Origin of the sequence: Affinirhizobium straminoryzae (genome assembly GCF_007004135.1) — a bacterium.
Lineage (GTDB): Bacteria > Pseudomonadota > Alphaproteobacteria > Rhizobiales > Rhizobiaceae > Neorhizobium > Neorhizobium straminoryzae.
Window position 1 is genome coordinate 1 of record NZ_VJMG01000005.1, and the last position, 57,671, is coordinate 57,671.

Below are 57,671 nucleotides of genomic sequence, written 5' to 3' on the forward strand. Positions count from 1 at the left end.
ATTCCAACTCCTCCGCCACAGCACAAGTGGGAGGGGCAGATTCCATTTTCAAGTGCGACTTGCGAATGATACCAATGGGTTATCACTCGCAAGAACGCCGCAATGAATCGCACGATGAGCAATCATCCGATCATCAGCCTGAAAGCGACAGGCTGACACATTCCCGGTTCTCTCCGAAAGACCCGGCGGTTGCCCAAGCTACACCACACGGCGGGCCACGATCTTTCCGCGTCGGAGGAAAGATCTCTTAGCGGGTACCATAGCAGAGATTGCCACGCAGCATCGTCAGGCCTCGGTCGGCCCTCAACGGCCCTGATGCTGGGTCAGGTTGTGGCGCGGGCGCTTTTCACGAAGGCCGGAAGCAGCAGGATGGCTGCAACCGCCGGGATGGCCGCAGTCAGGACGATCTGCTGCGGGGGCCAGCCGGAGGCCAGAACGAGGCCGCCGACACCCGGACCGGCAATCGAGCCGAGCCGTCCCATGGCGGCCGCCCAGCCAATGCCGGTGGTGCGCAACGCGGCCGGATAGAGGGCAACGGCCAGCGCGCTCTGCGCCACACAACAGGGAATGAACCCCATGCCGATCAGGATCACCAGCGGCATGATCGCCGCCTCGGAGACGCCGACCAGTCCGAAAAGAAGCACCCCGACAAGACCAAGGGTTGCGGAAACCAGCAGGGTCGTCGCCGTGTGGACGCGGGCCGAAAGCAGGATCAGCAGCACGTCGCCGATCAGGCCGCCCATGGCGAAAGCCGCCGCAACGGCCGGTGCCTTTTCCGGGGCGAGCCCGATCTGCAACGCCAGTGTCGGCAGCCAGGAGGTCAATGCATAGGCAATCAGGAAGACGAGGAAGGCAAACAGCCAAAGCATTGCCGTGGCACCGCCCAGCCCCTTGCCAAACAGCGCGGAGACGGCGTTGCCGCCCGAGGCGTGCCGTAGGCGCGCTCCGTCATCGCGAATGGCGATGGCAATCCAAGGCAGCAGCAGAAGCGGCAGGACACCGCCGACGATGAAAATCGAGGTCCAGCCGGCATGCGCCATCAGTGGACCACCGGCAATGCCGGCGAGGACACCCCCTGCGGAAATGCCGGTCGCGATGATCATAGCGGCCGTTGCGCTCCTGCGTCCCGGCATCAGGTCGGCGGCTCTGGAAATCGCAACGGGCAAAGCGCCGCCGAGACCGAGCGCCGTAATGAAGCGCAGGGCGGTGAGACTGACAATGTCGCTTGCCAGCACCGTGGCAAGCGAGCCCAGCCCGAACAGAAGCACGCTGCCGAGCGCCAGGGAGCGCGTGCCGAAACGCAAGGCCAGCGGCCCGCAGGCCATATAGCCGATGACGGCCCCGACACTGGTGGCCAGAAACACCGGAACCATGGCTGCGGGCGCCATGCCCCAATCCCTTGCAAGGATCGGGGCAACGAAGGTGATTGAGATCGTGTCGAAGCCGTCAAGTGTCACGATCAGGAAGCAGAGGAGCATCGTGGCAAGCACGGGCTCCTTGCCGATGGCAGTCCTGTCATTGTCTCTCATGTCATTCCCCTCTCTGTTTTTATGAATGACGTCAGATGCTTGCGTAGGCTTGCACCCTCCTGTCGAAGTGCAGTCGCGTACCGTTTGCCCCATAGGGCGGCCAGGCCGGATGGTCTTCGGCTTCAGGCGAACCGGTGCGCACAAAGCGCATCAGGGCACCCTGGAAGATGCGCGACAGGTCCCCCAGTTCGGCAGGGTCCGCACCGATCACCGAAGCCGCCTGCGCGCCGGTCCAGGTCTCGATATTGCCGAACAGGAAAGGAAGGTCGAGGCAGTGGCAGGCGCCCAGGTCCGCCAGGGGCGCCTGCCAGTCGAATTGATACATGTAGGAGCGCGCACCGTGACGGGCCTGGGCATCGGCAAAGGCAGCGCTCGGTGCACTGAAGGATTCGTCGGCGCGCAGGTCTGCCAGGATGGCGCCAGGCCGGGAAGGCGCGCGGCGGGCACGCGCCGCAGCCAGTGCCTGACCGGCCCCCTCCCCGAACACGCGGACAAACTCGGCCTGCAGGTTTTCCTCGGTGAAACCGGCAAACAGCGGGTTGCCCAGTGCGAAGGAGCCATATTCCTCGCGGGTGATGCCGATGATCGTGTCACACCATGCCCCCTCCCCGTCGAGGATCGCATCGATCGGGTCACGTGCGATCACGTCACCATCAATGACCGGCATGAAGGGCGGCGCGACATCACCGGGCACCGGCGAGGCCGGCAGGTTCTGCTGCAGCAGCCGCAATGCCTCAAGGAAGCGCTCTGCCGGCAGCGTGCGCAGTTGCTCGAGATCGTTGGGAGCGAGCCCTAGCGCCTGCAGCATGGCACGGGCGACCGGAGGCGCCTCCTGCGCCCTGCGCAACTTCAGCCCCAGCGGTGCGCTCATCAGGATCGCCCGCTGGAAAAGGCCCTTGCAGACGGGGTTGGCGAGCATCGCGGCGATGCTGTAGGCGCCCGCGGACTGGCCGGCCACCGTCACGGCCTGCGGATCGCCACCGAAGGACGCAATGGCCTGCCGGACCCAGCGCAGCGCAGCGATCTGGTCGCGAATGCCGAGATTGGTCGGCGCAAAGCCCGGCTGGGACAGAAAGCCGAGCGGACCCAGCCGATAGGTGACGGTGACGACGACACAGCCGCTGTTCTTCGCCAGCAGCGCCCCATCATAACAGGGCAGCGACCCGCCGCCGGTCATGAAGGCGCCACCATGCAGGAAGACCAAAACAGGTGCAGAGGCATCCGGTGCTACGGGCGACCAGATGTCGAGATGCAGGCAATCCTCATCCATCTGCATCGGATAGACACCCATCACCGCATCGAGCCGGGACGGCAGCTGCGGGGCAACATGTCCGGTATCGAAGGCATCGCGCACGCCCTCCCAGCGCATGGGTTCGCCAGGCAGCGCATAGCGACGCTCGCCGGTGGCGGGGCTTGCATAGGGAACGCGATGGAAACTGGTGATGTCGTTCTGCCGGATCCCCCTCAGGGAGCCGAAGGGTGTTTCAAGAGTGATATGGTTTGTCGTCAGCATGGGCGTGATCCATCCATTTGGGTTATTGGATAATAGCCACGACTTTCTCGTCCGTGTGTTCTATATTCAGGATCTTATCGTCCCGAAAAAGAGACAGAAATGAATGGCCTTGATGACATGTATCTGTTTCGAAAGGTTGTGGAATGCGGCGGCATATCCGCTGCGGCGCGGCGTCTCGGCGTTGCCAAGTCAACGCTGGCACGGCGGGTGGGCGAGCTGGAGACCCGGCTTGGCCTGCCGCTCTATCATCGAGACAGCCGCCGCTTCGGGCTGACGAATTTCGGTGCCGAGTGCTATCAGCACTGCGTGCGTCTCGCCAACGAGGCGGACAAGGTTCTCGCGCTGGCCGAGCGGGCGCGGGCCTATCCGACCGGTGTGCTGCATGTGGTCTGCCCACCCGTCATCGGCACGGCCATCGTTGATGCGCTCGCCGTGGAATTCGCCGCCTCCGTACCGGATGTCCGCCTGCATCTGGAGGAGACCATGGGCATTTTCGACCCGCGCGAAACCATGGCCGATTTTGCCATCTATCCGAGCTTTACCCCGCTTGCCGATACCAGTCTCGTGGCACGCAAGATCATGACCGCACCCTATATTCTGGCGGCGCGCCCGGATGTTCTGGAAGGGCGTGCCATTCCAAAGAGCCCGGAAGAGTTGCAGGGGCTTCGCTGCATCGGGCTTGGCAGTCGGGGCACCGAATGGAAATGGCGGTTTCGCAAGGGAAGACACGTGCAGACGCATCGCTTTGCACCGGTATTCACCACGACGCTTCCGAGCGCGCTGCTGAGTGCAGCACGCCAAGGCCTCGGCATCGCCTCCCTGCCAGTCGCGCTCTGCCGTCGCCCCTTCGATGAAAAGCAGCTGATCCCGCTGCTGGAAGACTGGGCGCCAGACCCCGTCACGATCTACGCGGTCTATCCGAGCTCGAATGCGCTTTCGAACGCTGCCCGGCAGTTTCTCAATCTGCTTCTGGAACGCCTTCCGAAACTGATGTCGGCATGACAATGGCGGACACACGGAGATGGCATCATCGAAGCGCGCGCAGGGCGTTCAGGATCACCGCCACATCGATCGCCTCCTGCGTGAGGGCACCCTCCACGGGGGGAAGATAGCCGAAGCCTGCCAGCGCCATGGCGGCCAGCGACAGGCCGAGGCCTGCGACCACGCTTTGCAGCGCAATCGCCCGGCTGCGGCGGGCAATCGCCATGGCCTTCACCAGCGGTGCAAGTTCATCCACCAGCAGCACGACACCGGCAGCCTCGGATGAGGAGGCCGTGCCATGCGCGCCCATGGCCACACCGACGTCAGCGGCGGCAAGGGCGGGTGCGTCATTGACGCCATCGCCCACCATCATCACCGGGCCGTTGGGGATTTCATCGCGCACGGCGAGCACCTTGGCTTCGGGCGAGAGATCGCCAAGCACGCGGTCAAACCCCAGTTGCTCACCAACCGAGCGCACGATGTCGCCACGGTCGCCTGACGCAAGCACGAGACGCCGACAGCCCGTCTGCCGCAAGGCATCGAGCATCGGCCGAGCATCGGCGCGGATCTGGTCCTGCAGCAGGATGAGGCCCGCAAGCCTGCCCTCGATCGCCACAGCCACCGTCAGCGCGCCGGGGTCGATGCCTTCGAGAAGGTCATCCGGCGCTGCCTCTGCGGTATGCCCGGTCACAAAATCAATGCCGCCGAGGGCAACACGCCGTCCCTCCACCCGCCCCGCAAGGCCGCGGCCAGGCGTTTCCACCACATCGGCCGGTGCAGACAGGGCAAAGCCCCGTGCCTCGGCCGCCTTGACCAGCGCTGCCGCGACCACATGGCCCGATGCCTGGTCGAGACTGGCGGCCGCTCTGAGGATCTCCGCTGCCTCGAAGTCCTTGCGTGCGCGGATATCCGTGATGACCGCCTGCCCGTGCGTCACCGTTCCGGTCTTGTCGAGGATCACCGTTCTGACCCGCGACAACGCCTCCAGCACGCCACCCCCTTTGACCAGCACCCCCATGCGCGCCGTGCGCGACATGCCCGAGATCAGCGCGACGGGCACTGCAAGGATCAGCGGACAGGGCGTGGCGACGACGAGAACGGAGAGTACGCGGATGACATCCCCGGTCAGAAGCCAGGTCACCGCGGCAATCGCGAGCGTCAGCGCAAGGAATCCGATGGCATAGCGGTCGGCCATGCGCACCATCGGCGCCTTGCTGACCTGCGCCGCCTCGACCAGCCGCACGATGCCGGCATAGGTGCTTTCGGCGGCCGGGCGGATCGCCACAAGCTGGAAGGCCGCACCGGTACAGGCCGAACCGCTCAGCACCTCAGCCCCCTCCTGAAACGTCTGCGGCAGGGATTCGCCCGTCAGCGCCGAGAGGTCGAGGACGGCCACCGCGCTGCCCACGCGCCCGTCGACCGGCAGCACATCGCCCTGGCGGATCAGCAGGCGGTCGCCCGGACAGATCGCGGCGATCGCCACCTGTCGCAGCCCCTCCCCCTCGAAACGCATCGCGGTCTGCGCCACCCGGCCCATCAGCGCCGTCATCTCCCGGCGGGCGCGCCCCTGTGCAAAATCCTCCAGCACCTGTCCACCGGCATACATCATTGCCACCACGTTGGCCGCAAGCGGCTCGCCGAAGGCAAGGGCTGCCGACATCGACAGCGCCGCCACGATATCGAGGCCGACATCGCCCCGACGCAGCGAGAGGATGATCTGAACGAACAGGCCGGCAAGCACGGGCGCGGTCGCCGCAGACCAGGCCCAGCCTGCGGCAATCGCCTGCCCGTTCGAGACCAGGACGCCACCGGCCACCAGCCCCGCCGCAGCAATGCCGATCAGGATCCGCGATTGCTGGCGACGCATCAATTCCGCGACATGCAAGGACATTGGCACCTTCCTGCGCGCCCCTCGGCGGCATCCGTGAATCGGAGCGATCGCGCCTGACATTTGTCCGGAAAAGGAGGATCGCTGTCCCGACAAGACAAATGAAACCAAGGCAATCTGGCGTCTATCGGGCCCAATGCGAACCCGGCAGAGTCCAAGAATAGCCCCAATCCATCGCGTCCGTTCGAACCCATGTCAAACGCCAGATGAATGTGCAGCAGGTGCCCGATCAGGCAAAAAGGCTATTTCCACTGAGAGAGGGGATTGCCTCCCACCGACAGACAGGCTTCGGCAAGCGAAGGAGCCCCGGCACGCGGCAGGCGAGCCACCGATACCGGTCATGGCGTCCCGACGAGGGAAGATCTTCGGCGCAAAATGCTACCGAAGGAAGGCCCGCGCCCGGGCGCTCGACATCAACCAGAATGCAGGGTCAGGGTCGGCAGACCGCCGTCACGTCATGCCTGTTGCGCCCGCATCGTGGGGCAGCCCGCGGACAGGTGGCCGGCACCGGAATGCCGACCACCCGCGTCCTGGGCGACTTACTTCTTGGTCCAGCTCTTCACCAGCTCGTCATAGTTGACGGTGATCGGCTTTTCCTTCTCGTTCTTGATGGCAAGCTGCGGGGCAAGGTTACCCTTCTTCACCGCGTCGTCATGCCAGTATTGCAGGTCGTGCTCCTTCTCGAGCTTGGGGCCCAGATCGCCCTGAACCTTGGCACGCTCGATGCGGGCCATGACCTTTTCCTGCTCGGCGCAGAGCGAATCCATCGCCTGCTGCGGGGTCTTGGTGCCGGCCGCCGCATCGCCGATCGCCTGCCACCACAGCTGGGCAAGCTTCGGATAATCCGGCACGTTGGTGCCGGTCGGCGACCACTGCAGGCGGGCGGGCGAGCGGTAGAATTCCACCAGACCGCCAAGCTCCGGCGCACGCTTGGTGAAGCTCGGATGGTCGAGCGTCGACTGGCGCACGAAGCTGATCGCTGTATGGCTCTTCTTCAGGTCGACCGTCTTCGATACGACGAACTGGGCATAGAGCCAGGCGGCTTTGGAGCGGTCGAGCGGCGTCGACTTCAGGATCGTCCACGAGCCGACGTCCTGGTAGCCAAGCTTCATGCCCTCCTTCCAGTAGACGCCGTGCGGCGACGGGGCCATGCGCCACTTCGGCGAATTGTCCGCGTTGACGACGGGCAGGCCGGGCTTGACCATGTCGGCGGTGAAGACGGTGTACCAGAAGATCTGCTGGGCCACCTCACCCTGCGCCGGAATGGGGCCGGCTTCGGAGAAGGTCATGGACTGGGCCTGCGGAGGGGCGTATTTCTTCAGCCATTCCAAATATTTGGCGATGGAGTAGACGGCCGCCGGGCCATTCGTGTCACCGCCGCGGGCAACGCAGGAGCCGACAGGGCGTGACTTCTCGTCAACCTTGATGCCCCATTCGTCCACCGGCTTGCCGTTCGGGATGCCCTTGTCGCCATTGCCGGCCATGGAAAGCCAGGCATCGGTGAAGCGCCAGCCGAGCGAGGGATCCTTCTTGCCATAGTCCATGTGGCCAAAGACTTTCTTGCCGCCGATCTCGCGGCCGGTGAAGAATTCGGCGATGTCCTCATAGGCCGACCAGTTGACGGGAACACCGAGGTCATAGCCGTACTTGGCCTTGAAATCGGCCTTGTTCTTCGGGTCATTGAACCAGTCGTAACGGAACCAGTAGAGGTTGGCGAACTGCTGGTCCGGCAGCTGGTAGAGATCGCCATCCGGTGCTGTCGTAAACGACGTGCCGATGAAATCCTTCAGGTCGAGGCCGGGATTGGTGACGTCCTTGCCTTCGCCTGCCATCCATTTCGTGAGGTTGCGCACTTGCTGATAGCGCCAGTGCGTGCCGATCAGGTCGGAATCGTTGACATAGGCATCATAGACGTTCTCGCCGGACTGCATCTGCGTTTGCAGCTTCTCGATGACATCGCCTTCACCGATCAGGTCATGGGTGACCTTGATGCCGGTGATCTTTTCGAAGGCCGGCGCCAGCACCTTCGATTCGTAGTCATGCGCGGTGATGGTTTCCGAAACGACCCGCAGCGACATGCCCTGGAAGGGCTTTGCCGCGTCCACGAACCACTGCAATTCCTTTTCCTGCGCGGCGCGGTCCAGGACGGACATGTCCTTGATCTCGCTGTCCAGGAACTTCCTGGCCTCCTCCATGCCGGCGAAGGCGGATCCCGCCGCCAGAACCAGCGCAATCATGCTTGCCGATGCCATTATGTGCTTCCGCATGTTTTCCTCCCATTGCGTTGCACGACTACCCCTCCCCGGCGACGTCCCGCCGCCGGCATACCTCACTACACGAAGCGGAAAACGCCGATGGCGTAGACAACCGAGAGAGCGAGGGCCCACCACAGGCTCGGACCCACGAGACCGAGCCATGCGATATTGATGAACGCGCTGCCGAGCAGCGAAATGAACAGGCGGTCGCCGCGCGTCGTGGTCATGCGCAGGATGCCGTAGCGCGGGCTGCCGCCGGGCGAGACATATTCCCACACGCCCATGCCAACCAGCAGCACCGCTATCGAGATGAAGAAGGCCGCCGTCTCCCAGGTCCAGGCCATCCAGCTGAGATCGATCATGGTCTTGATCCTCCCCGTTTCCTAAACGCGGCCCAGGGCAAAGCCCTTGGCGATGTGATTGCGCACGAACCAGATGACGAGCGCGCCTGGAATGATGGTCAGCACGCCGGCCGCCGCCAGCACGCCGTAATCGAAGCCGGTGGCAGACGAGGTGCGCGTCATCGCGGCGGCAATCGGCTTGGCATCTGTCGTTGTCAGCGTCCGGGCGATCAGCAGTTCCACCCAGGAGAACATGAAGCAGAAGAAGGCGGTGACCCCGACCCCGGAGGCGATCAGCGGCATGAAGATCCGGCCGAAAAAGCGCGGGAAGGAATAGCCGTCGATATAGGCGGTCTCGTCGATTTCCTTCGGCACGCCCGACATGAAGCCTTCGAGGATCCACACCGCCAGGGGCACGTTGAACAGGCAGTGGGCGATGGCGACCGCGATATGCGTATCGATCAGCGCGAAGGCCGAATAGAGCTGGAAGAAGGGCAGGATGAACACGGCCGGCGGCGCCATGCGGTTGGTCAGCAGCCAGAAGAACAGGTGCTTGTCGCCAAGGAAGCGGTAGCGCGAGAAGGCATAGGCCGCCGGCAGCGCCACCACGATGCAGATCACCGTGTTCATGACCACATAGGTCATGGAATTGAAGTAGGTCTCGTACCAGGAGGGATCGGTGAAGATCACCATGTAGTTGCGCAGCGTCGGCTGTTCCGGCCAGAGGCTGAGCCCGCTCAGGATCTCGTTGGTCGTCTTGAACGACAGGTTGACCAGCCAGTAGATCGGGATGATCAGGAACAGCACATAAGCCGTCGGAATGAGCCAGCGGAACGACCGGCGGGCGCGGCGGCTGTGAATGCTGTGTGCCTTCGCCATTGCATCGACCGGAAAGGGAGCCATCGTCTGGGTGTCATGCGTCATGCGGAACTCCTCAGGCGCGATCTTCATCGGGCTGCGTGGTGACGGTGTAGAACACCCAGGACACCAGCAGGACGATCAGGAAGTAGATGATGGACATGGCCGAGGCCGGGCCGAGGTCGAACTGGCCGACGGCCATCTTGACGAGGTCGATGGACAGGAAGGTCGTGACGCTGCCCGGACCGCCGCCGGTGACGACGAAGGGTTCGGTATAGATCATGAAGGAGTCCATGAAGCGCAACAGGATGGCAATCTGCAGCACGCGATTGAGCTTGGGCAGCTGGATGAAGCGGAAGACGCTCCAGCGCGAGGCGCCGTCGATCTTGGCGGCCTGATAATAGGCATCCGGGATCGACATCAGGCCCGCATAGCAGAGCAGCACGACAAGGCTCGTCCAGTGCCAGACATCCATCAGCACGATGGTGAACCAGGCATCCAGCGTGTCGCGGCCGTAATTGTAGTCGAAGCCCAGCCAGGTCACGACAGAGCCGAACAGGCCGACATCGGTGCGGGCAAACAGCTGCCAGATGGTGCCGACCACGTTCCACGGAATAAGCAGCGGCAACGACATCAGCACGAGGCAGACGGGAACGCCGATGCCGCGCTTGGGCATGTTGAGCGCAATCACGATACCGAGCGGGATCTCGATGGCCAGCACGATGGCCGAAAACAGCAGGTTGCGCGCCATGGATTCCCAGAAGCGGTCCGAAGCGAGCACCTGCTGGAACCATTCCGTTCCGGCCCAGAAGAACTCGTTGTTGCCGAAGGTATCCTGGACCGAATAGTTGACGACCGTCATCAGGGGGATGACGGCAGAGAAGGCCACCAGCAGAAGCACCGGCAGCACGAAGAACCACGCCTTGTTGTTCCAGGTCTTGTCCATCGTCAGGCTCCGAGTTCGACGCGCCACGAATTGGCATAGAGGTTGATGCCACCGGGCAAGAACTGCACATGCGGCGTGGCCGGCAGCGGTTCGCTTTCGTCGGCAAGTGCCGCGATTTCCCGGCCCTCCAGGAGCGCGCGCACGATGCGGTGGCGGCCGACATCCTCGACCTTGCGGATCTGTACGGGAATGCCGGTCTCGCTGATCCGGGTATATTCGGGCCGCACACCGAGATCCGTGCGGCCGGCCGGCAGGCTGCGGGCAGCCCCCGGCAGCGTGACGGCGTGCGGACCGATATGCGCGATCTCGCCACTGACCTCCACCGGCATGAGATTCATGCCGGGCGAGCCGATGAAATAGCCGACGAAGGTGTGCATGGGCCGTTCGAACAGTTCGGCCGGCGTGCCGATCTGCACCACCTGCCCCTCATACATCACCACCACCTCGTCGGCGAAGGTCAGCGCCTCGGTCTGGTCGTGGGTGACGTAGATCATGGTATAGCCGAAGCGGCGGTGCAGCTTCTTCAGCTGCGAGCGCAGCTCCCATTTCATGTGCGGATCGATGACTGTCAGCGGCTCGTCGAACAGGATGGCGTTGACATCCGCCCGCACCAGCCCGCGCCCCAGCGAGATCTTCTGCTTCTGGTCGGCGGTGAGACGGCGCGCCTTGCGGTGCGCGCGTTCCGAGAGCCCGATCATGTCCAGCGTCTCGCGCACCTTCACGTCGATCTCGGCCGGATCGACACCGCGGTTGCGCAGCGGAAAGGCCAGGTTCTCATAAACGCTCATGGTGTCGTAGACGACCGGGAACTGGAACACCTGGGCGATGTTGCGGTCCTGCGTCGACAGGTGCGTCACGTCGCGCCCGCCGAACATCAGTCGCCCGTGCGAGGGCTCGAGGAGGCCGGAGATGATGTTGAGCAGCGTGGTCTTGCCACAGCCGGAGGGGCCGAGCAGCGCATAGGCGCCGCCGTCCCGAAAGGCATGGTTGATCTCGCGGAGGGCGAAATCCTCGGGCTTTTGCGGATTGGGGCGATAGGCGTGGCGAAGTCGGTCGAAGCTTATTTCTGCCATGTCCCGTCTCCTTTACGCAGCCTTGGCGGTCCGGTGTTCCACGGCATGGCCGTCTGCACCGAAGATCAGCAGGTTCCTCAGGTCGAAGCCGAGCCGGATCACCTGCTCGGGATCGTATTCCAGCACGCCGGCGGCAAGGATGACCCAGCGGGCATCGGCAAAGGCCACGTGGATGAAGCTTTCCGAGCCGGTAATCTCGGTCACGTCGACCCTGGCATCCAGCGCCACCAGGGCCGCCCCCTCTGGTTCGACGACGAGGTGATGCGGCTGCAGCGCGATCGTGTAGGCGCCGTCCGGCAGATGGGCGAGCGTGTCAGGTACCGGCACCGAAAGCAGCCCGCCATGGGCGAAGAGATCACCGGTCTTGTGCACGCTCAGCGTATTCAGGGGCGGATCGGCAAAGGTTCTGGCGCTTGTCAGATTGACCGGGTGGCGGAAGACCTCGATCGTGCGGCCGAACTGCGCGATCCGCCCTTCATGCATCACCGCCGTGTTGCCGCCCAGAAGCAGGGCCTCCTGCGGCTCGGTGGTGGCATAGACGAAGATCGCCCCGGTCTCGGCAAAGATCTTCGGCAGTTCCTCGCGCAGTTCCTCGCGCAGCTTGTAATCAAGATTGGCGAGCGGCTCGTCGAGCAGCACCAGCCTTGCCTGCTTGACCATGGCCCGGGCAAGCGCCGTTCGCTGCTGCTGGCCGCCGGACAGGCTGAGAGGGGTACGGTCGAGATAGGGCGTCAGCCGCATCAGCTCGGCGGCCCGCTTCACGTCCCGATCGATCGTTGCCCTGTCGACACCCTTCACCCGCAGCGGTGAGGCGATGTTCTCATAGACCGTCAGAGACGGGTAGTTGATGAATTGCTGATAGACCATCGCCACGTTGCGCCGCTGAACCGGCACGCCCGTGACATCCTGGCCATCCACGTGGATCGTTCCGGCCGTCGGCACATCCAGTCCCGCCATCAGGCGCATCAGCGATGTCTTTCCTGCCAGCGTCGGCCCGAGCAGGACGTTCAGCGATCCGCTTTCGAGCGTCAGCGAAACATCGGTGATGTGTCTGGACACACCCACGGACTTGGAAACATTCCGCAGTTCAAGCATGCCATCCTCCTCCCAAAGGTGCCGGCGAACCGGCGGCAAGCGAATCTGGCCCCTCCTCCTCCCGAAGGAGCCAGAGCCCTACGTTAGAGATCTGGCGAAATCTTCCAATCCCTTAATTTGTAAACCGTGCCCGGACGCGGACGAATTTCGCCGCCCTCCTTCATCCGCCGCTTGAAGCTGTGGATCGGCGTGGCAAGGTCGTTGATGCGGAATTCCACCACCGAGGGACCGTCATGGGCAAAGGCACGGTCGAGCGCGGGCTCGATCTCGTCGGGCGTCTCGACGGCAATGCCGAGCAGGCCGAGGCCGGCACTGGCCGCGGCAAAGCTCGGTCTTGCGCTCTGCGTTTCCAGAAGCGCCGACTGGACATTGCCGAAATAGAGCTGCTGCCAGAGCTGGATCCAGCCGAGACGGCCATTGTTGAGGACGATGTTGACGACACGCTGGTTCTGCTGCAGCTGCGTGGCAAGCTCGCCGATCGTGTAGGAGAAGGCCCCGTCGCCCGACACCGTCACCACCCGTGCATCGGGCCGCGTGGCGGCGGCCCCGATCGCGCCGGGAACGGAGTAGCCGAGCCCCCCCTGCCCGCGGGCATAGAGAAACTGGCGGCCGGGCTTGCGGGCGGGAATATAGCCGCCGATCCAGCCGGCCGAGAAGCTGGCATCGGAGACGACGATATCGTCCTCCTCCAGCCGCTTCGCGACCGCCGCCATGATGCGCGGCGGCGAAAGCGGGATTTCCTCGGACTCGATCTCCGCCTGTTTCGCCCGTTCGCCCGCGGCCTTCACCTCGGTGATGCGCGCCCGCCAGTCGGCATTCTCGTTTGGTCTCAGGCCCGCAGCCAGAAGCTTCACCGTCTCGCGAATGTCGCCATAGAGCGAGACCGTCGGGCGGAAGGTGCGACCATGTTCCAGCGGATCGGCGTCGATTACGATCGTCGCCTGCTCGGGAAGCGGCAGGGTCCAGTTCATCGCGGTGTTCTGGCTGGCCTTGGAACCGCACCAGATGACAAGATCGGCCTCCTTGATCAGTTCGATGGCAGCCCAGGAGCCCAGCGGATTGAGGATGCCGGCGGCATAATCACGCGTCTCCGGCACCGAGCCCTTGCCGGAGAGCGAGGTGACGACCACCCCGTTCAGCCGGTCGGCAAGTGCGGTCACGTCCGGGGCCGCATCCGAACCGTGCACGCCGCCGCCACACACGAGCGCCGGCCGCTTGGCCCTGGCGATGAGATCGAGCGCCTTCGACACCTCGGAAGCGACCGGCACCGAGCGCAGATAGGGAATGTGGATCGAGCGGTCGTCCACCAGCGGCTTCAGCAGGTTCTCGTCCCATTCGGCATCGAAGACATCGTGCGGAATGATGACGGCGACCGGCCCCGGCCGGGGCGCGACCGCCGTACGGAAGGCGGTGCGCAGGATCTCCGGCAACGCGGTCACCGAGGGCACCAGCCAGGCATTCTTGGAGATGGACTGGAAGAATTTCAGCTGGTCGAAGCCCTGGCTCGCAATGCCCTTTTCCTTCAGCGTCAGCCAGTCGAGCGGCAGTTCGCCGATGATGCCGACCATCGGGATCGAGGCATTGAGGGCTTCCAGAAAGCCGGCGGAGAGCAGGTTGGCGCCGGGACCGACGGTTACGTCGCAGACCCCCGGCTTTCCCGTCAGCCGGGCATAGGCATCCGCCGCATAGGCGGCATTGCGCTCGTCGCGCATCAGCACGTGGCGGATCCGGTCCGTGCGCCGCGAGATTCCGTCATGGAGAGCGGTGGTCTGGCCGCCGGGCATGCCGAACACAAGTTCGACCCCGGACTGCGCCAGCATTTCAGAAATGAGATCGCCGATATGCGCCATCATGGTGTCCAATCGTCATGGGAAGATCAGGTTGCGCGGCCCGCGTCAGTGAAGGGCCGCCAGGTTTTCGACCACGGACTTGTAGGCCGTGAGTTTGCGAGCCATGGCCCGGTTGCGCTCCAGGCGCGGCTCGTAATGGCGGGACACGCGCACCATGCGCCGCGCCGCTTCGCCAAGATCCGGGTGATGCCCAAGCGCCACGGCAGCACAGATGGCGCCGGCCTTGGCGCCGAATTCGCTGCCGTCGGCCACCTCCACCCGCATGTCCAGCGCATCGGCGAACATCTGGCACCATTGCGCGGATTTCGAAGCGCCGCCCGCCATGCGGGCCACCGTCGGCCGGCGGTTGGCCTCCGGCGGCAGCAGGCGGTCGATATCGGCCTTGTGGGCGAAGACCACACCCTCGAAGGCGGCGCGCAGCACGTCGCCCAGCGTGTGGCGGGCGCAAAGCCCGAGGATACCGCCCGGCACATGCGAGGGGCCGCCATAGAGAAAGGGCAAAAACAGGATGTCGTTGTCCCGGTCCAGCGCTTCCGCCACCAGCCGGTTGCCCACCTCGTAGATGGAGGAACCCATGGCCCTGGCCCGGGCGCCCTCGGCTTCCAGCAGCGTGGAGAAGATCCACTCGACATTGCTGGCCGAGGTGGCCGCCCCTTCGGTTGCGATGAAGCGGTTGCCGATCGGAAACGAAGACTGGATGAAGGGCGGTGGCGCCGTCAGCGGCTCGTCGAGGATGATCGAATTGATGCTGAAGGTGCCGGCGACCACCGAAATGGAGTTCGGATCGGTCACGCCCGAGGCAAGCGCCGAGCCCGTGACATCCACCACGCCGCGGATGACGGGCGTGCCGGCCTTCAGGCCCGTTGCCTCTGCCGCCTGCTCCGTTACATAGCCGGCGACCGCGACGGAAGGTCCGACCTCCGGCAGCTTTGCCAGCCAGCGCGACACCCCGCCGACATGGAGCGCCTGATCCGCATAGCGATGGTTGACGAGGTCGAAGATGCCGGCAATGCCGCCATCGGTGGGGTCGGTCGACACCTTGCCCGTCAGCCGCGCCCGGATGAAATCCTTGCAGAACAGCACCGTGTGCGTGCGGTCGAACAGATCCGGCTCATTGTCGTCGAACCAGCGCAGCAGCGGAATGGCGTGCGTGGCAAACATGCGCGCCCCGATCAGCCGGTCGATCTCGGCCACCTCCCCCGTCAGGCGCAGGGCCTCGATCAGGTCCAGCGTGCGGGTATCCGTCGAGACAAGCCCCGGCCGCACCGGATTGAGATCGCGATCGACGAAATAGGCCCCTGCCCCGTAGCCCGACGGCGTGACGCCGGCAATATCCTCCGGCGGCGTGCCGGTGATCTCGAGCAGTTCGCGGATGGCGGTGCAGGCGGCTATCCACATCGCGTCCGGATCCCGTTCGGTAAAGCCCGGGCGGGGAAACTGCATCCGGTTGGGGCTGCTGCGGCAGGCCAGTTCATTGCCGCTGAGGTCGAACAGTGCCGCTTTGGTCATAGTTCCACCGGCGTCGATGCCGATGAGGCGCTCGCGCATGGCATTCTCCTCCCATGTTCCGGAGTGGCTCCTCTCCGCCCCGGTCGTCCCTCTGATGACGAAATTTGTTTCCGTCAGATCCCTTGCTTGAGGCAAGGTTGTTATAATAAGTTGAGGCTAGGCGAGTTGATCTGAGCTGTCAATACGTCTCGCATCACTTGTTGAAGGAGGTCGACAGGCGGTGCTGCAACGGGAATGCCAGAGGGAGGATGAGCATGAGAACACGGGCGCAAGCGCTGGACGCACTGGAACGGGGAGAGAGCGGCGACATCCTGATCATCGGCGGCGGTATCAACGGGGTCGGCGTGTTTCGCGATCTCGCCGCGCAGGGGGTCGGGGCAACGCTTGTCGAGATGGGAGATTTCTGCAGCGGCACGTCGGCCGCCCCCTCGCGTCTCATCCATGGCGGCCTGCGCTATCTGGAGCAGGGCGAGTTCAAGCTGGTGCGGGAATCGGTGGAGGAGCGCGACCGGCTGCTGAAGAACGCGCCGCATCAGGTGCGGCCGATCCGCGTATGGGTGCCGGCCCTGTCCTGGGCGGGTGGCACGCTGCAGGCGGCCTTGCGCTTCCTGCGGCTGATGAAGGATCCCGGCCCCAAGGGCGCGCTGATCCTGAAGCTTGGCCTTACCATCTTCGACGGCTTCAGCATCCGCGATCGCTCGATGCCGCGCCACAGGCTGGTGCCAAGACGCCAGGCGTTTGCCAAAGTGCGCGGACTGGCAAACGAGATCCGCATCGTCGCGGAATATTTCGACGCCCGCATCGACAGCCCGGAGCGGCTGACGCTTGAACTGGTGGACGATGCCGAGGCCGCCTGCCCGGAAAGCCTTGCCATTCCCTATCTGAAGCTCGTCGGTGTCGAGGGCGATACCGCACTTCTTCAGGATGTGCTGTCAGGCCGCATCATTCGCAAGCGCTGCCGCTTCATCATCAACTGCGCTGGCGCCTGGATTGACCATGTCGACCGGGATCTCGGCATCGGCGAAGGGCTGGTGGGCGGCACGCGCGGCTCGCATCTCGTACTGAAGCGACCCGATCTCGCCGCTGATCTCGGTGATGTCATGCTGTATTTCGAGACACCCGATTTCCGCGCCTGCCTGATCTACCGACTCGATGCCGATCACGTGCTGCTCGGCACCACCGACATTCGCACCGAACATGCCGGCGACAAGGAAACCTCCGAGGCGGAGATCGACTATCTGTTCGATGTGATCAGGACCGTGCTGCCCAAAGCCCGCCCCCGGCGGGAGGACATCGCCTTTGCCTATTCGGGCGTGCGCCCCCTGCCCCGCCAGGCCGCAGGCGCGGCTGGTTCGATCAGCCGCGACCACACGTTTCGCACCTTCGAGCCGACGGGCACGCGCACGGTGCCAGTGCTGACGCTGATCGGCGGCAAGTGGACCACCTACCGGGCCTGCGCCGAACAGATCGTCGATCTCGTCCTGCCACGGCTTGGGCAAGACCGGAGGGTGACGACGGCCGACCTGCCGATCGGCGGCGGAACGCGCTTTCCGCGCGATCCCGCCGGTCTTTCGGCACTCGCCACGGAACTGATGCGGACAGGCGCGCTTGGTGCCGGGCGGGCCGAAAGACTGCTGAAGCGCTACGGCACGCGGGCGGCCCGCATGGCGGCCAGCCTGCGTGGCGAAACCCCGCTCCGTTCGGCCGCTTGCTATTCGCGGGAAGAGATCCTATGGATCGCGCAGAACGAGCGCGTCACCCGTCTCGACGACATGATCCTCCGGCGAACCCTTATGGCCTTCGAGGGCGTGGCCAGTGAAGCCTGCCTCATGGAGCTGGCGGATCTTCTGGCCCCCGCCCTGTCCTGGTCGCCGGAGCGATGCCAGGCCGAGGTGGACGCAACGCGCCTGCTGCTGGAAAACCGGCATCGCGCCCGTCGGCAGGTCAGCCTGGAGGACGCCTGATCGCCAAACAAGGGGTACGCCCGTGTCCGACCCGTCCGTCGAAGATCCCGTCGTTCACGACCGCGCCCCCAAAGTACCGCTCTGGCTGCAGCTGAAGACCGCCATTGCCGACATGATCGTCAAGGGCGGCATGCGCCCGGACGACAAGCTGCCGAGCGAAACGGAACTCTGCAACCAGTTCGGCGTCTCGCGCATCGTGGTGCGCCAGGCGATGAGCCGTCTGGTGACGGAAGGGCTGGTCTATCGCCACCAGGGCCGGGGCGCCTTTGTGGCCCAACAGAGCGAGGACAGCGATTTCGTCGGTCGCATTATCGGCTTTTCCGGCGATATCGAGCTGCGCAACCATACCGTCAGCCGTTTCATCCTGACGGCCGACATCCGCGACCCCGATCCCCGGGCCGCCAAGGCGCTGGGCCTTGGCCCCGGCGAGCGGGTCGTCTTCCTGAGGCGTACGATGAGCGTCGATGGCGTGCCGCGCATTCTGGTGGAAAGCTCGCTGGTGGAAAGCCGCGTGCCCGGCCTGCTGCATCATCCGCTGGAAAACCGCTCGCTCTATGCGATGCTGCTCGAACATTATGGCATCCAGTTCGAGGGCGCCGAACGCTGGATCGAGGCAGCCAGCGCCAGCAAGGAAGAAGCGGAACACCTGAAGATCAGCAAGGGAACGCCACTCATCAAGATCGAGTCGCGCTCCAGCGATCGTACCGGTCGCCATATCGAATATTTCTCCGCCCTCTACCGCACGGACAGCGCCCGCCTGCACTTCACCATCCGGCCGGAACAGGGGCGCTGAAAAGCAATTGGCGGGTTTGCGCGGAGGACGCCGATCTGCCGGCACCGCCCGCAAGACACACGAGGATCAGCCGAAGGCGATATCGCCGATGACGCGCACGCGCACGCGCCGCGCGCCGCCCGGCAGATAGGCGATCGGGATATCCTCGATCTCCAGCGTTTTCAGGCTGTCCACCGCCGCACCGGAGGCAACCGCGGCATTGCGGGCGCCGGTTTCGGCCGCCGCCAGCGCCGCGTCGCGGCTCATGCCGGAAAACACCTGATCGACCTCGCCCGAGACCTGCGCCATGGCAGCGCCCAGTGCGTTGGCGACGCCGGCATTCTCCACCCGCACCACTTCCGAGGCACCCGGCACCTTGTCCGGGATCAGGAAGGCGCCGCCGCCGACGGCGATCAGCGGAACATCCTCGGCAGAGGTCTTCATCCGATCGAAATTGTCGGCCACCATCTCGCTGATCCTTGCGAGCGTCGCCCGCACGAGACCCGCGTCGAGCCCTTTCACCCGGTCCCGGTCGCCCATCTCGACAATGCCGGCGGCGACCGCGATATCGGAGGTGGTGAGCGTCGAGCCGCCAAACACCTTTGCTTCGGTGAGGATGCGATAGCCGACGGAGCGCGGGCCGATCGCGCCGTTTTCCGGGTTGATGATGGTGCCGCCGCCAAGCGCGATCGGCAGCAGATCCGGCATGCGGAACAGCGTGCGCACGCCGCCGATATGGACGATGTTGTTCGCCTCGCGCGGGAAGCCGCCGATGAGGCAGCCGATATCGGAGGTGGTGCCGCCGACATCCACCACCATGGCATTCTCAAGCCCGGTGAGGAAGGCGGCGCCGCGCATGGAATTGGTCGGGCCGGAGGCAAAGCTGTGCACCGGATTGGCCGCCGCGACATCCGCAAGCGCCACCGTGCCGTCGTTCTGCGTGAGATAGAAGGGGGCGGTCACGCCGATCTCCGACAGCGCATCGGCAAAGGCCTGCACCGTCGTCTTGCCGAGCGATTGCAGCGCGGCATTCAGGATCGCGACGTTTTCCCGCTCCAGAAGGCCGATGCGCCCGAGCGTGTGGGAAAGCGTGATCTTCGCATCCGGAATGACGGAGCGGACGATTTCTGCGGCCCGCACCTCGCATTCGGTGGTGAGCGGCGAGAAGGTGGCGGAGATCGCAATCGAGGTGATGCCGGCATCGCGGATGCGCATTGCGGCATCGCGGATTTCATCCGGGTTCATCGGCACCAGCGGGCTGCCGTCATATTCATGCCCGCCATGCACCATGACGATCATCGGATCGACGGCGTTGTAGAGGTCGCGCGGCCAGTCGCACATCGGTGGCAGCGAGCGGCCGGTCGGCAGCGCCACGCGGATTGCCGCCACCCGTTCCAGACGGGCGCGCTCCACCACCGCATTGGTGAAATGCGTGGTGCCGATCATCACCGCATCAACGGCGATACCGGCCGCGGCGGGCGCGTTGATCACATGCGAGAGGGCAGCCTTTACGCCCGAAAGCACGTCCTGGGTGGTCGGAACCTTGATGGCGGCCAAAATGCGCTCGCCATCGACAAGAACAGCGTCCGTGTTCGTGCCGCCAACGTCAATACCGATGCGTTTCATGGAAATACCGATCTGAAGTCAATGTCATAGCCGAAGGCGCGGGGGCCGACGGCGGCAATGCCGGCAGGCGTGGTGAGAAGGGCCGGCGCCGGCAGCGCCACCACGGTGACGCGCTGGCCGTAGCGGACGGATTCCGTGCCGATCGCGCTGCCCGAGATGGTGTCGAGAAGGCAGAGCAGATCCGGCGTCATCGCAACCGGTTCGCCATCGCGGAAGGCAACCGCCCATTCGTTCTGGAAGGCAAGTTCCAGCCGTGATCCTCGATCGCCATCGATCCCCTCGATGATCGTGCGGCCGCGCAGGAAGCCACCGGTCGTTTCGCGGGCAACATCGATCACCTTGCCGCGGAACAGCTGCTTGCCGCCCTCGTGGTCAAGGATGGCATCCACCGGGTCGGCATGCCTGCGGCGGGCATCAAGCACCGCCTTGCCGAGTTCGACGGCCTTGGTGACCGTGTCGTGAATGCCCCATTCCTTCACTTCGCGGCCGGTGCGGGGCGCCTTGCAGGTGGCAGCCGTCGAGCCGACTTCGGTGCAGACCTTGCGTGAGATGCGCTCCATCCATTTCCACGAGGCGGCCCGCGTCACGATCACCTCGTTGTCGCGCACGTCGACCAGCGACAACGGGAACATCGGCAGGTTGCCGATCGCAAACGAGGTCATCTGCGCTTCCGGATAGGCGCGGCCCATGGCATCGGCATTGACGACGGGACGATCGAGAACGGCAGCGGCAAGGAAGGAGGAGAGCGCATTCGAACCGCCGATCTCCACGCTCATGATGGCGCGGAAACGCTTGCCGATATAATCCTCCATCACCTCGACGGCGCGGGCCAGATGCACGGGATCGCCGAGCCGCTCCTGGCCGACCAGCGGCGCACCCATCTTGGAGACGACGGCGACCATGTCGTCATCGTCGAGCGCCATCGGGTCCATCAGGTCGACGCGGGCGCCCTCGGCATAGAGCCGCCGGAGGTTCAGCGTCGAGATATAGGGGTCGCCGCCGCCGCCGGTGCCGAGAATCCAGGCGCCGATGGCCAGCGGTTCGATGTGTTCTTCTGCGAATTCTTCAAGCATGTCCGACCTTCGGCAGGGCAAGGAGGGGTATGCCGGCCCCGCAGGCGGGGCCGGTTGTCATCATGATGCGGGAAGGATCACTTCGCCTTGCAATCCCAGGTGAAGTTGGCAAAGTTCAGGTCCCAGCTCTGCATGGGAATGAACTGGTAGCCCTGCAGGCACTTGTTGGCGGCATAGCGCCGGTTCGGTGCCACGGCCCAGACATCGGGCTGCAGGTCGGCGATCTTCGCCTGCAGGTCCTTGTAGACGGCGTTCTGCTCGGCAACGTCGGTCGTTCCGCGCGTCTTGTCGATCAGCGCGTCGATCTCCGGGTTCTGCAGCCATTCCATCGACATCCAGGTGCCGGAGGCCTTGGAATGGTACTGGTTGTAGAACATCGAGTCCGGCGAGGGATAGGTCGGCGAGATGTTGACCTGGGTGGAAGCGGGCGTCGTGTCCGGCTTGGAGGAAAGCTCGACGATACGGTTCCACGGCTCCGGCTTGATGTCGAGCGTGATCCCGATCTGCTCCAGATTCGCCTGCAGCAAAAGCGCTACTTCCGCCTCGAAGGCGAGCGAGGCGACATAGCTGTTCACCAGCGTGATCTTCTGGCCCGCATATTTCGACTTCGCCAGTTCCTCCTTCGCCTTTTCGAGATCGAAGGTGCCGGGCTTGATGTCGCCGTTATGGGCATCCTTGAAGGCGGTCGAGAGCGGGCCCTGCATGTCGGTGCCGGGATAGATGATCTCCTGGATCGTCTTGTAGTCCGTGGCATAGGCGATGGCGCGGCGCACATGCACGTCGTCGGTCGGATAGACCTTGGTGTTCAGCTTGATGACGAAGCCGCCGGAGGTGCGGGTCTGGATCAGCTTGTAATTCGCCATCTTGCCGATGGCCTCGTAGGTATCGTTGCCGAGGCCGTGGGAGGAAAGACCCAATTCGCCCTTCTCCGCCAGCGCCTTGACGGTGGCATCGTCGCTGGTCTGCACGAAGCGGACTTCGTCGACCGGCGTGCCCTTGGTCCAGCCGAGGAAGTAATCGGCATTGCGGGCGATCACCATGTCGGCGGAGCGGTTGTAGCTGACGAGCTTGTAGGGGCCGGAGCCGGCGGAATGTTCGCCGACATAGGCCTCGCCCCACTTGTCGTCGGCCTTGGCATTGGCGGTGATCAGCGTCTTGTTGAGCGCCATCATCAGCGGCGTTGCCGCAAGGAATGGCGAAAACTGCCGGTCGATCTTCAGAACGAGCGTCTTCTCGTCCGGAGCCGTGACGTTTTCCGGCTTCAGTACGCCCACGATGAGGTTGGACGGGCCCTTGTTGATGCCGAGCAGGCGCTGGATGGACCACACCATATCGGCGGCCTTGACCGGCGTTCCATCCTGGAACTTCGCATCGTCGCGCAGGTGGAAGGTATAGGTCAGGCCATCGCCCGAGACATCCCAGGACTTTGCCAGATGCGGCACGATCTCGCCGGAGGGGCTGACGGTGGTCAGCCCGTCATACATGTTCACCACGGCCATATAGCCGGTATAGTCGGTGACCTTGGCGGGATCGAGCGAGCTGAAGATCTGCTGCACATTGACGACGGTCGAGATCTTGTCGGCGGCAGAGGCTGCCGGAAGACCTGCGGAGAGCGTGAGCGCCGTGCCGAGCGCAAGTGCGGCGAGACGCCTGTAAGCCATGGATTTCATGCTGGAAGTTCTCCTCTTTTATGCGGCGGGACCTGTCCCGCCTGTTGTTTGCGGATGGGACGCGAAAAGGATCAGGCCGCCTTTGGCAGCGGCGAGAAGGCGATGTCCGGATAGCCGAAGGCCGAGGGCCCCACGACCTCGAGCGCGGCTGCCGAGCGCAGCAGGTCGTGGCAGGGGATCGCAATCACCGCGACGCGCTGGCCGTAGCGCAGCATTTCGGTGGTGATCGGATAGCCGGTATCCACATCGAGCAGCACGATCAGATCGGGCACCGTCACCTCGACCACGCCATTGCGGCGGAAGATCAGGAATTCGTTCTGGATCGCGACGCTTGCGGTTTCGCCGGTCCAGCCGTCAAAGCCTGCAAGCTCCAGATCGCCGACCGCAAAGCCGCCGCGCAGATGGCGCTTCAGATCGGTGATCTTGCCGTTGAAGATGCGGCGCCCGCCTTCAAGGTCGCAGACGGCCGCGATCGGATCCTCCTGCTGGCGGCGGGCGCGGATGACCGCTTCGCCAAGCGCGATCGCCTTGGTATAGCTGCGCGGAATGGCGAACTGGTGGACGAAGTGCGCCTGCATGGGCGCCGTCGCCAGCATCGCCCCGCCGCCCTGGGCGACGACACAGGCGCGCGCCATGCGCTCGTGCCAGACTTCCGAGACCGCATGGCTGAAGATCACCGCATTGCCATGCAGGTCGCACATCACGGACGGCGTGGAGCTGTGGCCGTAGATCGAGAAGGTGGTCATCTGCATTTCCGGGAAGGCGCGGCCCATGCCGTCGCAATCGAGGATGGGCAGGCCGCCGAGTGCTGCCGTCACCAGCGGGCTCATGGAATTGGCGCCGCCAATCTCCTCGCAGACGATGGCATCGACCGGCGTGCGGATCAGTTCCTCCATGGCGGTGAGGCAGCGCAGGCCCTCGCGGCCCTCGCGGATGCGCTCGACGCCGACGACCGGTGCGCCGATGCCGCCGATCGACATGCACAGCGCATCCGCCTCGATGGCATCGGTGGCGAGGATCTTCATCTCGTAGCCGGCCTTCAGCGCCTCGAGCGCCAGAAGCTTGCCCTGGTAGGGATTGCCGCCGCCGCCGGTGCCCAGAATGCCGGCGCCGATCTCCAGCGCTTCCAGGTCATCGCGCGTCAGGGTGCGCAGGGCGGCCTCGTCATATTTGCGTTTGCGGCTCTCAGCCATGATAGGCTCCCATCTCTCCGACGACCTTGACGTGAATGCGGGTGGCGTTGCCCGGCAGATAGGCGAGCGGCGTATCCTCCCGCTCGATGACTTCGAGCGTTTCGGGGATCGCGCCGGCGGCGATCGCCTTGTCGCGCGCCTCGGCCTCCGCCTCGGCAAGCGCAGCCTCGCGCGTCTTGCCGTCGATCAGGGAAAACACACGGTCCGTCTCGCCGCTGATCTGGGCGATCGCAGCACCCACCGCGTTTGCGACCGCGAAGTTTTCGGGACGTAAGACCTCCAACTCGCCGATCCGGTCCGGCATCAGGATCGAGCCGCCGCCGACGGCGATGACCGGCACCGGGGTAGACGAAATGCGGCTGCGCTCCACGCAGGCTTCCAGCATGGCATTGATGCGGGCGACGGCCGCCTCGACCAGGGCCGGGGCGAGGCTGTCGACCAGAGCCTTGTCACCGACATCCGCCTTGCCCGCCGCAACGGCGATATCGGTTGCCGTCAGCGTAGAGCCGCCGAAGCACAAGGCCTCGCGGCGCACGCGGTAGCCGACGGATTTCGGGCCGATCGAAATTCCCTTCTCGCCGTTGACGACCAGCGAACCGCCGCCGAGGCCGATGGAGAAAACGTCGGGCATGCGGAAATTGGTCTTCACGCCACCGATATCGACGGTGGTCGAGGCCTGCCGCGGAAAACCGTGCGAGAGCGAGCCGACATCGGTGGTGGTGCCGCCGACATCCACCACCACGGCGTCTTTCAGACCGGTGAGGAAGGCCGCACCGCGCATGGAATTCGTCGGGCCGGAGGCGAAGGTCAGCACCGGGAAGGCGCGCACCACATCGGCCGCCATCAGCGTGCCGTCGTTCTGGGTGATATAGAAGGGGCAGGTGAGACCCGCCTGCACCAGCGCCTTCTGGAAGGCGGCAACCGTGCGGTCGGCAAGCGAGAGCAGGCTGGCATTCATGATGGCCGCACTTTCGCGCGCCAGAAGGCCGTGACGGCCGATATCCTTCGACATCACCACCGGCACGCCGGGGCAGTGGCGGTAGAGAAGCTCGCGGGTGCGCAGTTCCATGGCATCGTTGATGCCGCTGAAGACGCAGGTGACGGCGGCCGCTTTGAGGCCCTTGGCCCGGATCTCGCCGGCAATGCGGACGATCTCGTCTTCATCGAGCGGCGAGAGGATGCGGCCGTCGAATTCATATCCGCCCTTCACCTGATAGCCGTGATTGCCGACGATCTCGCGGATGTCATCGGGCCAGTCGACCATCGGCGGCAGGCCGGCGCCGGATGGCAGGCCGAGCCGGATGGCAGCGACTTCATCCATGTGGCGGCGCTCGATCACCGCATTGGTGAAATGCGTGGTGCCGATCATCACGGCGTCGATCGCCTTGCGGTCGATGCCGGAAGCCGCGATCACGTTTTCCAGAGCCTCGATGACGCCCGTCGTCACGTCTTCCGTGGTCGAGGCCTTCACCCCGGCCAGAACCGTCTTGTCCTGCAATATGACGGCATCCGTATTGGTGCCGCCGACGTCGATCCCTACACGATACACGTGAGGCTCCTCTTGCGTCAGTCTGTTGATTTGACGAGGAAGCGCATGCGTTCCTCTTCGGTCACGACGGGCTTTTCGCGCTCTTCCACATCGGAAACGACGGGAATGGCCGCAATCAGCGCCCGGGTGTAGGGATGGGAGGGGGCGGCGAACACCGCAGGCGTCGCGCCCTCCTCGACGATCTCGCCGCGCAGCATGACGGCGATGCGCGAGCAGAAATTGCGCATCAGCGACAGGTCGTGGCTGATCATCAGATAGGTGAGCCCCAGTTCCTCGCGCAGCTGCACCAGAAGCTCGATCACCGTCTTCTGCACCGAGACGTCAAGGGCTGCGGTCGGTTCGTCGAGGATCAGGATTTTGGGCTCGGCCGCCAGCGCGCGGGCAATCGCCACGCGCTGCTTCTGGCCGCCGGAGAGTTCGTGCGGATACTTGGCGAGATAGGATTGCGGCAGGCGCACCAGGCCCATCAGCTCGATCAGACGCGCTTCCCGCGCATCCCCCTGCATGCCGATCGATTTCAGCGGCAGGGTCAGCGTCTGGCGGACGGTCCGCTTCGGATTGAGCGAGGTGCCGGGGTTCTGGTAGACGATCTGGGTCAGGCGGCGACCTTTTGCCGGCGCCGGCGCGTCGATCATCAGTTCGCCGGAGGTCGGCCGCAGAAGCCCCATGATCATCCGCGCGACCGTCGTCTTGCCCGAGCCGGATTCGCCGGCGAGCCCGAAAATCTCGCCTTCACGCAGCGTCAGGTTGACGTCGCGCACGGCGTGATAGCCGTTGCGGCGACCATAGATCTTGTTGAGGTTGCTGATGCGGACGATCGGCGCGCGGTCGCTCTGGGCCATGTCGATGACGCGGGGTCCGTAGAGGGCCGGCACGGCATCGAGCAGCGCGCGGGTATAGTCCTTTGCCGGTTCGCTGAGGATCGTTCGGCACGGGCCTGTCTCGACGATATCGCCGTGATGCATCACCACCACGCGGTCGGAGACCTTGCGGACCACGCCGAGATTGTGGGTGATCATCAGCAGCGCCATGTTTTCCTCGCTGACCAGGCTGTTGATCAGGTTGAGGATCTCGTCCTGCGTGGTGACATCGAGCGCGGTTCCCGGTTCATCGGCGATCAGAAGTTTCGGCTGGTGCAGCAAGGCAAGGCCGATCAGCACGCGCTGGCGCATGCCGCCCGAGAGCTCGAACGGATAGGCATTCATCACCCGCTCGGCATCGGCAAGCTGCACCCGGCGCAGCACGGCGGCAATGCGGCTGCGGCGTTCGGCGCGCGACGTCGCGATGCCGTTGCGACGGTCGGCAAAGCGCATCACGTCGTCGAGATGGGTGCCGATGCGGAACACCGGATTGAAGGAGGAGAGCGGGTCCTGCATGATCAGCGAGAAGGCCGTGCCCTTCAGCGCCTCGCGCCCGGCGCGCGGCAGGTCCAGCACATTGCGGCCCTCGACAAGGATCTGGCCGGTGCGGATGGTCGCATTGCGGGGCAGCGTGCCGATGATCGCCTTGGCGGTGACCGACTTGCCGGAGCCCGTCTCGCCGATCAGGGCGACGCGTTCGCCGGCGGCAACCGCAAAGCTGACATCGCGCAGCACCTGGCGCGTGCGGCCATAGGAGGTGAAGTCGACGGACAGGTTTTCGACGCTGAGAAGAGTGTCGCGCATCATCAGCCCTCCACGTCGAACATGTCGCGCAGACCGTCGCCCAGCAGGTTGAAGCCGAGGGTGACGTAAAGCACTGCAGCCCCCGGGCAGAGAACCTCCCACCAGAAATCCGGCATGAACTGGCGTCCGTCCGCCACCATCGAGCCGAGATCCGGCGTCGGCGGCTTCACGCCGAAGCCGAGGAAGCTCAGCGTCGCGCCGAACAGGATGACGAAGGCGGCATCGAGCGTCGTCTTGACAGAAATGACGGCGACGCAATTGGGCAGGATTTCGCGGAAGAGGATGTGGAAGGGGCCGGCGCCGGCCAGCCGCGCCGCCTCGATATAGTCTTCCGAGGCGATCGACTTCGACACCGAATAGATGAGCCGCGCATGCCAGGTCCACCAGAGCAGCGTGATGGCAATCATCGCATTCATCAGCGTCGGTTCGAGCAGGTTCGAGACGGCAAGCGCCATCACGAGCGGCGGCATGGCGAGCATTACATTGGTGAGCCCGCTGATCAGCCGCTCCGTCCAGCCGCCGACATAGCCCGCAATCAGGCCGAGCACGGTGCCGACCGGCACGGAAATGCCGAGCACGCCGAGAACGAGCAGCAGCGAGACCCGAAGGCCGAACACTGTGCGCGAGAAGATGTCGCGGCCGGCCTTGTCGGTGCCGAACCAGTGGCCGGCATCCGGCGGCAGATGGCGCGCCTTGAAATCGACGATGCTGCCGACATGCTTCGGATAGGGCGTGAGCCACGGCGCAAAGACCGCGAGAATGACGACCGACAGCAGGATCAGCGTGCCGATGACGGCAGCCGGATTGCGGCTGAAGCGGTACCACATCATGTAACCGGCGCTCAGGCCACGGTCGGCCGGATCCAACATCTTGATGTCGGCCATCAGAGTGCCTCCTTGCGGCGCATGCGCGGATCGATGATGGAAATCAGGACATCGACGACAAGGTTCGCGACGATGAAGAACAGGCCCGCCACCAGCACCACGGCGGTGACCGCGTTGAGATCCTTCTGCAGGATGGCGTTGAGGCCGTAGGAGGCGAACCCGCCCCAGGCGAAGATCATTTCGATGACGAAGGCATTGCCGATCAGCGAGGCGAATTCGAGCCCCATGATGGTGAGCGGCGCGATGGAGGAGAGCTTCAGCAGATAGCGGAAGATGATGACGCGCTCGGGCACGCCGAAGCTCTGCAGTGTCAGCACATGGTCCTTGCGCTGGTTCTCGATCATCGAGGAACGGGTGATGCGGGTGATCTGGCCGATGCCGGCCATCGACAGCGCAAAGGCGGGCAGCGCGATGTGCTGGAGCGCGCTGCCGACGACATCGAGCCGCCCGGCAAGAAGGCCGTCGAGGATCAGGAAGCCGGTCGGGCCGCCCTGCCAGCCAAGCCCATGATCAAGGCGCCCGATGATCGGCCATCCTCCCGGCACCCGCGCCGCCAGCAACTGGAGCGTGATGGCGAAGAGGAAGCTCGGGATCGTCACCCCCGTCAGCGACAGGATACGGCCCCCATGGTCCAGCGCGCGGTCGCGGTAATGGGCGGTGACAACGCCAAGCGGAATGGCGACGAGGAACATGAAGACGACGGAGACGAGAACGAGTTCCACCGTCGCCGGCACCGTCTGGGCAAGGTCCGTTGTCACGGGACGCTGCGAGACGAGCGAGGTGCCGAGATCGCCGTGCAGCGCCTTGGTGATATAAGCGAGATACTGCACGACAACAGGCTGATCGAGCCCCATCTGCAGGCGCAGCGCCTGCACCTGTTCCGGCGTCGCCGCCGGTCCGAGCGCCATGCGGGCCGGATCGCCAGGCACGACGCGGGCAAGTGTGAAAATCATCAGGGACAGCACGACCATCACCAGCAGGAAGGTGCCGAGCCGGGCCAGAATGGCTGTCAACGGGTGATGCCGCATCGTCGTGAAAGATCCCCTTGCCAGGAAACATGCGCCGGCAATCTCTCTTGTCGCCTTCCCACGAACAAGCGCGGCCCGGTATAGTTTTTTACTCCAAAGGTATAGGTTTTGGAGTTCGGATGCCCTATCCCCTTACCATGGACATGCTTCTCGACAGGCCCCGCCTTCGCCGTCTGATGACAGACGGCAATCACCGCGTCCTCCTTCTCCAGGCAGGGGCAGGCGCGGGAAAAAGCGTACTGCTGCGGCAGATGGCAGAGGATGCCGGGGCACGCGTCTGCACCGCGCTCCATCCGCAGCAGGCGGATCTCGAAGGCGGCATGCTGTTCTGGGACCTGCCGCGCAAGGCCCGGTCGCTCAGGCTTTCCGACGCCGTCATCGACAACGCCGAGCGGATCGTCATCGCCTGCCGACCGCAACAGAAGGTCACGGGCCTTGCCCGCGCCAAGCTGCATGGTGGCTGCCGTGTCCTTCTGGCCGAAGACCTGTCCTTCAACGACGAGGACCTGATCACGCTGCCGCCGCAGACGCAGCGCGCGGTACTCGAAACCTATGCCGGCTGGCCGGCCTTCCTGCGGCTTGCCCTTGGCGACGGAGAGGATGATGGCAGCCTCGTTGATTACTGCCGGGAAGCGCTGTTTGACCATCTGACGCCGGGCGACATGGCGGCCCTGTCTTTGTGGCTGAAGGCACCCGACCAGCCGGTGCCGGCGATTGCTGCCACCCTCATGCCACCGCGTCTCCTTGCGGAACCGGATCGCTACCCAGTGCTGGTCGAGACCCTGCGGCGGGCAAGCGGGGAGAGCCTTGCGGCCTATGTCAGCCCGACCGCCCTCAAAGATATCGCGTCCACGCTCGAACAGTCCGGACAGGTGCTTGCCGCCATGAACCTGCTGCTGGACCATGGTCTGGAGGCACAGGCCGCCGCCATCCTGGAGCGGGCGGACGGGCGCGACCTGATCTATCGCAGCAGTCTGGCCGAGTTCCAGGATATCGTCCTGCGCTTCTCGCACGAGAGCGTGGCGGAGAACGAGACGATCCTGTTTGCCATCTGCCGGGCGTTGATGAAGCAGGGCGAGTTGCACCGCGTGCGCCATCTTCTGTCGAAACATCTGGGTCTCGACTACCTCGACCCCATGAAGGTGCTGGTCAAGGGCTCGCGCTTCTCGTTTGCCGCGCGAACCTTCCGCCTCAACCTGATGATTTCCGAGGACCTGACGCCGAATGACGCGATGATCGAGCGGCTGGCCGAATTCATGGCGGATTATCCGCTGGGCGAGCATGGGAAATGGGCGGCCTATTACAATGCGCTGCTGGAATTCGAGATCCGTCGCCGCAATTTTCGCGAGGCCGAGGCCGCCGCCGCGCGGGCGCTGATCTACCTTAAGAAGATGGGGGGCCAGCCGCTGCTCGAATTCTTCATCCATCTGCACCAGACCGTGCTGCGACTGATGAGCGGCGATGCACTTCTGGCCCGCAAGGCCGCACAGGATGCCCGCGTACGCCTTGAACAGGTGCCGCATCCGGCGGACGCTGAGTTTCGCATGCTGCGCCTGGCGGAGGCCTGCCTCGATTACGAAGTGGGCCGCCAGCGGGCCCTGCTGCAATTCGTGCAAAACGAGTTTGAGGAGTTCGCCGCCGCCGAAATCTGGCCGAGCCTGATGCAGTTCGCCCTGCATTATGCCGCGCAGGCGCTGATCGACCATTTTCCGATGGGCGTGCGGCCGGGCTTTCTCGACGGGCTGTGGATCCACCTGTCGGATGGCCTGCAGTTCCATGCGATGATGGAGATCCGCACGGCGATCGCCTACCAGAATGCCGGGCGCTGGCGCGAGGCGGCGGCCACCCTGTCCGCCATCCGCATGCCGATGGGCAAGCACTGGATCGACAGCGCGGTGGAGGACCTCACGCGCTTCAGCCGTCGTGACGAGATCGCCTATGTGATGGCCTGGTTTCGCGAGGCGGTCCATCTGTGGACGCCCCGCCCCTATCTCGCCCGGCAGCTGGAGGCGCTGATCGCCAATCCGAAGGTGACCCATCGCGAGCGCGTGGCGCTGGAGATCTGGCTGGGCTACACAGCCCACCAGCGCCGCGAGACGGCCGCCGCCCGCAGTCACCTGCTGTCGGCGCTCGAAAGTGCCCACCGGCTCGGTTGCCACGGCGTTCTGTCCGAAGAGCGCCTGTTTCTCTCGCCGCTTCTGGAAAGCCGCACGCTCCGCGCCTTCGTGGAAACCTCCGTCGGCGTGCGCAGCGCGCTTGCGATCTTCACGTCCTCGCTCAACTCGCCGCATGCCCGCGCGCTGAAGGGCGGACTATCGCAGCGTGAAGCCCAGATGCTGCAGCTGGCAGCCGGCGGCCTCTCCAACAAACGCATCGCCGCAACGCTCAACATTTCCGAGGTCACCGTGAAATACCACCTCGGCAATCTGTACCGGAAACTCGGCTGCAACCGTCGCGCCGAAGCGCTGCGCGCCGCAATGGCGCTCGGCTGGATCAGCTGATGATCGCCGGGCTTCCGCTCCCTTCGCCCTGTGGGAACATGTTGCCCGTTCCCGCGTTGACGGGCGTTTGTCATGCGACGTTTCGCGAACAGCGAGGGGGCGCAGAGGGGCAAGCGGGCTGGACAACGAGGGAGCAGGATGAGGGGACGGGTGGCGATAGCGGTTGCAATGCTCCTCGGCGGGAGCGTCGGTGCACGGGCCGAAGTGGGCGATATCTGGGTCTGGAGCACGCTTGTTCCCTCGATCGCGCGCACCGATACGCTCGGCCTGCTGCTGCAGGACCGGCTGAACCAGGAAGCGGAAGCGCGCAACCGCGCCGGCGGTAGCCAGCCCGGTGCAGGCACCCCGAATGCAGATGACGGGGACCTGCCGCCGGTACGGGAGGTGACACCGGCCGATCTTGCCGCGCTCCGCTACACACCCTCGCCGGCCCGCCGCAGCGCCAATCTCGCCCGTTTCATTGAAAGGACGCGGGCCGCCGACCCGGCCGGCGCGGCAGACCTGCAGCGCCTGTTTGCCGATGGCGACATCATTTCCAGGATCGACGCACTGATCCGCCCGCAAGGTCTGCGCATCGACAATCTTGCCGATGCCTATACGCTCTGGCTCTTGACGGTCTGGCAGGCGGCACACGGACGAAACGACACGCCCGAAAGCGCGACGCTCCTGGCCGTGCGCGCGCAGATGGTGCTGGCGCTGCGCAATGCCGGCGGCATGACCCGGGCCTCGAGCGCCGATAAGCAGGAACTCGCCGAGGCGCTGCTGGTGCAGGCCATGCTGATCGATGGCGCCGTGGAACAGGCGAAGGGCACCCCGGCCCGCCTTGAACAGGTCCGCGCTGCCGCCCGCAAGAATGCAGGCAGCCTCGGCATCGATGTGGACAGGTTCGATCTCACGCCGCAGGGTTTTGCCGCGGCGGATCAGGCCAGGCGGTAAGCGACTCCGAGCGAAACATCGCCGAGCGACGGTAGCCGGCCCGTAAGCCGCGGGCGGCTGAACAGCCTGCGCCCGCGCCGCCACTCCGTTTGCCCGCCGGCCCTCTTTGCCTCCGGGCGGGTGAGCTGTCTGGCTGCAACCGCAGGCGCCACCCCCATTCGCCTCCCAGCCTTGGAAAACGGCGATGTCGTCATTGAAATGAGCGTCACGGCGTCCAAACCGCCGCAGCGGCCTGCGTCTCCACCAAATCTCCACACAATCTCGGCGCGACATTCACGGGCCCATGAGAACGGGATCGCCAGGGAAAGCGTTTCCGGTGAAGACGGATTGCCCGAACGAATTTGCCGGAAGCGCTCTCCCTGCCTTCATGCAGTGCCGAAGGCGACACCCGGGGCGATGACCCGGAGGATCGCCGGAACTGCTCATTCGGCAACCCGGAAAGTTCAGATGTCATCCTCCCGCCTTTTCCTTCTCGCCCTGTTCGGCACGGCCGTGACGGCAGCCGTCCTGCTGGTCCGTTTCGATGGTTCGGCGGACGAGGCAGCGTCATCCGCGCGCCTTCAGCCGGTGCAGGTCGTCGTGCAGACGCTCGTTCCCGAAACCGTGATCCTCTCCGACGAGTTGACCGGCCGCGTGGCGGCGGAGCGGCGGGTGGAGATCCGGCCTCAGGTCGGCGGCGTGATCACGCAGCGCCTGGTCCGCGAGGGCATGGCTGTCACACGCGGACAGGTTCTGTTCGAGATCGACACCGCCATCCTCAAGGCGGAGCTTGCCACAGCGGAAGCCGGGCTGCAGCGGGCCGTTTCGGCGGAAGCGCATGCAAGCCGTGCCGCCGAACGGGCCGCGGCGCTTCTCTCGGGCAATGCCACGAGCCTCGAGAAGAGCGAAAGCGCCCGCAACGATCTCTTGACCGCCCGCGCCAACCTCGCCGAGGCAAAGGCGGTGGTGGAGCGCCGCCGGCTGGATCTTGCCTTTGCTACCATACGCGCGCCCATCAGCGGCTATGTCGGCGCAACGCTCGCCGACGAGGGGGCGCTTGCCAACCCGCAATCGGATCGTCCACTTGCCGTGCTGCAGGCGGTCGATCGGGTCTATGTGGATCTGCGCCTTCCCGCCGGCCAGCTGGAGGCGCTGGCAGAGGCCGATGCAACCGGACTCGGGCCCGTCACCATCGCCGTCGGAAAAGAGGGGGCCCGCCCCCTCAAGGCCGGGACGTTGCGGTTTGCGGATGTCGTCGTCGATCCCGGCACCGGCAGCGCCCCGGTGCGTGTCGCAGTGGACAATCCTGATCTGTCGCTGCTGCCCGGCATGTATGTGCGGGCGCGCGTCCCGCGGGCACGACTGGAGAAGGCGCTTCTGGTGCCGGCCGATGCCGTGCTGCGCGCCGGTACCCGGCCGGAGATCGTGGTGGTGGCAAGCGACGGACAGGCGAGCCGCCGCTCCGTCACGCTCGGCGAAACCGTTGGCGAACGGGTCATCGTCACCGACGGGCTTGCAGCGGGAGAGCGTGTGGTCATTCGCGGCCAGGACCGGGTCCAGGACGGCATCCCCGTCACGCCCCTTGACGCCGACGCCACCACCGCCCCTCAACCGGCATCGAGCCGCGATGCCACATCGGCCGGCGCCGTACAGCCTTAAAGGTCATTTCCCATGTCAAGGATCTTCATCGAACGCCCGGTTCTTGCCTGGGTGATCGCCATCTTCATCGCGCTTGCCGGGCTGGTGGCGCTGCCGCAATTGCCGGTGGCGCGCTTTCCCGACATCGCCCCGCCCAGCATCAGCATTTCTGCAAGCTATACCGGCGCGAGCGCCGAGACCGTGCGCGACAGCGTGGTCGCCCCTGTCGAGAAGGAACTGTCGAGCGTCCGCAACGTGCTCTACTACGACACGACGATGGACGCGACCGGCAATGCCAGCGTGACCGTCACCTTCCGGCCGGGCACTGATCCGGAACTGGCGCAGGTGGATGTGCAGAACCGGCTGAAGAATGCCGAACCACGGCTTCCCGAAGCGGTGCGTCGCGGCGGGCTCAGCGTGGAGGCGGCCGAATCCGGCTTCCTGATGGTCATCACGCTGAAGTCGAAGAGCGGAAAAACCGACGAACTGACGCTTGGCGACTATATGGTGCGCAATCTCGGCGAGGAGCTGAAGCGCCTGCCGGGCGTCGGCCGCGTGCAGCAGTTCGGCGCGGAACGAGCCATGCGGATCTGGGTCGATCCGGCAAAGCTTGCCGCTCATGGGCTTGGCATGTCCGATGTCACCGAGGCGATCGCGCGCGAAAACGTCCAGATCGCCCCCGGTCGGGTGGGCGACGAACCGACCGTGCCGGGCACGCGGCTTTCCACACCGCTGACGGTGCAGGGACAGCTGACGACGCCGGAGGCCTTCGCGGGCATTGCGCTGCTCAGCCGCGCCGATGGCAGCCGCCTGCTGCTCTCGGATGTGGCACGCGTCGAGCTTGGCGCCCAGTCGCTCGCCTTCAGCGTCAGCAGCAATGGACGGCCGGCCGCCGCTGCCGCCATCCAGATGACGCCGGGCGCCAATGCGGTGCTGACTTCCAATGCCATCGAGCAGCGCCTTGCCGAGCTTGAGGCGACCATGCCCGCCGACATGCAGGCCTCGATTTCCTACAACACGGCCCCCTTCGTCAAAGTCTCCATCGCCAAGGTGGTGCAGACGCTCGCGGAAGCCATGGTGCTGGTCTTCCTGGTGATGCTGCTCTTCCTGCAGAACATCCGCTACACGCTGATCCCGGCCATCGTCGCGCCGATCGCCCTGCTCGGCACCTTCGCGGTGATGCTGGCGGCGGGCTATTCCATCAACGTGCTCACCATGTTCGGCATGGTTCTGGCGATCGGCATCATCGTCGATGATGCCATCGTGGTGGTGGAGAATGTCGAACGCATCATGCGCCAGCAGGGTCTATCGCCAAAGGCGGCCACCCGGCAGGCCATGCAGGAGATTTCCGGCGCGATCATCGGCATCACCCTGGTGCTGGCGGCGGTCTTCCTGCCGATCGGTTTTGCCGCCGGCTCGGTTGGCGCCATCTATCGGCAGTTCACCCTGTCGATGTCGGTCTCCATCCTGCTATCGGCCTTCCTGGCGCTGACGCTGACGCCGGCACTCTGCGCCACGCTGCTGAAGCCCCATGCATCACATGCCCCCGAAGGTCTTCCGGGGAGCCTGTTCGGCCGTTTCAACCGCGGCTTCGAGCGGTTGACCGCCCGCTATACCGGCTGGGTGGGCGCACTGCTCAGGCGCGGCGGGCGCATGGCGGTGATCTATCTCGCGCTCGTCGCCGTCACGGGCCTCGGTTACGGGATGATCCCCTCTTCCTTCGTGCCGGAGGAGGACCAGGGCAGCTTCATGGCGATGTTCGAACTGCCGGCGGGCGCCACGGCGGAGCGCACGCGTGCGGTGGTTGCCACCTATCAGGCCCATGTCGAAACCCGGCCCGACATCATCGAAAATACCGTGATCTATGGCTTTGGCATGTCCGGTTCCGGCCCCAATGCCGCGCAGGCCTTTACCAGCATGCGGCCGTGGGGCGCCCGCAGCACAGGCGCCGACGAGGAGGTTGCCCGGGCGCAGGCCGCCGTTTCCGGCATCGCCGAGGGCACGGCGCTCATCCTGAAGCCGCCGGCGATCGAATCGCTCGGCAGCACCTCCGGCTTTTCGCTGCGGCTGCAGGACAGAGCGGGCCGCGGACTTGCAGCGCTGAAAGCCGCCGAACGGCAGCTGATCGCGCTGGCCGCCGCAAGCCCGCGCCTCACCGACGTGCGCAGCGACAGCCTGCCGGATGGAGAAAGCCTTGCCCTGTCCATCGACCGCCGCAAGGCGCAGGCGCTCGGTGTCGCCTTCCCCGCCATCAATGCCACGCTGTCGACGGCGATCGGCTCGACCTATGTCAACGATTTCCCGAATGCGGGCCGTCTGCAGCAGGTGATCGTGCAGGCAGATGCGCCGGCTCGCATGCGCATCGAGGACGTGCTGAAGCTGGAGGTGCGCAACGACGCCGGCGGCATGGTGCCGCTCTCCGAACTCGTCCAGCCGACCTGGGACGCAGCCCCCCTGCAGCTGTCGCGCTACAACGGCTATCCGGCCGCCCGCCTCTCCGGCGCGGCGGCGCCCGGTATCGCAAGCGGCGCGGCCATGACGGAGATGGAACAGCTGGCGAAACAGCTGCCGCCGGGCTTTGCGCTCGAATGGACAGGCCAGTCGTTGCAGGAAAAGCAGTCGGCCTCGCAGGCGCCCCTGCTGCTGGCAGCCTCCATGCTGGTGGTGTTCCTGGTGCTGGCCGCACTTTACGAAAGCTGGTCGATCCCGCTGGCGGTGATGCTCATCGTGCCGCTTGGCGTCCTTGGCGCCGTCACCGCCGTGCTCATGCGCGGGCTGGACAATGACGTCTTCTTCAAGGTCGGCCTCGTCACGATCATCGGACTTGCCGCGAAGAATGCCATCCTGCTCGTCGAATATGCGCGCCACCTGCAACAGGGCGGGATGGGCCTTCACCGCGCGGTGCTGACGGCTGCGCGGCTTAGGCTGCGACCGATCCTGATGACCTCGCTCGCCTTCCTTCTCGGCGTCGTGCCACTGATGATTGCCCGCGGTGCAGGCGCCGAAATCCAGAATGCCATCGGCACCGGCGTGTTCGGCGGCATGTTGACCGCAACGGCGCTGGCTGTTTTCTTCGTGCCGGTCCTGTATGTGGCAATCAGCCACCTGACCGGATCGGGCACCCGACCCCGCCAGCCGCAAGGGCATGCAGCCACGAGAGAGTGACGATGAACAATGCCCTGATCCTCATCATCGAAGACGAGCCGGAAATTGCCGAGATCATCGAGACCTATTTCGCGCGCGAGGGGTTCCGCACGATCAGCGCCGGCAATGGTACGCTCGGCCTTGCCCACCACCAGCGACTGCGGCCGGATCTCGTGGTGCTCGACATCAAGCTGCCCGGCCAGGACGGCTACGAGGTGCTGGCGGCCATCCGCCGGCGTGGCGACACACCGGTGATCATGGTCACCGCACTGGCCGAGGATCTGGACAAGCTGCAGGCGCTACGGATCGGCGCGGACGATTATGTGGTGAAGCCCTTCAACCCGCTGGAGGTCGTCGCCCGCGCGAAGGCCGTGCTGCGCCGCACACTCGGCAAGGGCTCCGGCGAGCGCACCGGCCACCTGCTCAGGATCGGGCCGCTGACGGTCGATCGCGAGGCACATCGCGCCACCATCGACATCGGCAACGGCCCCGTGGCGCTCGATCTGACGCGCACGGAATTCCGCATTCTCGCGCACATGGCCGCCTCGCCCGCCCGCGCCTTCGAGCGCTCGGAACTGGTGGATGCCTGCCTGCCGGAAAGCGAGGCGCTGGATCGCACTGTCGACAGCCATGTCAGCAATCTGCGCCGCAAGCTTGCGGCGGCTGGCGCCGATGGCCTTCTGAGCGGCGTGCGCGGCGTCGGCTACCGGCTGGATGCTCCCGATGCGCGATAACCTGAACACGCGCATCGTGCGGGCCATGATCGGCCTGACGCTGCTTGCCTGCGCGGTGGTCTATTTCGGCCTTCTCGCTTATTTCTTCTTCATCTATGACTGGCTCTATCCGGACGCCCCGCCCTATGATGACAGCTGGCGTCTCGGTGACGCCGTCATGCTGGGTCTGCTGCTCGGGATCGCCATCCTAGCCGCCCTGCTGTTCGGCTGGCGGTTGGCCCGCCCGATGATCGTGCCGCTGAAATCGGTCGCAGCGGCAGCCCGCCGGCTGGCGGAGGGCGATTTTTCCGCCCGCGCCGACCTTCCGCCCCGCACCTTCAAGGAAGCCGGTGATCTGGTGGCGGACTTCAACCAGATGGCAGAACGTCTGCAGCGCGCCGAGGCCGAGCTCAGCTATTCCAATTCCGCCATCGCACACGAGCTGCGCACGCCTCTCACCATCCTGCGCGGCCGGCTACAGGGCCTGCTGGACGGCGTCTTCGAGCCGAGCCCCGAGCTTTACGGCCGGCTGATCGAGCATGTCGACGATCTCTCGGGGATCGTCGAGGAGCTGCGCACGCTGGCGCTCGGCAATGCCGGGCAGCTGGATCTGCAGTATGCGCGCCTCGATCTGGCGCAGGAGGCAGAGGCCGCGCTCGGCGGTATCGATCACCAGCTGGCTGCGGCCGGCATCACCGTCAGTCGTTCGCTCGCCAGCGTGGCGATCCGGGGCGACCGGGCGAGGCTGCGCCAGGCCATGATCGCGGTGCTGGACAATTGCCGCCGCTATGCCCCGCAGGCGAGCGTGCATGTGGAAACCGCCGTGACGGGCGATTTTGCGGTGTTCCGCTGCATCGATACCGGCCCCGGCCTGTCGGCGGAGAGCCGCACTCATGCCTTCGAGCGATTCTGGCGCGCAGACGATTCGCGCGGCCGAAGCCTTGGCGGTTCGGGTCTCGGCCTGCCGATCGTGCGCACCATCGCCCGCGCCCATGGCGGCGAGGCGCTGCTTTTGCCTCCCGACGGCCCCGGACTCGGCGTGGAAATCCGCCTGCCGCGTCAGATCTGACGGGCATTACCCTCGGCCCTATCCCTCACCCGTGCCCGCCCGACACGGGGCGATAGCTCTTCAGCATGGCAAGGACGAGCAGGGACAGCGCGCCGATCAGGGCTGCGGCCGTGGTCAGCAGCACCGAATGGGTCGCCGTGAAGGCCTGCCGGCCGGCATCGATCAGGCCTTGCGCTTCCCCCGGCGGCAGCTGGCGCGCGACCAGATAGGTATCACCGATCGAGCGCGCCGCGGTCTCCGCCAGCGCCGGCGCAAGGTCCGGTGGCAGCACGATGGTATGGCTGAAGACCGCCGACATGAAGACGCCGAACAGCGTGATGCCAAGCCCCGTGCCCAGCTCGTAGCCCGTCGCTTCCAGTGAGCCGGCGGCACCTGCCCGCTCCGCTTCCACCGCCCCCATGATGGCGATCGAAGACGCGGTGAGGCCGATGCTCAGCATCAGGCCGAGCAGGGCGAGCAGGCCCGGCACCAGCACGCCCGGCCTGCCGAAATCCGTGAAGGCGAGTGCGGCCAGCGCAAGGGCCGAGACCAGCAGCGAAAGGCCCGCCACCAGCCGCAGGCCGAACAGGCCGGACAGCCGCCCGGCGACAGGGCCGCCGCAGGCGGCGGCGGCCATGATCGGGATCATGAAGAGGCCGGCCTCGATCGGCGTCTTGCCCAGCACATATTGCAGTTCCTGCGCCAGCGTCAGTTCCACGCCGGCAAGCGCCCCGGTCGCCACGAGGGCCATGATCATGCCGGCCAGGATTGCCGGGCGGGCAAACAGCGACAGATCGAGCATCGGCTGGCGCGAGCGCAACTGCAGGCGGGCGAAGAAACCAAGCATCGCAAGGCCGAAGAGAAGCACCAGCGCCACCACCGGCAGCGGCTGCTTCGCCCCAAAACCGGCCTTGATGGCATAAACGGTGGCTATCATGCCGAGAATCAGCAGCAGCGCCTGGCCGAAGGCCCAGCGGCCAGTGCCCGCAGGCTCGGCGCGCGGCAGAAGCAGGGCTGAGGCCGGCGCGACCACCAGCATGACCGGTACGTTGATCAGGAACACCGACCCCCACCAGAAATGTTCGAGCAGCGCGCCGCCGATCAACGGACCGATCGCGGCACCCGCAGCACCGACCGTGCCCCAGAGGCCGAGCGCCATCGCCCGCTCCGCGTCGTCCTCGAAGGCGCGACGGATGATGCCGAGCACGCAGGGCATGATCATTGCCCCGCCAAGTGCCAGCACCAGGCGCGCGCCGATCAGCATGCGGGCATCCGGGGCAAAGGCGGCAAGCCCGGAGGCCGCGCCGAACACCACGAGGCCCGTCAGCAGCAGGCGGCGATGGCCCACTTTGTCCGCCAGCGTTCCCATCGGCACGAGCAGGCCGGCCATCACCAGTGGATAGATATCGATGATCCACAGAACCTCGGTGCTGCTGGCGCCGAGCGACTGGGTGAGCGTCGGCACCGCCACATGCAGGATCGTCATGTCGAGAACAACGGGGAGAAAGGCCAGCATCACGGCCAGCAGCACCAGCCAGCGGCGGGAATCGGCGGAGGTCTTGCGCATGGTTCACCTTGCATGCAGACGGGATCACGTTTATAAATACGTACGTATGGATTTAAATAAACAAGGTCAAGAGGGGCAAGATCGGCCATGGGCAGGCAACCGACCATCAATCGCGACAGGCTGCTGGATCTGGCGGAAGAGATCGTGCGCACGGAAGGCGCCAAGGCGCTGACGATCGATGCGCTGGCGAAGGCAGCAGGCATTTCCAAGGGTGGCGTGCAATATTCCTTCGCCTCGAAGGACCAGCTGGTACAGGCGCTGGTGGAGCGCTGGACGCGCCAGTTCGACGACATGCTGGAGCCGGACGACCAGCTGACCGCTCCCGACCGGGTGCATCGCTACATCGGTTCCATGCGCGCCTCGCAGCAGGCGATGAATGCCAAGATGGCGGGACTGATGATCGGCTACCTGCAGGAACCCGGCAATCTCGAGGAGGCGCGCAACTGGTATCGCGGCGTGTTCGCCCGTCTCGGCGGCGATGCCGCAGACCTGCAGGCCGCCCGCGTTGCCTTCCTCGCCGTGGAAGGCCTATTCCTCATGCGCATTGCCGGACTCGACGAGGACGGCAACTGGAAGGCCGGGCTTGACGACGTGGAAGCGGTTCTGCGGCGCATGACGGAGACACCGAAGGACTGAGGGCGTCTGCCCGCCTCACCAGAACAGCAGCAGCGCGATGCCGGCGGCCACCCCGGAACAGAGCGAAACGGGCCAGCCGAAGCGCGGGAAATCCACGAAACGGTAGCTGCCGAGGCTGAAGGCCAGCATGTTGTTGTGGTGGCCGAAGGGGGTGAGAAAATCGAGCGAGGAACCGATGGTGACGGCCATCAGGAGCATCTGCGGCGACAGCCCGGTGGCGCGGGCCACTTCCAGCGCAATCGGCGCAAGAATGGCCAGCGTCGTGGTGTTGTTGACGAAGGGCGTGATCAGCATGGCGCAGGCAAGCAGCGCAAAGACCGCCATCGGCCCGCTGTCGATGACATGCGCGCCGGTCAGCGCGTGCGCGATGGCCGCGGCCGCCCCGGTGGTGCCAAGCGCGGTGCCAAGCGGCAGCATGGCCACCAGGAGCATGATGATCGACCAGTTGAGATTGCGCAGCGCAAGCCGCAGATCGAGCCAGCCGGCGAGGCAGAACAGCGCAACCACGCCGCCGAGCGCGATCTCGGCTGGAAGGAGGCCGAGCGCGGACACCGTCACGCCAAATCCGAAGACGAGAAGCGGCAGAAGACCACCTGACCCCGGCGGGCTGACGGGCGGCGAAGGCACCGTGGCCACCTCGATCAGATCGTAATAGCCGATGAAGGCCTTCAGCGCCGGCCCCGCCCCCTCCAGCAGCAGCAGGTTGCCGACCCGCAGCGGCAGTTCCTCGAACGGCCCTTCGAAGCGGGTGGGTTCGCCCTCCACCCTGAGGATCGCAACCCCCGCAGCAATCTGTGGATGGAGGGTCGCCACGCAGGAGCCGACGGCGACACTGTGCGGCATGACGACGGCCCCGGCCCGTTGCAGACGCCTGTCGTCTCCCGCCCGCGCATAGACCACAAGGCCGGCGGACAGGCAGAAATCGAGTGCGGCGGGTTCCGCCTCCGCCAGCAGACGGTCGCCCGGCAGGACCGGCGTGTCCGGCCGCAATGGAAAGAGCCGTCGCCCCTCGCGCACCACATTGCGCAGCCGGCCACGCAGACGCGCTTCCAGGCTGGCAGCGGTCTCGCCTTCGGCGGAGGGGCCGGGCGCCAGTTCGCACATCACCCGGCGATAGACGGGGGCGACATCCTCCGGGCCGCCCTCCTGTTCTCCCCTGCCGGGCCCGGCCTCCGCCTCCGTCCCGCCCTCAGCGACAGCACGCTGATCGCCTCGGCGGGAAAACAGGCTGAACGGCAGCCACAGCGCCATGGCCGCAAAACCGGCGATGGTGGCCGCAATGCCGGCCGGCGCGAAATCGAGAAAGGCATAGCCCTGCCCCGTCGCCTGCTGCAGAAGCGTGCTGGCCATCAGGTTCGGCGGCGTGCCGATCAGCGTCCACAACCCGCCGAGCAGCGTGGCATAGGAGAGCGGCAGAAAAATCCAGCGGGCGGGAATGCGATCCCTGGCCATCAGGGAGAAGGCGGCCGGCAGCATCAGCGAAAAGGCCGCCACATTGTTCATGACGGTGGAGAGGCAGGCGCCGAGCGCCGACAGCGCCAGAATGAGCGGCAGCGGCCGGTGAAAGCGGCTCTGCAGGCTCTGGCCGAGCCGTTCGAACAGCCGCGTGGGTCCAAGCACCTGCACGATCAGCAGCACCTCGATGACCGTCACCACGGCCGGCGCCGTAAGGCCGGCAAACACGCCGGAAACAGGCACAAGTCCCAGCACGGCGGCCGCGGCAAGCCCGCCGATCGCCACCGTTTCGGCCCGGAAGCGATCCACCGCAAACAGCACGAGCAGAACCAGCAGAAGGACCGTGATGAGGAACTGGTCTGGTGTCACCCTTGCGTTTCCCCGCGCGTCCCGTCTGATTCTGGACGACTATAAAGCCCGGCGCCAGAATAGGCGATCTGTCTGGCAACGCCAGCCCTTGACCCGCCTTCCGGCCGATCCTGCCTTAACCGGGCCGTGGCCCCGGTCTTTTGGCCCTTCCGGCTGCTTACGCCCAACAGTCTATTTGAGCAGTAGACATTCCTTTAATTTGCGTTAACCTGCGTGATGTCGGCATCGGATGGACTGGCCCCTCGGGAGGGGTGCCCTGTCCGATGCGCGGCCTGCTTGCGGAGGTCATCCCATGCGTGACGGCAGACAGCTGAAGACCGGTCCCCGCCTGCTTGCATGGGCCGCCTTCATCGCGGCCTATATGGCCATTGCCCTGATGATCACCCTCTCGCCCGTCCCTGCCCGTGCTGCGGCGAGCGGCATTCACGGGCACGATCATCCCCTTTTCGAAACAGGCCCCGGCGTCCAGCGCCGGGAACAGAGCAAGGCAAATCCCGTTGCCGGTCAAGGCCTCGAACCAGAGGAGTGCTGCGATGCCCGGAAGGAATGGCAAGGCCGCGCCGAGCGCGCTATATAGCGGAAAGAGATGTTTTCTTGCTGACGTCCGAAAGGAAAACGCATTCCATGTTGTCGATGAAGGGCAAGTACGGGCTCAAGGCGCTCTATCACCTTGCCGGCCTGCCCGAAGGTGCGGTGGCGCAATCCGTGGAGATTGCCGAGACGCATGCGATTTCCAAGAAGTTTCTCGACGCGATCCTGGCGGACCTGCGCCACAGCGGTTTCGTTGTGGCCCGCAAGGGGCGGGGTGGTGGCTACTGCCTCAGCCGCTCACCGGACGAGATCATGGTCGGCCATGTGCTGCGCGTTCTCGACGGGCCGCTGGCCCCCATCCTGTGTGCCAGTCGCACGGCCTATTCCCGCTGCCACGACTGCAGGGACGAGACGGCCTGCGCCGTACGTCTGACCATGCTGGAAGTGCGCGAGGCGATCGCCGCCGTGCTGGACAACAAGTCGCTGAGTGCCATGCGCCAGATGGTGGACGACGAGACATCCGATCTCGCCGCCGCACTGGCATCATCCTGACGGGACAGGGTCGCTTTCCGTCCCGGCCCCAGCTTGCGGAGGACATGCGATGACCCTTCATATCGTCATTATCGGCGGCGGCGCCAGCGGAACGCTCGCGGCGGCCCATCTGCTCAGACAGCGCGAAACGCCCCGGCAACTGCGCCTCACCCTGGTGGAAGCCCATCACGAGATCGGCTGCGGCATTGCCTATTCCACGCCGGACAGCTGCCATATCCTCAACACGCGCGTGCAGAACATGAGCGCCTTTCCGGACGAGCCGGATCATTTTTCCCGCTATCTGGCGCGCGAGGGGCTGGGCTCCGGCGAACCGATGAGCTTCGTGTCGCGCAAGGTCTATGGCCGCTATCTCCAGGAGCTGCTTGCCGACGGCAGCGGCCAGTCCGCCGTGCCCCGCCTTGCCTTCCTGCGGCAGGAATGCGTGGGGCTGACCGAGCATGCGCATGGCGTGGAGGTAAAGCTCGCCGATGGCAGCGTCGTTCCCTGCCACCATGCCATTCTCGCCACCGGCTATGCCCGCGACGGCCGCTCTCAGACGGCACTTGAAGATCCCTGGTGTCCCACAACCAAGCATGATCCGGACAGGCCCGTGATCCTCATCGGCACGGGGCTGACCATGGTGGACATGGTGCTGTCGCTGCTGGGGCGCGGTCATCGCGCGCCGATTTATGCCCTGTCGCGGCGGGGGCTTTTGCCGCAGCCACATCGGGTGACCCGGCCGCTGAAGCTTTCGGCAGCCGATATTCCCTTTGGCACCAGCCTTGCCTATCTGCTGCGCTGGATGCGCGCCACCATTCACGATCACGTGGCGACCGGCGGCGACTGGCGCGACGTGATCGATGGCTTGCGGCCGCATACGCAGGCGCTCTGGCGCCACCTGCCGGCGGCAAGCCGCGCGCGCTTTCTGCGCCATGTTTCCAGCCTCTGGGACACGCACCGCCACCGCATGCCGCCGGAATCGGAGACGAGGATCCGGGCGCTGCTCGCCAACGGCCAGCTGTCCATCCTGCGCGGCGCCTTCCAGGGGGCGGCCCGCGAGGACGGCGAAACCCGCATCACCTATCGTGCTGCCGGCAGCGGGACGCTGGAAACACTTTCCGCGCAGTATGCCATCGATTGCCGTGGCTTTCGCCGGCTGCAGCCGCCGATCACAACACCGCTGCTTGCCTCGCTGATCGGTGAAGGACAGGCGGCGATCGATCCGCTTGGTCTCGGTCTTGTCTTCGATCGCGACGATCGACTGGTGGATCAGGCCGGACGAAGCCATGCCCGCATCTTCGGACTTGGCCCCCTCACCCGCGCTACGCATTGGGAAATCACGGCCGTTCCCGACATTCGCGAACAGGCGGCACGACTGGCCGCCCGCCTGCTCGACCACGACCAGCCGCAGGCGATCGAGACGCCCGTCAGCCACCGCCGTTAGAATTTGTCAGGAAAGCAAAAGAATAGCCCGTCCGTCAGGTTCACGTTGAACCGGACGGACGGACGCTTCAGGTGACCGGCGCCCCACACGCTCCATCTTCGTGCTTTCATGCAGTCCGGACGCAATTCCGGCAGCATTTTCGTGGCAATGTCTCATGAAAGTGAAGCATGCCAAATCCAGATCGAATAGCCCATCGAACCAGTCTGGGCAGCGCTTCAGCAGGTCGAGAGATTATGCCCCATGGAGTGGTGCAGGCCGGTGCACCGTTGAGCCTCCTCCCGCCGGTCTCTCCCGCCTGCCGGGCGACTTATGTGACGGGTTTGACTCCGATGAAGGTTGGTGAGTCATCTCTATGCCCCCGACTCCATCAGCCTCAGCCTCAACCTCACACCCCGTATCCTGAAAGGGGCAGTTGGCGAAAAGGGCGCGGCACATCTTTTCGGCGAGGACCATCCAGGGAGGAGGAACTTGCCTCGTTCAGGAGCGAAAATAGAATACTAAATCACTAGAAATTATTGAAGATACTGCGCAAAACTGTACCCTTGTTTCCAGTCCAACACCGCTGGAAAATCCGAAATGACCCTCCGCAAACATTTGCTTGCTCCCGTCTTCGCGCTGGCTGCCGCCGTCAGCCTTTCCGCCATCGCGGCCGCCGCTGATACACCCGTCCAGGGTGGCACGCTCGTCTACCTCGAGCAGCAGGCCCATACCAACCTGTATCCTCCGGCGGGCGGCTTCTATCCGAACGGCGGTATCCTCAACCAGATCACCGACAAGCTGACCTACCAGAACCCGCAGACACTCGAGATCGAGCCGTGGCTTGCACAATCCTGGGAGGTCAATGCGGATGCAACGCAATATACCTTCAAGCTGCGTCCCGGCGTAACCTTCTCAGACGGCTCGCCACTTGATGCGGCGGCGGTCGCGAAGAACTTCGACATTTTCGGCCTTGGCGACAAGACGCTGAAATATCCGGTGTCCGAGGTGGTCAACAATTACGACCGCAGCGAAGTGATCGATCCGCTGACCGTGAAATTCTACTTCAAGAAGCCTTCGCCGGGCTTCCTGCAAGGCACCGCCGTCATCGGCTCCGGCCTCGTGTCCTTGAAGACGCTGGCCCTGCCGTTCGATCAGCTGGGCGATGCCACCAAGATCATCGGCTCGGGCCCCTTCGTGGTGGCAAGCGAAACGCTTGGCAAGGAACTGACGCTGAAGGCCAGGCCGGATTACAACTGGGGACCGGCGAAATTCGAGCATCAGGGCCGCGCCTATCTCGACGGCATCAAATACATCGTGACCGGCGAAGACAGCGTGCGCATCGGCGCGCTGCTGGCGGGACAGGCCGATTTCATCCGCCAGGTTCAGGCCTATGACGAACCGCAGGTCGAGGGCCAGGGCTTCAAGATCTATGCGCCCAGCACGCGCGGCGTGAACAACAGCATCGTCTTCCGCCCGGACAACCAGCTGGTGGCGGATGTGCGGGTGCGCAAGGCGCTCAGCCTCGCGACCAATCGCAAGGAAATCGTTTCCACGCTGTTTTCCAAGAACTATCCGGTGGCGACCTCTGTCATCGCCTCCACGGCGATCGGCTACAAGGACCATTCCGCCGATCTCGGCTTCGATCTCGACAAGGCAAGGCAACTGCTGGACGAGGCAGGTTACGTGGCGGGACCGGACGGGACGCGGGCCAAGGACGGCAAGAAGCTGGTGCTGACGGCCTACGAATCCCTGCCGCAGCCGCAAAATCGCGCGACGCTCCAGCTGATCGCCCAGCAATGGGCGAAAGTCGGCGTGAAGCTCAACGTACTGGCCGGGGATGCCGGCAGCCGCACCGTCGATGATCTCGATCCGCAGAAGACATCGGTCTCGCCCGCCATGGTCGGCCGCGCCGATCCGGACGTCATCAAAAGCCAGTTCTATCCGAAGAACCGCGACGCACTGCGCCAGAAGGGCGGCGGCAGCGACAAGATCCAGTCCTTCGTCGATGACAAACTGAACGGTATTCTGGAAGAGATCGCCTCTCAGCCCGACAAACAGAAACGTCTGCAGGCCGTTGCCGATGCGCAGGCCTATCTGCTGGAGCAGGCCTATGCCATCCCGATCTTCGAGGAACCGCAGGCCTTTGCCGGAGCGCCCTATGTGAAGGGCATTGCTTTCGAGGCCGTCGGCCGCCCGAGCTTCTACAACGTCTGGCTGGCCAAGTAATGGCCCGGGCGACGGCGCGGAGACACGCCGTCGCTGACCTTTCGAGGGAGACCCGCGGATGACGCGCTATATACTGAGCCGGATCGGACAGGCATTGCTGGTGCTGTGGGCAGCCTTCACGCTCTCCTTCCTCCTGCTGCAGGCCATGCCGGGCGATGCCGTTCTCATCAAGTTCCTCAACCCGGACTACGGCTTGAGCCCGGAACAGATCCAGGCGATTCGGGAAGCCTATGCCGTCGACGGCACGCTGCTTACGCAGTATCTGAAGACGCTCGCCAATTTCCTGAAGGGTGACTTCGGCTACTCCATCCAGGCGGGCGTACCGGTTTCGGCCCAGCTTGCTGTCAATCTGCCGCCCACCTTGATGCTCGCCGCGCTCGGTTTTGCCGCCGCCGTCGGCCTTGCTGTGCTGATCGCGGCCTTGTCGTCCCTCGCGCCCTTTGCCTGGCTGCGCAACCTCGTTCAATCGATCCCCTCGCTGTTCGTCTCGGTGCCCGTCTTCTGGCTCGGCATCATGCTGATCCAGATCTTCTCCTTCCGCCTGAAGCTGGTGTCGGTCATCAATCCCGGCCCCTGGGAAAGTCTCGTTCTCCCGGTCGCGACCCTGTCGGTGCCGATCGCAGCCCCCCTGGCGCAGATCCTGATCCGCAGCATCGATGAAATCCGAACGCGGCCGTTCATTGCCGTTGCCGTTGCCAAGGGAGCGACGCAGAGACGGATCCTGTGGCGCCATGTGGCGGGCAACGCGATCCTGCCGGCGCTCACCATCGCCGGCGTGCTGTTCGGCGAACTGATTGCCGGTGCGGTGGTCACGGAAACGGTCTTCGGCCTCAACGGCATCGGCGTGCTGACGGAAAAGGCCGTCGGCAACCAGGACCTTTCCGTCCTGCAGGCCGTCGTGGTGATCTCGGCCGCCGCCTTCGTCACGATCAACCTGCTGGTCGATCTGCTCTACCCCATCCTCGACCCGCGCCTGAGAACACCAAGCGGAGCCACAGCATGACCACCCTTGAAACCTCCGCCGGTCTTTTGCCCGCACGCACCGCTGCGAAAGAACCAGCAAGACGGACTTTCCGGCTCAGCCACATCTCCTTCGGACTGGTGCTGGCCTGGCTGATCCTCGGCACGGCGCTGCTCTGGGCCATCGCGCCCGGTCTGTTCACCATCTACAATCCGATCGAAGGCGTACCGGGCGGCCAGTTGAAGCCGCCCTCCGCGCTGCATCTGCTGGGCACGGATTCGCTCGGCCGCGACCTGTTTGCCCGCATCGTTCACGGCGCGGTGCATTCGCTGTCCGGGGCCGTCGCAGCGGTCACCGTCGGCCTCGTGGTCGGAACCGGACTTGGCCTGTTTGCTGGTGCGATCGGCGGACGGATCGACGCCGTCATCATGCGGTTCGTCGATGTGCTGCTGTCGGTTCCGACGCTCCTGCTCTCGCTCAGCATCATTATCCTGCTGGGCTTTGGAACGCTGAACGCCGCCATCGCGGTCGGTGCAACGGCGATCGCCGGCTTTGCCCGCCTGATGCGTTCGGAGGTGGTGCGGGTACGCAGGGCGGATTACGTCGAAGCCGCCTTCGGTAGCGGCGGCACATTCTGGAACGTGCTGCGGCGGCATATCCTGCCGAATTCGCTGACGTCGGTGATTGCCTACACGGCCGTGCAGTTTGGGTGGGCGATCCTGCAGCTCTCGACGCTCGGCTTCCTGGGCTATGGCGCGCCCCCGCCCACACCGGAATGGGGCCTGCTGATCGCCGAGGGCCGCAACTATCTCGCCACGGCCTGGTGGCTGACAGCCGCCCCCGGCTTCGTGGTCGTCGCCGTCGTGCTTTCCGCCAACCGCATCAGCCAGTCGATCGGGAGGGGCCGATGAGCGCGAACACGACACCCATTCTGGAGATCCGCAATCTCAGCATCTCCTATGGCGAGGGCGAGGCGCGGACACGTGTGGTCCATGATGTCTCCTTTTCGGTCGCCCCCGGCGAGGTGCTGGCGCTTGTGGGAGAAAGCGGTTCCGGCAAGACCACGACGGCGCAATCCGTCCTCGGGCTTCTGTCGGGCTCTGGGCACATCGATGCCGGCTCGATCCATCTCAATGGAGAGGATATCTCCCGCTGGACCGAAAAGCGCCTGCGCGGCATCCGGGGACCTGTGGTCAGCCTTATTCCGCAGGATCCGTCGAATTCGCTCAATCCGGTGCTCTCGGTCGGCGCTCAGGTGCGCGAAATCCTGGAGATCCATGGCCGCCTCAACCGGGCAGAGGCAGACCGGCGGGTGATCGAATTGCTCACGCAGGTGGGTCTGTCCGAACCGGAGCTGCGGGCGAAGCAGTATCCGCACGAACTGTCAGGCGGCATGAAGCAGCGTGTGCTGATCGCCATCGCCATTGCGCTGAAACCGGCGCTCATCATCGCCGACGAGCCGACCTCGGCTCTTGATGTGACCGTGCAGCGTCGCATTCTCGACCTGATCGACGACCTGCGGCGCGCATACGGCACCTCGCTTCTTCTGGTGACCCACGACCTCGGCGTGGCGGCAGACCGTTCGGATCGCCTGGTGGTGCTGCAGAACGGCCGCATTCAGGAACAGGGACCGACAGCCGAGGTGCTCGCTACCCCGCAAAGCGCCTATACCCGCAAGCTGCTCTCCGACGCGCCCTCGCTGGCCGTCAGGTCAGCCCGCCCGGCGATTGATGCCAATAGCAAGCCTCTGGTCACGGTCGAAGGGCTGAGCCTGGATTTCGGCCTGCCCGGCGGACGCCGCTTCCGCGCGGTGGACAATGTCTCCTTTACCGTGCGCAAAGGCACCACGCATGCCATCGTCGGCGAAAGCGGCTCGGGCAAGACGACGACGATCCGGGCGATCGCCGGCTTCCAGAAGGCAACCGGCGGGACGATCCATGTCGGCGACACCGATGTCGCTGGCTTGAGCTCTCGCACGCTTCGGCCGTTCCGCCGCAAGATCCAGCTGGTCTACCAGAACCCCTGGGGGTCGCTCGATCCGAGGCAGACGATCTTTTCCATCGTGGAAGAGCCGCTTCTGAACTTCGATCCGCTGCCAAAGGCGGAGCGCTCGCAGCGTGTCGAGGCCATCATCGAGCGGGTCGGCCTGCCGACATCCGTGCTTTCCCGCCTGCCCCATGCGCTGTCCGGCGGCCAGCGACAGCGGGTCGCGATTGCGCGGGCGCTTATTCTGGAGCCGGAGGTCGTGGTGCTGGATGAAGCCGTCTCCGCCCTCGATGTCACCGTGCAGGCGCAGATCCTTGCGCTGCTTGGTGAATTGCAGCGGGATCTCGGCCTGACCTACATCTTCGTCTCGCACGATCTCGCCGTCGTGCGCCAGATCGCCGACACCGTCTCCGTCCTGCAGAACGGCCGACAGGTGGATTACGGCCCGGTGGCGCAGATCTTCGAGAGCCCCGCCAGCGACTATACCCGCGAACTGATCGAGGCCGTGCCCGGTCGCACGTTTCCGCATCACCTCCACCTCGCAGCACAGACAGCCGGACAGGGATCATGAGCGAACATCCGACGAAAAAACGACTTGGCTTCTTTACCCGGCTTCTGGACGATACGGGGCCAGGCGAGCGATACCGTCTGGCGGAGGCGCAGATCGTCCACGCCGAAGCACATGGCTTCGACAGCGCCTGGATCGCCCAGCACCATTTCCATGCCGATGAAGGCGGCCTCCCCTCCCCGGCCGTGTTTCTGGCGCATGTGGCGGCAAACACCTCCCGCATCCGCCTGGGGACCGGCGTCATCACGCTCCCTATGGAAAATCCGCTGCGCGTCGCGGAGGATACGGCGGTTGTCGATCTCCTCTCCGGCGGCCGCCTGGACGTCGGCTTCGGCACTGGCGGGACGCGCGAATCCTTCGAGGCCTTCGGCATTTCACCGGAGAGGCGCGGCGAGGTTTATGCCGAATATCTCGGCATCGTCCGCAGGGCCTGGGCCGGAGAGGATCTCGGCGCCGGCAACCGGCTCTATCCCAAGGCGCCGCATCTTCTCGATCGCATCTGGCTTGCGACCTTCTCGGCCAATGGCGCGAAGCTTGCGGGCGAAAAGGGGGACGGCCTGATGCTGTCACGCACGCAGCCGCGCCCGGCTGACAATCACGATGCACGGCTGGACGCGCTTCAGAACCCGATGATCGATGCCTATCTCGCCGCTCTTCCCGCCGGCCGCGCGCCCCGCATTCTCGGCTCGCGCAGCCTCTTCGTGGCCGATGACCGCAAGCAGGCGCTGAAGCTGGCCGAAGCGGGATTGACCCGCGTGGCCGATCGCTTCGCCGCGGCCGGGCACCGCATCCCGGGCCGCAGCCTGGAGGATCTGATCAAGGCGCTCGACAGCCATGTGGGAACGCCGGACGACGTGATCGCCACCCTGAAGGCCGATAGCGCCCTTGCGCGCACCACCGACCTTGTTTTCCAGGTCCATTCGATCGATCCGCCGCACGAATACATCCTGCGCTCCATAGAACTGATCGCGGCAGAGGTCGCGCCGGCTCTCGGCTGGACCCCGGACACGGCGCCCACCCGTATTGCGGCAGAGTAAGCAGCGAAGAAAGCAACAGGCATGACCACGACCATTCCCGATATCATCGACCATCTGGCAGGGATCGCATCCGGCTCGGCAGGTGCCGTCCTCCGCGCGCGGCGCCCGGTGACCAGAGAAGGCGCACAGGCAAGCTGGGTCGCGCTTTTTGCGCCCGCCGATGCCGGCGATTTCCCCCTGTCCGATCGCTTCGCGCTTGCCGCCTTCGTCTCGATCCTGCACGGGCAGGCAGCGATTTCCGCTTTCTATGCGGACCACCTCAATGAGCAGGCGAACGGAACGGCGCTTCGGGTCGCGGTGGAACAGGCCGCAGCCGCTGGCCTGACGAACGGACCCTACGGGCATTATCCAGCCGGGCCGCTCTTGCGCGAAAACCGGGACGGCCTGATCTTCCAGGTGGCAGATGCGGAACGCGCCGTGCTCGGTGAAAAGCTTTCCACACTCCTGGAACACGCCCATCTGCTGGTGCTCCACCCGCGCGATGCTAAGCCCGAGGCACTGTCAAAGCTGCTGGCGGCCGGATGGAACACGACATCCATCGTCACCGCGTCGCAACTCGTCGCCTTCCTTGCCTTCCAGATCCGCGTCATCGCGGGTCTGAAGGTCCTCAATGCCGCCTGACCGGAGAGACATCATGACCGAAACGATCATCGAGCCGCAGGTGGAGAATGTTCCGAACGTGTTCACCCAAGCGCAGATCGGCTGGACGCCCTGGCTTCAGCCGCTGACGGCGGACGAACTGACCGAGCGCCATTATGAGGCGCTGGTGGACAGAGCCCGCGCGCAATCTCCCTACTTCGCGCTTCTGGTGCGCGATCCGGACATTCTGGAAGCCCGCACGAAGACAGACAAGGACATCTTCTACAACGTGGCGGATGGCCTGCCGCGGGCGGAACGCGAGCTGGCGGCGACTGCGGCCTCCCGCGCCAATGGCTGCATCTTCTGCGCCTCGGTGCATTCGCGCTTCGCCTCGCACCATTCGGACCACAAGGCCGAAGTGCAGAAACTGCTGGATGACGGCGTATCCGCCGATCTTGGCGAGCGCTGGAATGCCATTGTTGCGGCCACGGTGGCATTGACCGCGACGCCGCCGTCCTTCGGATCTGACCATGTGGAGCGACTGCGCACGGCCGGCCTTTCGAACGAGGAGATTTCCGACGTCATCCACGGGGGCGCCTTCTTCAACTGGGCCAACCGTCTGATGCTGTCGCTGGGCGAGCCGACGCCGGCACAGTAATCTCTCACAGCCCGAAAAAGAATTGCCAGCTTGCAGGCACAAGCCGCAAGCTGGTGGGCGCCATTCTGTACCCAATGAAGGAGTTCACCGTGACCCATCCGGTTCTTGGCATCGACCACACGTTCCTGCTGGTCAACGATCTTGATCAGAGCGCCGAAGCCTATCGCCGGCTGGGCTTTACGCTCTCCCCGCGCGGCCTGCACAGTGCAGAGAAGGGAACAGCCAACCACACCATCATCTTCCGGCATGACTATCTCGAACTGCTCGGCGTGGTCGCCGAAACGCCTGCCAACGTTGCGCAACGCCAGCGTCTTGCCCAACAGGGCGAGGGTCTGCTGGCGGTCGCCAACCGCACGCTGAGCGCCGATGCGGCGAAGCCGGCCCTGAGGGCATTGGGCATCGAAACCGGCGACGTCAGCGCCTTCTCGCGTCCCCTCCCCCTGCCAGAGGGCGGCTCCGGCATCGCCGCCTTCCGGACGCTGGTGTTCGATGCCGCACAGGTGCCCGTCGGCCATTTCTTCCTCTGCGAGCAGCAGACCCCGGACATGGTCTGGCGGCCGGAACTGCAGGACCATGCCAATGGCGCACAGGGGCTTTCCGCCATCATTGCGGTCGTGGCCGATCCGCAGGCCACGGCGCAGGCTTATGCACGCTTCTACGCAAAGGGAGCCGTCGACGCACTGGACGGCGGCCACCGGGTTGCCACCGGCGATCAGTCCGCCTCGCTTGAATTCTACGATCCCCAGGCCTTTTCCAGCCTTTTTCCCAGTCTCGACGTGATCGTCCAGCCAAACGGCGGCTATGCCGCGCTTCGCCTTTTCTCCCGTCATCTCGATGACACGAAGTCGGCGCTTGCGGCAGGCGATATTCCCTTTGTGACAACCGAACGCGGCAGCATCCTTGTGAAACCACAGTATACGAGCGGCGTCGTTCTGGAATTCGTTCACGGCTGAGACGCGCCGCAATGATAGCGCATACCGCCTGTCGCGCCTTGCCTGTGATCGGTTCCTCGGGCGACGGGCGGGATGCATCAAAGGATGCCCTGCCACCGCAGTAGCACACAGGCAAGGGTGAGCCGCTTACGCCCCAGCGGCCGCCTCAAATGGCTCCATGCCTCGGGGGCAGCAGCCCATTGAGATAGTAGTTGCCGATATGGTGATACTTCCATCGCACCGGATCGTGCAGCGAATGGGTGCGGGCATTGCGCCAGAACCTGTCGAGCCCGTAGGCCTCCAGCGTGGAACGGGCTCCGCCAAGTTCGATCAGCTTGTTGGCGGCAAGCTGCGCGGCCTCTGTGCCATAAGCCTTCACCTCTGCAACGGCAATGGAAGCCGCGGCGACGGTCCGGTCATTGGGCTCTGCCGTCGCCGCATCCAGCAGATGACCAGCCCGGACGAGCAGTGCATTTGCGGCATGCACGCGGATCGAGACGTCGCCGACGGTGTGAATGCTGTGCGGATCCTCATAACCATGCTCGATGTCGAGTTCGAAGAACGGACGCGCATAGGCCCTGACATAGGAAATCGTCTCGGCCAGCGCGCCGCGTGCGATCCCCACCTGCACGGCCGCATGGACGATCTGCGCGAGCGGCCCCATCGGCGTCGGGCGCTCGAAGACAACGTCATGATCCACCACCTGAAAGGGTGAAACCTCGACATCGTCAAAGGTCACCGTACCGCTTCCGGTCGACCTCTGGCCGAACGAGCTCCAGTCATCGATCAGCGCCAGACCCGGCGTGGCGCGATCGATGAAGACGATCTGCACGCGTTCCCGGTCATCCTTCGCGACAGCCACGACAATATGCGCAAAGAGCGATCCGGTGGCATAGAACTTCTGTCCGTTCAGCAGCAGTTTTCCATCCCGTGCGACGATCCGCGTCTTGAAATCCACGGGCGTCCGGGTGCCGATCTCGGTGAAGGCGTTGCCCAGCCGGTCGCCATCCAGAATGCGGCCGAAGTAATGCGCCTTCTGCTCTTCCGTTCCCGCCAGCCGCAGGGCCTCGACCATATAGAAATGGTTCTGCGGGATCTGGCCGATGGAGGAATCGGCTGCCGAGATGATCGCCGTCACCTCGGCAAGGGTAGCGGTGGAAACACCTGCGCCACCATAGTCCTTCGGCACGGTGATCGCCCAAAGACCGGACTGCGAAAAGCGTTCGATCTCGGCAATCGGCAGCTTTCGCTCCCGATCGCGCGCCACCGCACCAGCAGCAAAATCCTTGGCCAGATCATGCGCAATGGCTATGGCTTCGGCATCGCTGGAAATGCGGTGGGCCGGCTGGCGGCGTGGGGCGATGTGAGGTGCCGGGCGTCCCGCAACCAGGGCCGCCTGACGGTGCAGTGTGCGATCATCGCTGGTCATGGCCGGCCTCAATTCCAGGCGTGACGCGGCGGATGCACGCCGTTCAGATAATAATTGCCGACATGGAAGAACTTCCAGCGCACCGGATCGTGCAGCGTGTGGACGCGGGCATTGCGCCAGTGGCGATCGAGATTGTGCTCGGCAAGCGTGGAGCGCGTGCCTGCCAGCTCGAACAGCTTGTTGGCCGCCAGAATGGCGATTTCCGTCGTCAGCACCTTGGATTCACCGGTCTTGATGGTGGCTTCTGACACGGTCTCCAGCGTCGTGTTGGCGCGTGCCGCATCAATCGCGCGACCGGCGATCTCCAGCAGGGCTTCGGCGGCGTGCAGCCGGATTTTCAGATCGCCAACTGCTGCGATGGTGAAAAGATCCTCGCCGGCCGTTTCCTTGCCACTGTCGATCCAAGGGCGGCTATAGGTTTTGATGAAGGCGATCGTATCCTCGATCGTGCCTCTGGCGATCCCTGCATCAATGGCCGACTGGATGATCTGCGAGACCGGGCCGCCCACGGTCGGGTGGTCGAAGGAGGTCACCGTCAGTGCCCGCACGCGCGGCAAACGTACCTCATCGATCTTGACCGATCCGGATGCCGTGGTGCGCTGACCAAAGCTCGACCAGTTGTTGGTAACCGTCAGGCCCGGAGCATCCCGTTCGGCAAAGACGAGATGGCCCTGGCCGGTCTCGTCGACACCAACGATCGGAACAAAATGCGAGAGAAGGGCGCCCGTGGTGTAAAATTTCTCGCCACTGACGATCACGTCATCGCCTTCAAAACGCACCTTGGTCTCGAAGGTCGCGACGTTCTTGCTCTTCAATTCGGAGAAGGCGTTGCCGTATCGCAGGCCGGCCAGCGCCCAGCCGAAGAAAAGTTGCTTCTGTTCCTCGGTGCCGTCGAGATCGACGGTGGCAACGATCGCCAGGTGGTTCTGGGTGATCTGCGCAATGGCCGGATCGGCGGCGGCGATGATGGAGATGACCTTCGCCAGCGTCGCATAGGAAACCTCCGGCCCGCCATAGGCCTTCGGTACATTGATGCTCCAGAGGCCGCTTTGCGAATACTCATCCAGCTCCGCAATCGGCAGCAGGCCTTCCCTGTCCCTGAGGGCGGCGCCCAGCTTGAACCGTTCGGCCAGTCTTTCGGCAATCTCGATCGCCTCCGCATCACTGCGGATGACATGCGCCGGCTCAGAGGGCCGTGGCCGCGGTGGAATGGGATCGGTGGAATTGACGCGGGGATGGACCGAATAGTCGATCTTCGTCTCGGGAAGCGTGCCCATGGTCGAAATCCTGTTGTTGTGATGTGATCGTCAGCTGCCGGTGGGAAGCAGTGCCTGCGCACGCTTCACCGCTTCAATGTCGCGATAGCGATTGGCGGGATGGGATTCGGAGAGGTAAGGCCCCTTGCCGAACAGCTTTTCCCGCAGGGTGCCCGGCCTGTAAGCCTTGGGGTAGACGCCGCGCTGCTGCAGTTCCGGCACAAGGAGGTCCACGATGCTTTCGAAGGTTTCCGGCGTGACCGCATAGGCAAGGTTGAAGCCGTCCACACCGGTCTCCTCCACCCAG

At 64.9% G+C, this 57,671-nt stretch carries 45 protein-coding genes (1 of these 45 running past the window's edge); 21 read left to right on the top strand and 24 right to left on the bottom strand.

Annotation, left to right across the window (positions count from 1 at the left end; genetic code table 11):
• Positions 1-323: 323 nt before the first annotated feature.
• Both FNA46_RS01805 and FNA46_RS01810 read right to left on the bottom strand, forming a co-directional pair.
• A complete protein-coding gene (locus FNA46_RS01805; protein WP_142880635.1) occupies positions 324-1,529 on the bottom strand; it encodes an MFS transporter in 1,206 nt (401 codons plus the stop codon).
• A gap of 31 nt (positions 1,530-1,560) precedes the next feature.
• Positions 1,561-3,042 carry a carboxylesterase/lipase family protein gene (locus FNA46_RS01810; RefSeq protein WP_142880636.1) on the bottom strand — a complete coding sequence of 494 codons (1,482 nt, stop codon included), beginning with the start codon at positions 3,040-3,042 and terminating at the stop codon, positions 1,561-1,563.
• 99 nt (positions 3,043-3,141) lie between these two features.
• Here FNA46_RS01810 and FNA46_RS01815 point away from each other — a divergent pair, with 99 nt between their 5' ends.
• Entirely contained in the window at positions 3,142-4,044 is a 903-nt protein-coding gene (locus tag FNA46_RS01815; RefSeq protein WP_142880637.1) for a LysR substrate-binding domain-containing protein, read from the top strand.
• A gap of 25 nt (positions 4,045-4,069) precedes the next feature.
• Here FNA46_RS01815 and FNA46_RS01820 read toward each other — a convergent pair whose 3' ends face one another.
• From FNA46_RS01820 to FNA46_RS01860, 9 genes are all read right to left on the bottom strand, one after another.
• A complete protein-coding gene (locus FNA46_RS01820) occupies positions 4,070-5,914 on the bottom strand; it encodes a heavy metal translocating P-type ATPase (protein ID WP_246102781.1) in 1,845 nt (614 codons plus the stop codon).
• Between the two features lie 536 nt (positions 5,915-6,450).
• Complete coding sequence (locus FNA46_RS01825) at positions 6,451-8,163, bottom strand: ABC transporter substrate-binding protein (RefSeq protein WP_425468655.1); 1,713 nt, start codon at positions 8,161-8,163, stop codon at positions 6,451-6,453.
• Positions 8,164-8,243: 80 nt separating this feature from the next.
• Positions 8,244-8,528 carry a DUF2160 domain-containing protein gene (locus FNA46_RS01830; RefSeq protein WP_142880639.1) on the bottom strand — a complete coding sequence of 95 codons (285 nt, stop codon included), beginning with the start codon at positions 8,526-8,528 and terminating at the stop codon, positions 8,244-8,246.
• 21 nt (positions 8,529-8,549) lie between these two features.
• Positions 8,550-9,386 carry a carbohydrate ABC transporter permease gene (locus FNA46_RS01835; protein ID WP_142880681.1) on the bottom strand — a complete coding sequence of 279 codons (837 nt, stop codon included), beginning with the start codon at positions 9,384-9,386 and terminating at the stop codon, positions 8,550-8,552.
• 55 nt (positions 9,387-9,441) lie between these two features.
• On the bottom strand, positions 9,442-10,311 hold the full coding sequence (locus tag FNA46_RS01840) for a carbohydrate ABC transporter permease (RefSeq protein ID WP_142880640.1): 870 nt from the start codon (positions 10,309-10,311) through the stop codon (positions 9,442-9,444).
• A 2-nt stretch (positions 10,312-10,313) separates the two neighbouring features.
• Positions 10,314-11,384 carry an ABC transporter ATP-binding protein gene (locus FNA46_RS01845; protein ID WP_142880641.1) on the bottom strand — a complete coding sequence of 357 codons (1,071 nt, stop codon included), beginning with the start codon at positions 11,382-11,384 and terminating at the stop codon, positions 10,314-10,316.
• Positions 11,385-11,396: 12 nt separating this feature from the next.
• Positions 11,397-12,479, bottom strand: coding sequence for an ABC transporter ATP-binding protein (locus FNA46_RS01850; RefSeq protein WP_142880642.1), 1,083 nt, complete (start codon positions 12,477-12,479; stop codon positions 11,397-11,399).
• 83 nt (positions 12,480-12,562) lie between these two features.
• Positions 12,563-14,332, bottom strand: a complete 1,770-nt coding sequence (locus FNA46_RS01855) for a thiamine pyrophosphate-binding protein (RefSeq protein ID WP_210245843.1) — start codon at positions 14,330-14,332, stop codon at positions 12,563-12,565.
• 42 nt (positions 14,333-14,374) lie between these two features.
• A complete protein-coding gene (locus tag FNA46_RS01860; protein ID WP_142880643.1) occupies positions 14,375-15,877 on the bottom strand; it encodes an FGGY-family carbohydrate kinase in 1,503 nt (500 codons plus the stop codon).
• Positions 15,878-16,092: 215 nt separating this feature from the next.
• On the opposite strand from FNA46_RS01860, the gene FNA46_RS01865 reads away from it, so the two are divergent.
• Entirely contained in the window at positions 16,093-17,802 is a 1,710-nt protein-coding gene (locus FNA46_RS01865) for a glycerol-3-phosphate dehydrogenase/oxidase (RefSeq protein WP_142880644.1), read from the top strand.
• 22 nt (positions 17,803-17,824) lie between these two features.
• On the top strand, positions 17,825-18,595 hold the full coding sequence (locus FNA46_RS01870) for a GntR family transcriptional regulator (protein WP_142880645.1): 771 nt from the start codon (positions 17,825-17,827) through the stop codon (positions 18,593-18,595).
• A 66-nt stretch (positions 18,596-18,661) separates the two neighbouring features.
• Here FNA46_RS01870 and FNA46_RS01875 read toward each other — a convergent pair whose 3' ends face one another.
• The 8 genes from FNA46_RS01875 to FNA46_RS01910 all read right to left on the bottom strand — a co-directional run bounded on the left by FNA46_RS01875 (position 18,662) and on the right by FNA46_RS01910 (position 29,261).
• A complete protein-coding gene (locus FNA46_RS01875; RefSeq protein ID WP_142880646.1) occupies positions 18,662-20,200 on the bottom strand; it encodes a hydantoinase/oxoprolinase N-terminal domain-containing protein in 1,539 nt (512 codons plus the stop codon).
• Positions 20,197-21,273 carry an S-methyl thiohydantoin desulfurase family protein gene (locus FNA46_RS01880; RefSeq protein WP_142880647.1) on the bottom strand — a complete coding sequence of 359 codons (1,077 nt, stop codon included), beginning with the start codon at positions 21,271-21,273 and terminating at the stop codon, positions 20,197-20,199. The genes FNA46_RS01875 and FNA46_RS01880 overlap by 4 nt, the downstream gene beginning before the upstream one ends.
• Before the next feature lie 77 nt (positions 21,274-21,350).
• Positions 21,351-22,943, bottom strand: coding sequence for an ABC transporter substrate-binding protein (locus FNA46_RS01885; RefSeq protein WP_142880648.1), 1,593 nt, complete (start codon positions 22,941-22,943; stop codon positions 21,351-21,353).
• Positions 22,944-23,014: 71 nt separating this feature from the next.
• On the bottom strand, positions 23,015-24,136 hold the full coding sequence (locus tag FNA46_RS01890; RefSeq protein WP_142880649.1) for an S-methyl thiohydantoin desulfurase family protein: 1,122 nt from the start codon (positions 24,134-24,136) through the stop codon (positions 23,015-23,017).
• The gene (locus FNA46_RS01895) at positions 24,129-25,685 is read right to left on the bottom strand and encodes a hydantoinase/oxoprolinase N-terminal domain-containing protein (protein ID WP_142880650.1); all 1,557 of its coding nucleotides are present in this window, start codon (positions 25,683-25,685) and stop codon (positions 24,129-24,131) included. The genes FNA46_RS01890 and FNA46_RS01895 overlap by 8 nt, the downstream gene beginning before the upstream one ends.
• A gap of 17 nt (positions 25,686-25,702) precedes the next feature.
• On the bottom strand, positions 25,703-27,349 hold the full coding sequence (gene nikE, locus FNA46_RS01900) for an ATP-binding cassette domain-containing protein (RefSeq protein ID WP_142880651.1): 1,647 nt from the start codon (positions 27,347-27,349) through the stop codon (positions 25,703-25,705).
• A 2-nt stretch (positions 27,350-27,351) separates the two neighbouring features.
• Complete coding sequence (locus FNA46_RS01905) at positions 27,352-28,233, bottom strand: ABC transporter permease (protein ID WP_142880652.1); 882 nt, start codon at positions 28,231-28,233, stop codon at positions 27,352-27,354.
• On the bottom strand, positions 28,233-29,261 hold the full coding sequence (locus FNA46_RS01910; protein WP_142880653.1) for an ABC transporter permease: 1,029 nt from the start codon (positions 29,259-29,261) through the stop codon (positions 28,233-28,235). Before FNA46_RS01910 ends, FNA46_RS01905 begins: the two co-directional genes overlap by 1 nt.
• A gap of 137 nt (positions 29,262-29,398) precedes the next feature.
• Between FNA46_RS01910 and FNA46_RS01915 the strand changes: the two genes are divergently transcribed.
• The 6 genes from FNA46_RS01915 to FNA46_RS01940 all read left to right on the top strand — a co-directional run bounded on the left by FNA46_RS01915 (position 29,399) and on the right by FNA46_RS01940 (position 39,241).
• Positions 29,399-31,762 (top strand): helix-turn-helix transcriptional regulator, encoded by a 2,364-nt coding sequence (locus tag FNA46_RS01915; protein WP_142880683.1) that lies wholly within the window; start codon positions 29,399-29,401, stop codon positions 31,760-31,762.
• 150 nt (positions 31,763-31,912) lie between these two features.
• Positions 31,913-32,698, top strand: coding sequence for a DUF6683 family protein (locus tag FNA46_RS01920; RefSeq protein WP_210245844.1), 786 nt, complete (start codon positions 31,913-31,915; stop codon positions 32,696-32,698).
• A 447-nt stretch (positions 32,699-33,145) separates the two neighbouring features.
• Positions 33,146-34,336 (top strand): efflux RND transporter periplasmic adaptor subunit, encoded by a 1,191-nt coding sequence (locus FNA46_RS01925; protein WP_142880654.1) that lies wholly within the window; start codon positions 33,146-33,148, stop codon positions 34,334-34,336.
• A gap of 12 nt (positions 34,337-34,348) precedes the next feature.
• Complete coding sequence (locus FNA46_RS01930) at positions 34,349-37,480, top strand: multidrug efflux RND transporter permease subunit (protein ID WP_142880655.1); 3,132 nt, start codon at positions 34,349-34,351, stop codon at positions 37,478-37,480.
• A gap of 2 nt (positions 37,481-37,482) precedes the next feature.
• Positions 37,483-38,193, top strand: a complete 711-nt coding sequence (locus FNA46_RS01935) for a response regulator (RefSeq protein WP_142880656.1) — start codon at positions 37,483-37,485, stop codon at positions 38,191-38,193.
• Positions 38,183-39,241: an ATP-binding protein gene (locus tag FNA46_RS01940; RefSeq protein WP_246102784.1), complete on the top strand. Its 1,059-nt coding sequence runs from the start codon at positions 38,183-38,185 to the stop codon at positions 39,239-39,241. Before FNA46_RS01935 ends, FNA46_RS01940 begins: the two co-directional genes overlap by 11 nt.
• A gap of 25 nt (positions 39,242-39,266) precedes the next feature.
• Here the strand turns inward: FNA46_RS01940 and FNA46_RS01945 are convergent, their stop codons facing one another.
• A complete protein-coding gene (locus tag FNA46_RS01945) occupies positions 39,267-40,787 on the bottom strand; it encodes an MFS transporter (RefSeq protein ID WP_142880657.1) in 1,521 nt (506 codons plus the stop codon).
• A gap of 87 nt (positions 40,788-40,874) precedes the next feature.
• On the opposite strand from FNA46_RS01945, the gene FNA46_RS01950 reads away from it, so the two are divergent.
• Positions 40,875-41,423, top strand: a complete 549-nt coding sequence (locus tag FNA46_RS01950) for a TetR/AcrR family transcriptional regulator (RefSeq protein WP_142880658.1) — start codon at positions 40,875-40,877, stop codon at positions 41,421-41,423.
• Positions 41,424-41,438: 15 nt separating this feature from the next.
• On the opposite strand, the gene FNA46_RS01955 is transcribed toward FNA46_RS01950, so the two are convergent.
• Positions 41,439-43,247 (bottom strand): SLC13 family permease, encoded by a 1,809-nt coding sequence (locus FNA46_RS01955; RefSeq protein WP_185969688.1) that lies wholly within the window; start codon positions 43,245-43,247, stop codon positions 41,439-41,441.
• 292 nt (positions 43,248-43,539) lie between these two features.
• Between FNA46_RS01955 and FNA46_RS01960 the strand changes: the two genes are divergently transcribed.
• The 11 genes from FNA46_RS01960 to FNA46_RS02010 all read left to right on the top strand — a co-directional run bounded on the left by FNA46_RS01960 (position 43,540) and on the right by FNA46_RS02010 (position 54,700).
• Positions 43,540-43,824 carry a hypothetical protein gene (locus tag FNA46_RS01960; RefSeq protein ID WP_142880660.1) on the top strand — a complete coding sequence of 95 codons (285 nt, stop codon included), beginning with the start codon at positions 43,540-43,542 and terminating at the stop codon, positions 43,822-43,824.
• 47 nt (positions 43,825-43,871) lie between these two features.
• Entirely contained in the window at positions 43,872-44,330 is a 459-nt protein-coding gene (locus FNA46_RS01965; protein WP_142880661.1) for an RrF2 family transcriptional regulator, read from the top strand.
• Between the two features lie 49 nt (positions 44,331-44,379).
• Entirely contained in the window at positions 44,380-45,753 is a 1,374-nt protein-coding gene (locus tag FNA46_RS01970; protein ID WP_142880662.1) for an FAD/NAD(P)-binding protein, read from the top strand.
• 576 nt (positions 45,754-46,329) lie between these two features.
• Positions 46,330-47,958, top strand: coding sequence for a TIGR04028 family ABC transporter substrate-binding protein (locus FNA46_RS01975; RefSeq protein WP_142880663.1), 1,629 nt, complete (start codon positions 46,330-46,332; stop codon positions 47,956-47,958).
• A 58-nt stretch (positions 47,959-48,016) separates the two neighbouring features.
• Complete coding sequence (locus FNA46_RS01980; protein WP_142880664.1) at positions 48,017-48,961, top strand: ABC transporter permease; 945 nt, start codon at positions 48,017-48,019, stop codon at positions 48,959-48,961.
• Positions 48,958-49,830, top strand: a complete 873-nt coding sequence (locus FNA46_RS01985; protein ID WP_142880665.1) for an ABC transporter permease — start codon at positions 48,958-48,960, stop codon at positions 49,828-49,830. Before FNA46_RS01980 ends, FNA46_RS01985 begins: the two co-directional genes overlap by 4 nt.
• Positions 49,827-51,476, top strand: a complete 1,650-nt coding sequence (locus tag FNA46_RS01990; protein WP_142880666.1) for a dipeptide ABC transporter ATP-binding protein — start codon at positions 49,827-49,829, stop codon at positions 51,474-51,476. The genes FNA46_RS01985 and FNA46_RS01990 overlap by 4 nt, the downstream gene beginning before the upstream one ends.
• Positions 51,473-52,510 carry a putative FMN-dependent luciferase-like monooxygenase gene (locus FNA46_RS01995; protein ID WP_142880667.1) on the top strand — a complete coding sequence of 346 codons (1,038 nt, stop codon included), beginning with the start codon at positions 51,473-51,475 and terminating at the stop codon, positions 52,508-52,510. The genes FNA46_RS01990 and FNA46_RS01995 overlap by 4 nt, the downstream gene beginning before the upstream one ends.
• A 21-nt stretch (positions 52,511-52,531) precedes the next feature.
• The gene (locus FNA46_RS02000; protein WP_142880668.1) at positions 52,532-53,131 is read left to right on the top strand and encodes a CMD domain protein; all 600 of its coding nucleotides are present in this window, start codon (positions 52,532-52,534) and stop codon (positions 53,129-53,131) included.
• Positions 53,132-53,144: 13 nt separating this feature from the next.
• Positions 53,145-53,747, top strand: a complete 603-nt coding sequence (locus tag FNA46_RS02005; protein ID WP_142880669.1) for an alkylhydroperoxidase domain protein — start codon at positions 53,145-53,147, stop codon at positions 53,745-53,747.
• Between the two features lie 89 nt (positions 53,748-53,836).
• Positions 53,837-54,700 carry a VOC family protein gene (locus tag FNA46_RS02010; RefSeq protein ID WP_142880670.1) on the top strand — a complete coding sequence of 288 codons (864 nt, stop codon included), beginning with the start codon at positions 53,837-53,839 and terminating at the stop codon, positions 54,698-54,700.
• A gap of 145 nt (positions 54,701-54,845) precedes the next feature.
• On the opposite strand, the gene FNA46_RS02015 is transcribed toward FNA46_RS02010, so the two are convergent.
• The 3 genes in view from FNA46_RS02015 to FNA46_RS02025 are tightly spaced (at most 30 nt apart) and all read right to left on the bottom strand, a layout consistent with a single transcriptional unit that may run on beyond the window.
• A complete protein-coding gene (locus tag FNA46_RS02015; RefSeq protein ID WP_142880671.1) occupies positions 54,846-56,108 on the bottom strand; it encodes an SfnB family sulfur acquisition oxidoreductase in 1,263 nt (420 codons plus the stop codon).
• Between the two features lie 8 nt (positions 56,109-56,116).
• Complete coding sequence (locus tag FNA46_RS02020; protein ID WP_142880672.1) at positions 56,117-57,385, bottom strand: SfnB family sulfur acquisition oxidoreductase; 1,269 nt, start codon at positions 57,383-57,385, stop codon at positions 56,117-56,119.
• Positions 57,386-57,415: 30 nt separating this feature from the next.
• A protein-coding gene (locus tag FNA46_RS02025; RefSeq protein ID WP_142880673.1) for an LLM class flavin-dependent oxidoreductase crosses the window boundary here: on the bottom strand, positions 57,416-57,671 show its end. Its footprint extends 1,151 nt past the window's final position; the window shows 256 of its 1,407 coding nt (coding positions 1,152-1,407); its start codon lies off the right edge, out of view; its stop codon occupies positions 57,416-57,418.

Excerpts from the sequence above, each read along its gene's own strand:
- FNA46_RS01805 (WP_142880635.1), bottom strand. The coding sequence starts at position 1,529 with ATGAGAGACAATGACAGGACTGCCATCGGCAAGGAGCCCGTGCTTGCC.
- FNA46_RS01810 (WP_142880636.1), bottom strand. The coding sequence starts at position 3,042 with ATGCTGACGACAAACCATATCACTCTTGAAACACCCTTCGGCTCCCTG.
- FNA46_RS01815 (WP_142880637.1), top strand. The coding sequence starts at position 3,142 with ATGAATGGCCTTGATGACATGTATCTGTTTCGAAAGGTTGTGGAATGC.
- FNA46_RS01820 (WP_246102781.1), bottom strand. The coding sequence starts at position 5,914 with ATGTCCTTGCATGTCGCGGAATTGATGCGTCGCCAGCAATCGCGGATC.
- FNA46_RS01825 (WP_425468655.1), bottom strand. The coding sequence starts at position 8,163 with ATGGCATCGGCAAGCATGATTGCGCTGGTTCTGGCGGCGGGATCCGCC.
- FNA46_RS01830 (WP_142880639.1), bottom strand. The coding sequence starts at position 8,528 with ATGATCGATCTCAGCTGGATGGCCTGGACCTGGGAGACGGCGGCCTTC.
- FNA46_RS01835 (WP_142880681.1), bottom strand. The coding sequence starts at position 9,386 with ATGGCGAAGGCACACAGCATTCACAGCCGCCGCGCCCGCCGGTCGTTC.
- FNA46_RS01840 (WP_142880640.1), bottom strand. The coding sequence starts at position 10,311 with ATGGACAAGACCTGGAACAACAAGGCGTGGTTCTTCGTGCTGCCGGTG.
- FNA46_RS01845 (WP_142880641.1), bottom strand. The coding sequence starts at position 11,384 with ATGGCAGAAATAAGCTTCGACCGACTTCGCCACGCCTATCGCCCCAAT.
- FNA46_RS01850 (WP_142880642.1), bottom strand. The coding sequence starts at position 12,479 with ATGCTTGAACTGCGGAATGTTTCCAAGTCCGTGGGTGTGTCCAGACAC.
- FNA46_RS01855 (WP_210245843.1), bottom strand. The coding sequence starts at position 14,332 with ATGATGGCGCATATCGGCGATCTCATTTCTGAAATGCTGGCGCAGTCC.
- FNA46_RS01860 (WP_142880643.1), bottom strand. The coding sequence starts at position 15,877 with ATGCGCGAGCGCCTCATCGGCATCGACGCCGGTGGAACTATGACCAAA.
- FNA46_RS01865 (WP_142880644.1), top strand. The coding sequence starts at position 16,093 with ATGAGAACACGGGCGCAAGCGCTGGACGCACTGGAACGGGGAGAGAGC.
- FNA46_RS01875 (WP_142880646.1), bottom strand. The coding sequence starts at position 20,200 with ATGAAACGCATCGGTATTGACGTTGGCGGCACGAACACGGACGCTGTT.
- FNA46_RS01880 (WP_142880647.1), bottom strand. The coding sequence starts at position 21,273 with ATGCTTGAAGAATTCGCAGAAGAACACATCGAACCGCTGGCCATCGGC.
- FNA46_RS01885 (WP_142880648.1), bottom strand. The coding sequence starts at position 22,943 with ATGAAATCCATGGCTTACAGGCGTCTCGCCGCACTTGCGCTCGGCACG.
- FNA46_RS01890 (WP_142880649.1), bottom strand. The coding sequence starts at position 24,136 with ATGGCTGAGAGCCGCAAACGCAAATATGACGAGGCCGCCCTGCGCACC.
- nikE (WP_142880651.1), bottom strand. The coding sequence starts at position 27,349 with ATGCGCGACACTCTTCTCAGCGTCGAAAACCTGTCCGTCGACTTCACC.
- FNA46_RS01905 (WP_142880652.1), bottom strand. The coding sequence starts at position 28,233 with ATGGCCGACATCAAGATGTTGGATCCGGCCGACCGTGGCCTGAGCGCC.
- FNA46_RS01910 (WP_142880653.1), bottom strand. The coding sequence starts at position 29,261 with ATGCGGCATCACCCGTTGACAGCCATTCTGGCCCGGCTCGGCACCTTC.
- FNA46_RS01915 (WP_142880683.1), top strand. The coding sequence starts at position 29,399 with ATGGACATGCTTCTCGACAGGCCCCGCCTTCGCCGTCTGATGACAGAC.
- FNA46_RS01925 (WP_142880654.1), top strand. The coding sequence starts at position 33,146 with ATGTCATCCTCCCGCCTTTTCCTTCTCGCCCTGTTCGGCACGGCCGTG.
- FNA46_RS01930 (WP_142880655.1), top strand. The coding sequence starts at position 34,349 with ATGTCAAGGATCTTCATCGAACGCCCGGTTCTTGCCTGGGTGATCGCC.
- FNA46_RS01935 (WP_142880656.1), top strand. The coding sequence starts at position 37,483 with ATGAACAATGCCCTGATCCTCATCATCGAAGACGAGCCGGAAATTGCC.
- FNA46_RS01940 (WP_246102784.1), top strand. The coding sequence starts at position 38,183 with ATGCGCGATAACCTGAACACGCGCATCGTGCGGGCCATGATCGGCCTG.
- FNA46_RS01945 (WP_142880657.1), bottom strand. The coding sequence starts at position 40,787 with ATGCGCAAGACCTCCGCCGATTCCCGCCGCTGGCTGGTGCTGCTGGCC.
- FNA46_RS01950 (WP_142880658.1), top strand. The coding sequence starts at position 40,875 with ATGGGCAGGCAACCGACCATCAATCGCGACAGGCTGCTGGATCTGGCG.
- FNA46_RS01960 (WP_142880660.1), top strand. The coding sequence starts at position 43,540 with ATGCGTGACGGCAGACAGCTGAAGACCGGTCCCCGCCTGCTTGCATGG.
- FNA46_RS01965 (WP_142880661.1), top strand. The coding sequence starts at position 43,872 with ATGTTGTCGATGAAGGGCAAGTACGGGCTCAAGGCGCTCTATCACCTT.
- FNA46_RS01970 (WP_142880662.1), top strand. The coding sequence starts at position 44,380 with ATGACCCTTCATATCGTCATTATCGGCGGCGGCGCCAGCGGAACGCTC.
- FNA46_RS01975 (WP_142880663.1), top strand. The coding sequence starts at position 46,330 with ATGACCCTCCGCAAACATTTGCTTGCTCCCGTCTTCGCGCTGGCTGCC.
- FNA46_RS01980 (WP_142880664.1), top strand. The coding sequence starts at position 48,017 with ATGACGCGCTATATACTGAGCCGGATCGGACAGGCATTGCTGGTGCTG.
- FNA46_RS01985 (WP_142880665.1), top strand. The coding sequence starts at position 48,958 with ATGACCACCCTTGAAACCTCCGCCGGTCTTTTGCCCGCACGCACCGCT.
- FNA46_RS01990 (WP_142880666.1), top strand. The coding sequence starts at position 49,827 with ATGAGCGCGAACACGACACCCATTCTGGAGATCCGCAATCTCAGCATC.
- FNA46_RS01995 (WP_142880667.1), top strand. The coding sequence starts at position 51,473 with ATGAGCGAACATCCGACGAAAAAACGACTTGGCTTCTTTACCCGGCTT.
- FNA46_RS02000 (WP_142880668.1), top strand. The coding sequence starts at position 52,532 with ATGACCACGACCATTCCCGATATCATCGACCATCTGGCAGGGATCGCA.
- FNA46_RS02005 (WP_142880669.1), top strand. The coding sequence starts at position 53,145 with ATGACCGAAACGATCATCGAGCCGCAGGTGGAGAATGTTCCGAACGTG.
- FNA46_RS02015 (WP_142880671.1), bottom strand. The coding sequence starts at position 56,108 with ATGACCAGCGATGATCGCACACTGCACCGTCAGGCGGCCCTGGTTGCG.
- FNA46_RS02020 (WP_142880672.1), bottom strand. The coding sequence starts at position 57,385 with ATGGGCACGCTTCCCGAGACGAAGATCGACTATTCGGTCCATCCCCGC.